The sequence below is a fragment of the Kitasatospora sp. NPDC090091 genome (assembly GCF_044747365.1).
Taxonomy (GTDB): Bacteria; Actinomycetota; Actinomycetes; order Streptomycetales; family Streptomycetaceae; genus Kitasatospora.
Window position 1 is genome coordinate 341,966 of record NZ_JBIVDY010000002.1, and the last position, 54,138, is coordinate 396,103.

General features: G+C 73.8%; 54 protein-coding genes, 1 pseudogene and 1 riboswitch (2 of these 56 only partly in view). Of the genes and pseudogenes, 22 read left to right on the forward strand and 33 right to left on the reverse strand.

What is annotated here, in order from left to right; genetic code table 11:
• The 3 genes in view from ACIPSC_RS04465 to ACIPSC_RS04475 are tightly spaced (at most 55 nt apart) and all read left to right on the forward strand, a layout consistent with a single transcriptional unit that may run on beyond the window.
• A protein-coding gene (locus ACIPSC_RS04465; protein ID WP_400822879.1) for an HTTM domain-containing protein crosses the window boundary here: on the forward strand, positions 1-512 show its final stretch. It extends 847 nt beyond the left edge of the window; only the last 512 of its 1,359 coding nucleotides appear in the window; its start codon lies beyond the left edge, outside the window; it ends in the stop codon at positions 510-512.
• A 5-nt stretch (positions 513-517) separates the two neighbouring features.
• The gene (locus tag ACIPSC_RS04470) at positions 518-2,662 is read left to right on the forward strand and encodes an FUSC family protein (protein ID WP_400822881.1); all 2,145 of its coding nucleotides are present in this window, start codon (positions 518-520) and stop codon (positions 2,660-2,662) included.
• A 55-nt stretch (positions 2,663-2,717) separates the two neighbouring features.
• Positions 2,718-3,494, forward strand: coding sequence for a TrmH family RNA methyltransferase (locus tag ACIPSC_RS04475; RefSeq protein ID WP_400822883.1), 777 nt, complete (start codon positions 2,718-2,720; stop codon positions 3,492-3,494).
• Positions 3,495-3,558: 64 nt separating this feature from the next.
• On the opposite strand, the gene ACIPSC_RS04480 is transcribed toward ACIPSC_RS04475, so the two are convergent.
• The 5 genes from ACIPSC_RS04480 to ACIPSC_RS04500 form a co-directional block, all read right to left on the reverse strand.
• Complete coding sequence (locus ACIPSC_RS04480) at positions 3,559-4,866, reverse strand: peptidoglycan-binding protein (RefSeq protein ID WP_400822886.1); 1,308 nt, start codon at positions 4,864-4,866, stop codon at positions 3,559-3,561.
• Between the two features lie 243 nt (positions 4,867-5,109).
• The gene (locus ACIPSC_RS04485) at positions 5,110-6,027 is read right to left on the reverse strand and encodes a pyridoxamine 5'-phosphate oxidase family protein (RefSeq protein WP_400822888.1); all 918 of its coding nucleotides are present in this window, start codon (positions 6,025-6,027) and stop codon (positions 5,110-5,112) included.
• 87 nt (positions 6,028-6,114) lie between these two features.
• Complete coding sequence (locus ACIPSC_RS04490) at positions 6,115-6,585, reverse strand: VOC family protein (protein ID WP_400822889.1); 471 nt, start codon at positions 6,583-6,585, stop codon at positions 6,115-6,117.
• Between the two features lie 196 nt (positions 6,586-6,781).
• Positions 6,782-7,813: an XRE family transcriptional regulator gene (locus ACIPSC_RS04495; RefSeq protein ID WP_400822890.1), complete on the reverse strand. Its 1,032-nt coding sequence runs from the start codon at positions 7,811-7,813 to the stop codon at positions 6,782-6,784.
• Between the two features lie 281 nt (positions 7,814-8,094).
• Positions 8,095-10,254 carry a protease pro-enzyme activation domain-containing protein gene (locus ACIPSC_RS04500; RefSeq protein ID WP_400822892.1) on the reverse strand — a complete coding sequence of 720 codons (2,160 nt, stop codon included), beginning with the start codon at positions 10,252-10,254 and terminating at the stop codon, positions 8,095-8,097.
• A 379-nt stretch (positions 10,255-10,633) separates the two neighbouring features.
• Here ACIPSC_RS04500 and ACIPSC_RS04505 point away from each other — a divergent pair, with 379 nt between their 5' ends.
• Positions 10,634-11,200, forward strand: a complete 567-nt coding sequence (locus tag ACIPSC_RS04505) for a CGNR zinc finger domain-containing protein (protein WP_400822894.1) — start codon at positions 10,634-10,636, stop codon at positions 11,198-11,200.
• A 73-nt stretch (positions 11,201-11,273) separates the two neighbouring features.
• Here ACIPSC_RS04505 and ACIPSC_RS04510 read toward each other — a convergent pair whose 3' ends face one another.
• The 3 genes from ACIPSC_RS04510 to ACIPSC_RS04520 form a co-directional block, all read right to left on the reverse strand.
• On the reverse strand, positions 11,274-12,776 hold the full coding sequence (locus ACIPSC_RS04510; RefSeq protein WP_400822896.1) for an FAD-dependent monooxygenase: 1,503 nt from the start codon (positions 12,774-12,776) through the stop codon (positions 11,274-11,276).
• A 200-nt stretch (positions 12,777-12,976) separates the two neighbouring features.
• The gene (paaN, locus tag ACIPSC_RS04515) at positions 12,977-14,677 is read right to left on the reverse strand and encodes a phenylacetic acid degradation protein PaaN (RefSeq protein WP_400822897.1); all 1,701 of its coding nucleotides are present in this window, start codon (positions 14,675-14,677) and stop codon (positions 12,977-12,979) included.
• A gap of 198 nt (positions 14,678-14,875) precedes the next feature.
• Positions 14,876-16,144: a hypothetical protein gene (locus ACIPSC_RS04520; protein ID WP_400822899.1), complete on the reverse strand. Its 1,269-nt coding sequence runs from the start codon at positions 16,142-16,144 to the stop codon at positions 14,876-14,878.
• A gap of 125 nt (positions 16,145-16,269) precedes the next feature.
• Between ACIPSC_RS04520 and ACIPSC_RS04525 the strand changes: the two genes are divergently transcribed.
• On the forward strand, positions 16,270-16,854 hold the full coding sequence (locus ACIPSC_RS04525) for a TetR/AcrR family transcriptional regulator (protein WP_400822901.1): 585 nt from the start codon (positions 16,270-16,272) through the stop codon (positions 16,852-16,854).
• 34 nt (positions 16,855-16,888) lie between these two features.
• Here ACIPSC_RS04525 and ACIPSC_RS04530 read toward each other — a convergent pair whose 3' ends face one another.
• Positions 16,889-17,356, reverse strand: coding sequence for an Lrp/AsnC family transcriptional regulator (locus ACIPSC_RS04530; RefSeq protein WP_238860550.1), 468 nt, complete (start codon positions 17,354-17,356; stop codon positions 16,889-16,891).
• 149 nt (positions 17,357-17,505) lie between these two features.
• Between ACIPSC_RS04530 and pdhA the strand changes: the two genes are divergently transcribed.
• From pdhA to ACIPSC_RS04550, 4 genes are all read left to right on the forward strand, one after another.
• Positions 17,506-18,648, forward strand: a complete 1,143-nt coding sequence (gene pdhA / locus ACIPSC_RS04535) for a pyruvate dehydrogenase (acetyl-transferring) E1 component subunit alpha (RefSeq protein WP_395295115.1) — start codon at positions 17,506-17,508, stop codon at positions 18,646-18,648.
• A complete protein-coding gene (locus ACIPSC_RS04540) occupies positions 18,645-19,652 on the forward strand; it encodes an alpha-ketoacid dehydrogenase subunit beta (RefSeq protein WP_400822903.1) in 1,008 nt (335 codons plus the stop codon). Before pdhA ends, ACIPSC_RS04540 begins: the two co-directional genes overlap by 4 nt.
• 5 nt (positions 19,653-19,657) lie before the next feature.
• A complete protein-coding gene (locus tag ACIPSC_RS04545; protein WP_400823344.1) occupies positions 19,658-20,950 on the forward strand; it encodes a dihydrolipoamide acetyltransferase family protein in 1,293 nt (430 codons plus the stop codon).
• Between the two features lie 219 nt (positions 20,951-21,169).
• Entirely contained in the window at positions 21,170-22,903 is a 1,734-nt protein-coding gene (locus ACIPSC_RS04550) for a globin domain-containing protein (RefSeq protein WP_400822904.1), read from the forward strand.
• A gap of 131 nt (positions 22,904-23,034) precedes the next feature.
• Here the strand turns inward: ACIPSC_RS04550 and ACIPSC_RS04555 are convergent, their stop codons facing one another.
• Positions 23,035-23,562: an NUDIX domain-containing protein gene (locus ACIPSC_RS04555; protein ID WP_395295112.1), complete on the reverse strand. Its 528-nt coding sequence runs from the start codon at positions 23,560-23,562 to the stop codon at positions 23,035-23,037.
• Between the two features lie 202 nt (positions 23,563-23,764).
• Entirely contained in the window at positions 23,765-24,142 is a 378-nt protein-coding gene (locus ACIPSC_RS04560; RefSeq protein WP_313764775.1) for a phage holin family protein, read from the reverse strand.
• 169 nt (positions 24,143-24,311) lie between these two features.
• On the opposite strand from ACIPSC_RS04560, the gene ACIPSC_RS04565 reads away from it, so the two are divergent.
• The 3 genes from ACIPSC_RS04565 to ACIPSC_RS04575 all read left to right on the forward strand — a co-directional run bounded on the left by ACIPSC_RS04565 (position 24,312) and on the right by ACIPSC_RS04575 (position 25,800).
• Positions 24,312-24,629, forward strand: a complete 318-nt coding sequence (locus ACIPSC_RS04565; RefSeq protein WP_400822906.1) for a cupin domain-containing protein — start codon at positions 24,312-24,314, stop codon at positions 24,627-24,629.
• Positions 24,630-24,706: 77 nt separating this feature from the next.
• Complete coding sequence (gene tenA / locus ACIPSC_RS04570; RefSeq protein ID WP_400822908.1) at positions 24,707-25,375, forward strand: thiaminase II; 669 nt, start codon at positions 24,707-24,709, stop codon at positions 25,373-25,375.
• Positions 25,376-25,599: 224 nt separating this feature from the next.
• Positions 25,600-25,800, forward strand: a complete 201-nt coding sequence (locus ACIPSC_RS04575; RefSeq protein ID WP_400822909.1) for a DUF5326 family protein — start codon at positions 25,600-25,602, stop codon at positions 25,798-25,800.
• Between the two features lie 66 nt (positions 25,801-25,866).
• Here the strand turns inward: ACIPSC_RS04575 and ACIPSC_RS04580 are convergent, their stop codons facing one another.
• Together ACIPSC_RS04580 and ACIPSC_RS04585 are read right to left on the reverse strand one after the other, a co-directional pair.
• Entirely contained in the window at positions 25,867-27,351 is a 1,485-nt protein-coding gene (locus ACIPSC_RS04580; protein ID WP_400822911.1) for a flotillin family protein, read from the reverse strand.
• A gap of 136 nt (positions 27,352-27,487) precedes the next feature.
• Positions 27,488-27,661 carry a hypothetical protein gene (locus tag ACIPSC_RS04585; protein ID WP_400822912.1) on the reverse strand — a complete coding sequence of 58 codons (174 nt, stop codon included), beginning with the start codon at positions 27,659-27,661 and terminating at the stop codon, positions 27,488-27,490.
• Positions 27,662-27,906: 245 nt separating this feature from the next.
• Positions 27,907-28,041, forward strand: a riboswitch (TPP riboswitch).
• On the opposite strand from ACIPSC_RS04585, the gene thiC reads away from it, so the two are divergent.
• Positions 28,037-29,869, forward strand: a complete 1,833-nt coding sequence (gene thiC, locus ACIPSC_RS04590; RefSeq protein WP_400822913.1) for a phosphomethylpyrimidine synthase ThiC — start codon at positions 28,037-28,039, stop codon at positions 29,867-29,869. (Overlaps the previous riboswitch by 5 nt.)
• Before the next feature lie 68 nt (positions 29,870-29,937).
• Here thiC and ACIPSC_RS04595 read toward each other — a convergent pair whose 3' ends face one another.
• The gene (locus tag ACIPSC_RS04595) at positions 29,938-31,326 is read right to left on the reverse strand and encodes a glutamate decarboxylase (protein ID WP_400822916.1); all 1,389 of its coding nucleotides are present in this window, start codon (positions 31,324-31,326) and stop codon (positions 29,938-29,940) included.
• 98 nt (positions 31,327-31,424) lie between these two features.
• Positions 31,425-31,850, reverse strand: coding sequence for a VOC family protein (locus ACIPSC_RS04600; RefSeq protein ID WP_400822917.1), 426 nt, complete (start codon positions 31,848-31,850; stop codon positions 31,425-31,427).
• A 362-nt stretch (positions 31,851-32,212) separates the two neighbouring features.
• Between ACIPSC_RS04600 and ACIPSC_RS04605 the strand changes: the two genes are divergently transcribed.
• On the forward strand, positions 32,213-33,484 hold the full coding sequence (locus ACIPSC_RS04605; protein WP_400822919.1) for a hypothetical protein: 1,272 nt from the start codon (positions 32,213-32,215) through the stop codon (positions 33,482-33,484).
• A gap of 169 nt (positions 33,485-33,653) precedes the next feature.
• Positions 33,654-33,950 (forward strand): putative quinol monooxygenase, encoded by a 297-nt coding sequence (locus ACIPSC_RS04610; RefSeq protein ID WP_238860588.1) that lies wholly within the window; start codon positions 33,654-33,656, stop codon positions 33,948-33,950.
• Positions 33,951-33,986: 36 nt separating this feature from the next.
• Here the strand turns inward: ACIPSC_RS04610 and ACIPSC_RS04615 are convergent, their stop codons facing one another.
• From ACIPSC_RS04615 to ACIPSC_RS04625, 3 genes are all read right to left on the reverse strand, one after another.
• Positions 33,987-34,985 (reverse strand): hypothetical protein, encoded by a 999-nt coding sequence (locus ACIPSC_RS04615; RefSeq protein WP_400822920.1) that lies wholly within the window; start codon positions 34,983-34,985, stop codon positions 33,987-33,989.
• Positions 34,986-35,198: 213 nt separating this feature from the next.
• Positions 35,199-36,452: a metallophosphoesterase gene (locus tag ACIPSC_RS04620; protein WP_400822921.1), complete on the reverse strand. Its 1,254-nt coding sequence runs from the start codon at positions 36,450-36,452 to the stop codon at positions 35,199-35,201.
• Between the two features lie 203 nt (positions 36,453-36,655).
• Complete coding sequence (locus tag ACIPSC_RS04625; protein WP_400822922.1) at positions 36,656-37,813, reverse strand: LacI family DNA-binding transcriptional regulator; 1,158 nt, start codon at positions 37,811-37,813, stop codon at positions 36,656-36,658.
• 352 nt (positions 37,814-38,165) lie between these two features.
• Between ACIPSC_RS04625 and hisC the strand changes: the two genes are divergently transcribed.
• Positions 38,166-39,269 (forward strand): histidinol-phosphate transaminase, encoded by a 1,104-nt coding sequence (hisC, locus tag ACIPSC_RS04630; protein ID WP_400822923.1) that lies wholly within the window; start codon positions 38,166-38,168, stop codon positions 39,267-39,269.
• 127 nt (positions 39,270-39,396) lie between these two features.
• On the opposite strand, the gene ACIPSC_RS04635 is transcribed toward hisC, so the two are convergent.
• Entirely contained in the window at positions 39,397-40,830 is a 1,434-nt protein-coding gene (locus ACIPSC_RS04635) for an MFS transporter (RefSeq protein ID WP_400822925.1), read from the reverse strand.
• A gap of 181 nt (positions 40,831-41,011) precedes the next feature.
• On the opposite strand from ACIPSC_RS04635, the gene ACIPSC_RS04640 reads away from it, so the two are divergent.
• Positions 41,012-42,016, forward strand: coding sequence for a helix-turn-helix domain-containing protein (locus ACIPSC_RS04640; protein ID WP_400822926.1), 1,005 nt, complete (start codon positions 41,012-41,014; stop codon positions 42,014-42,016).
• Here the strand turns inward: ACIPSC_RS04640 and ACIPSC_RS04645 are convergent.
• The 6 genes from ACIPSC_RS04645 to ACIPSC_RS04670 all read right to left on the reverse strand — a co-directional run bounded on the left by ACIPSC_RS04645 (position 42,006) and on the right by ACIPSC_RS04670 (position 47,747).
• Positions 42,006-43,307, reverse strand: a complete 1,302-nt coding sequence (locus tag ACIPSC_RS04645; protein ID WP_400822927.1) for a sensor histidine kinase — start codon at positions 43,305-43,307, stop codon at positions 42,006-42,008. The two genes, ACIPSC_RS04640 and ACIPSC_RS04645, sit on opposite strands and share 11 nt — an antisense overlap.
• Before the next feature lie 131 nt (positions 43,308-43,438).
• Positions 43,439-44,149, reverse strand: coding sequence for a response regulator (locus ACIPSC_RS04650; RefSeq protein WP_400823346.1), 711 nt, complete (start codon positions 44,147-44,149; stop codon positions 43,439-43,441).
• A gap of 119 nt (positions 44,150-44,268) precedes the next feature.
• Positions 44,269-45,195 (reverse strand): hypothetical protein, encoded by a 927-nt coding sequence (locus ACIPSC_RS04655; protein ID WP_400822928.1) that lies wholly within the window; start codon positions 45,193-45,195, stop codon positions 44,269-44,271.
• 232 nt (positions 45,196-45,427) lie between these two features.
• Positions 45,428-46,363, reverse strand: coding sequence for a class F sortase (locus tag ACIPSC_RS04660; RefSeq protein ID WP_400822929.1), 936 nt, complete (start codon positions 46,361-46,363; stop codon positions 45,428-45,430).
• On the reverse strand, positions 46,350-46,889 hold the full coding sequence (locus tag ACIPSC_RS04665) for a hypothetical protein (protein ID WP_400822932.1): 540 nt from the start codon (positions 46,887-46,889) through the stop codon (positions 46,350-46,352). The genes ACIPSC_RS04660 and ACIPSC_RS04665 overlap by 14 nt, the downstream gene beginning before the upstream one ends.
• Positions 46,890-47,048: 159 nt before the next feature.
• The gene (locus ACIPSC_RS04670; protein ID WP_400822933.1) at positions 47,049-47,747 is read right to left on the reverse strand and encodes a TetR/AcrR family transcriptional regulator; all 699 of its coding nucleotides are present in this window, start codon (positions 47,745-47,747) and stop codon (positions 47,049-47,051) included.
• Positions 47,748-47,903: 156 nt separating this feature from the next.
• Between ACIPSC_RS04670 and ACIPSC_RS04675 the strand changes: the two genes are divergently transcribed.
• Entirely contained in the window at positions 47,904-48,422 is a 519-nt protein-coding gene (locus ACIPSC_RS04675) for a hypothetical protein (RefSeq protein WP_400822934.1), read from the forward strand.
• 77 nt (positions 48,423-48,499) lie between these two features.
• Here ACIPSC_RS04675 and ACIPSC_RS04680 read toward each other — a convergent pair whose 3' ends face one another.
• From ACIPSC_RS04680 to ACIPSC_RS04690, 3 genes are read right to left on the reverse strand one after another with little or no spacing between them, the layout of a single operon-like run.
• The gene (locus ACIPSC_RS04680; protein WP_400822936.1) at positions 48,500-48,769 is read right to left on the reverse strand and encodes a hypothetical protein; all 270 of its coding nucleotides are present in this window, start codon (positions 48,767-48,769) and stop codon (positions 48,500-48,502) included.
• Positions 48,766-49,008 carry a hypothetical protein gene (locus ACIPSC_RS04685; protein WP_400822937.1) on the reverse strand — a complete coding sequence of 81 codons (243 nt, stop codon included), beginning with the start codon at positions 49,006-49,008 and terminating at the stop codon, positions 48,766-48,768. Before ACIPSC_RS04685 ends, ACIPSC_RS04680 begins: the two co-directional genes overlap by 4 nt.
• 28 nt (positions 49,009-49,036) lie before the next feature.
• The gene (locus ACIPSC_RS04690) at positions 49,037-49,408 is read right to left on the reverse strand and encodes an ATP-binding protein (protein WP_400822939.1); all 372 of its coding nucleotides are present in this window, start codon (positions 49,406-49,408) and stop codon (positions 49,037-49,039) included.
• A 316-nt stretch (positions 49,409-49,724) separates the two neighbouring features.
• Here ACIPSC_RS04690 and ACIPSC_RS04695 point away from each other — a divergent pair, with 316 nt between their 5' ends.
• The 4 genes from ACIPSC_RS04695 to ACIPSC_RS04710 all read left to right on the forward strand — a co-directional run bounded on the left by ACIPSC_RS04695 (position 49,725) and on the right by ACIPSC_RS04710 (position 51,602).
• The gene (locus ACIPSC_RS04695) at positions 49,725-50,588 is read left to right on the forward strand and encodes a helix-turn-helix domain-containing protein (protein WP_400822941.1); all 864 of its coding nucleotides are present in this window, start codon (positions 49,725-49,727) and stop codon (positions 50,586-50,588) included.
• Positions 50,581-50,781 carry a DUF397 domain-containing protein gene (locus tag ACIPSC_RS04700; RefSeq protein WP_400822944.1) on the forward strand — a complete coding sequence of 67 codons (201 nt, stop codon included), beginning with the start codon at positions 50,581-50,583 and terminating at the stop codon, positions 50,779-50,781. Before ACIPSC_RS04695 ends, ACIPSC_RS04700 begins: the two co-directional genes overlap by 8 nt.
• A gap of 255 nt (positions 50,782-51,036) precedes the next feature.
• A complete protein-coding gene (locus ACIPSC_RS04705; protein ID WP_400822946.1) occupies positions 51,037-51,324 on the forward strand; it encodes a hypothetical protein in 288 nt (95 codons plus the stop codon).
• Positions 51,321-51,602, forward strand: coding sequence for a hypothetical protein (locus tag ACIPSC_RS04710; RefSeq protein ID WP_400823359.1), 282 nt, complete (start codon positions 51,321-51,323; stop codon positions 51,600-51,602). The genes ACIPSC_RS04705 and ACIPSC_RS04710 overlap by 4 nt, the downstream gene beginning before the upstream one ends.
• A gap of 105 nt (positions 51,603-51,707) precedes the next feature.
• On the opposite strand, the pseudogene ACIPSC_RS04715 reads toward ACIPSC_RS04710, so the two are convergent.
• From ACIPSC_RS04715 to ACIPSC_RS04735, 5 genes and pseudogenes are all read right to left on the reverse strand, one after another.
• Positions 51,708-51,868 (reverse strand): annotated as a pseudogene (locus ACIPSC_RS04715) (NUDIX hydrolase); the annotation flags it as partial.
• 63 nt (positions 51,869-51,931) lie between these two features.
• The gene (locus ACIPSC_RS04720; protein WP_400822947.1) at positions 51,932-52,777 is read right to left on the reverse strand and encodes a hypothetical protein; all 846 of its coding nucleotides are present in this window, start codon (positions 52,775-52,777) and stop codon (positions 51,932-51,934) included.
• Positions 52,774-53,433, reverse strand: coding sequence for a DUF6875 domain-containing protein (locus tag ACIPSC_RS04725; protein WP_400822949.1), 660 nt, complete (start codon positions 53,431-53,433; stop codon positions 52,774-52,776). Before ACIPSC_RS04725 ends, ACIPSC_RS04720 begins: the two co-directional genes overlap by 4 nt.
• Positions 53,430-53,834, reverse strand: a complete 405-nt coding sequence (locus ACIPSC_RS04730; protein WP_400822950.1) for a hypothetical protein — start codon at positions 53,832-53,834, stop codon at positions 53,430-53,432. The genes ACIPSC_RS04725 and ACIPSC_RS04730 overlap by 4 nt, the downstream gene beginning before the upstream one ends.
• Before the next feature lie 207 nt (positions 53,835-54,041).
• On the reverse strand, positions 54,042-54,138 hold the 3' end of the coding sequence (locus tag ACIPSC_RS04735; RefSeq protein ID WP_400822953.1) for a helix-turn-helix domain-containing protein. It continues 752 nt past the right edge of the window; the window shows 97 of its 849 coding nt (coding positions 753-849); its start codon lies beyond the right edge, outside the window; it ends in the stop codon at positions 54,042-54,044.

Consider the following 54,138-nt stretch of genomic DNA (forward strand, 5'->3'; position numbering starts at 1 on the left):
CCGAGGTGGTGCTGATCTACGCCACGGCCGGCTGGTACAAGGTGCAGGGCTCGCGCTGGCAGGACGGCACCGCGCTCTACTACCCGCTGCACCTGGACTACTTCACGCCCTGGCCGGGGCTCTCCGGGCTGGTCGCCTCGGCACTGCTGCCGGTCTTCCTGATCTCCTACGGGACGGTGGTGCTGCAGGTCGCCTTCCCGTTCACCCTGGTCAGCCGGCGGGTCAAGAACGCACTGCTGGTGGTGATGATGGCCGAGCACCTGGGGATCGCGGTGCTGCTCGGGCTGCCGGTGTTCTCGCTGGCGATGGTCGCGGCGGACGCGGTCTTCCTGCCGACCGGGGCGCTGCGCTGGGTCGCCGCCCGGGTGGCCGGCGCCGGGCGGTGGATCGGGCTCCCCCGGCTGCGGCGGCCGGCCGTACCGGCTCCGGCCGGTCCGCCGGCGGCCTCCCCCGCGGCCCCGCTCATGGACTCACCGCCTCCGGCCGCCGGGGGAGCCGCTCCCCTAAGCTGACCGGTATGTCCTGGTTCGCCGCACTCCGAGACACCGCGCGGACCGGACTGACCCTGGATCGGGCGCTCACCGACCCGCAACGCGCGGTCCGCGGCGCCGTCGCCGTCGCGCTGGTGCTCTTCCCCACCCTGGCACTGGGTGGGGCACAGCTCGCCACCTCGGCCGCGATGGGCGCCTTCATCGCCGGGACGGCCACCTTCCAGCGCAGCTTCCGGCCCCGGGCCTCGCTCGCCGTCGCGGCCGGGACGGGCCTCGGCACCAGCACCTTCCTCGGCTACCTGGCCGTCGGCGTGCCCGGTGCGTTCCCGGTGCTGCTCGCGCTCTGGGCCTTCGGCGCCGGGCTGGCCTGGGCGATCGGGCCGACCGCCGGGGTGGTCGCCGCCAACACCGTGGCGGTGATGCTGGTCGTCGTCCAACTCCCGGTCAGCGCGGCCGAGGCGTTCGGCCACGGGCTGCTCTGCGCGGTCGGCGGCCTCGTCCAGGCGGCCGTCATCACGCTCTGGCCGATCGGCAGCTGGACCGCCCAGCGCGCGGCGCTCGCCGACACCTACGCCGAACTCGCCGACTACGCGCGCCGGCTGCGCCAGGACCCGACCGCGCACGTGGACCCGGAGCCGTTCATGACGGCCCGGCACGCCGCCGCGCTGACGCCCTGGCAGGACCGCCACCGGCCGCCCGAGCTGCGCGGACTGCGCGGGATCGCGGAGCGGATCCGGCCCACCCTGGCCGCCGTCGCCGATCCCAAGGTCGGCGCCCCCGCCGAGGGGCCGGAGCGGGACCGGGCCCGGGCCGTGCTGGCGGCCTCGGCCGAGGCGATGGACGCGCTCGCCCGGGCGGTCCGCAGCGGCGACCCGCTGCAACTGCCCCGCTCGGCGCCGGCGCTCACCCTCGCCGTCCCCGCCGACGGGCCCGAGCTGCGGGGCGCCGCCCGGCGGGCCGCCCGCCGGCTGGCCGGGCTGCTGCGCAAGGCCGCCGACACCCTGGAACGCGGCGACGAGGACACCATCAGCACCCCCGTGGTCGAGGCCGGCGGACAGCTGCGCAAGCCGCCGCTCTCCCGGATGCTGCCGGTCGCCGCCCGGGCGGTGCGCCGTCAGCTGCAGCCGCGCTCGGCGGTCTTCCAGCACGCCGTCCGGCTCACCGGGGTGGTCGTCCTCGCCTACCTGCTCGCCCGGGTGGTGGGATTCGAGCACGGCTACTGGGCGCCGATGACCGCCGCCATGGTGATGCGGCCGGACTTCGCCCAGACCTACAGCCGAGGCGTGGCCCGGCTGGCCGGGACGATGGTGGGCGTCGCACTCTCCACCCTGGTGGTGCAGCTGGCCCACCCCGGCGAGTGGGTGCTGGCCGCACTCGCGGTGCTCTGCATCGGCGGCGCCTACCTGACGCTGCGCACGGGCTACGCGCTGATGACGGTCTGCGTCTCCTCGTACGTGGTCTTCCTGCTCGGGCTCCAGGAGGGGAACCCGCTGGTGACCGCCGTCGAACGGGTCGGTCTGACGCTGCTCGGCGGCTCGGTCGCGCTGCTGGCGTACGCGCTCTTCCCGACCTGGCAGACCGCCCGGCTCGGAGAACGGCTGGCCGAGTGGCTGGCCGCCGTCGGGCAGTACGCGGCGGCCGTGCTCGCAGTCTACGAGCATCCGGCGGCGCCGCGCGGGCGGGAGGTCCGCTCGGCGCTGCTGGACTCCCGGGAGGCCCGCTCGGAACTGCTCCAGGCGATCCAGCGGGCCGACGCCGAGCCAGGCCGGCACGCCTCCGGGCTGCCCGGGGTGAGCCGCCGCCAGCTCGACCGGGCCCGGGCGGCGGTCGGCCACCTCGGGCGGGTGGTCGTCCTGCTGGAGGCCCACCTGCCCCTGCCGGACGCCGAACCGGTGCCGGGGACGGCCGAGTTCGCCGAGGAGCTGAGGCTGTCCACCGCGCTGGGGGCGGGCGCGCTGCTCACCGGGCAGCCGGTGGAGTTCGACGCGGCGCGGGAGGCGCACGAGCTGCTGGAGGAACGGCTGGCCGCGGCGCCGGCCAGTGTGCAGCGGGACGTCGTCCGGGCCAGCGGCCGGCTGCTGCTGCAGGCCCTGCGGGACCTCGAACGGGCGCTGCGCGGAGGCGGTACCGCCACCCCGGCCCAGCTCGCGGCGGAGCCGACCGCCCGCTGACGGTGACGGGCGCCCGCCGACGGGGACGGGCGTCCGGGGTGGCAGAGTGGGCGGCATGAACGACGACCAGTGGGTGCGGACCTGGCGGGTGGGGGCGCAGGAGCCCGGGACGGTGCTGCTGGACGGCTTCCACGCACTGAAGCACGCGCTGCGCTTCGGCGGGGACGTCCGCCAGGTGCTGACCGCCGACCGGGCGGCGCTGCTGGCGCTCGCCGCCGAGCTGGCCGAGGACGTGGGGCCGGCGCTGGACCGCCTGGCGGTGGAGCTGCCGGAGGCGCAGCTGCGGGAGCTGGTGCCGCGGCTGCACCCGACCGGTGTGATCGCGCTGGCCGCCCGGCCGACCGCGGCGGCCAACCTGGCCGCCCTCGCCCACCGGCCCCGGACGGCACCGGTCGTCCTGCTGGAGAACCCGCGCAACCTCGGCAACGTCGGCGCGGTGATCCGGCTGGCCGCCGGCTTCGGCGCCACCGGCGTGGTGACCACAGGTGTCCTGGACCCGTGGCACCCCACCGTGGTCCGGGGCAGCGCGGGCCTGCACTTCGCCACCGCCGTGGAGCGGCTGGAGCTGCCGGAGCTGCCCGCCGGCCCGCTCTACGTGCTCGACCCGGAGGGCGCGGACATCCGGACGACGGCCTTCCCGGACGACGCCCTGCTCGCCTTCGGCACCGAGCGGCACGGCGTCTCGGACGAGCTCAAGGCGCGGGCGGACCACCTTGTCGCGGTGCCGATGCAGCCGGGGGTCTCCAGCTTCAACCTGGCGACCAGTGTGGCGATGGGCCTCTTCCACTGGATGTCGGGGCGCCCGCCCGGCCGGCCCGGCCCGCCGCGGTAGCCGCGGCGGGCCGGGCCTTCCAGGAGGCGCGGTGCCGGGGCGACCACCGTCGGGGCGGACACCGTCAGGAGAACAGCTGTGCCCAGGTGTCCGGCCCGGGCAGGCCGTCCGCCTCGTCGCCGCGCCAGCCCTGCGCCTCCTGGAAGGCCTGGACGCACCGGCGGTCGCTCTCGCTCCAGCGCGGGCCGGGCCCCTCGGTGTAGAACCCGCCGAAGCCCCTGCGGACCAGCTGCTCGCCGAGCCGCCGGACGTCGTCGTTGTCCGCCCCGGGCCCGAACCGGTCCCGGCCGGGGAAGGCGGGCACCCCGGGGCCGGCCGGCGGGGGCGGGAGCGGGGTGGCGGGGGCGATGTCGCGGCCCTTGTGGTTGACCAGGTAGTCCCAGGTGTCCTTGCCGGGCAGGCCGTCGGCCTCGCTGCCGCGCCAGCCCTGGGCGAGCTGGAACGCCTCGGTGGCCAGGCGGTCGCTCTCGCCCCAGCGCGGGCCCGGGCCGTCGGGGTAGAACCGGCCGCCGCCGCGCTGGACCAGCAGCCGGCCGAGCGTGGTGACGTCGGCGTTGTCGGCGCCGGGGCCGAACCTGCCGGCCCCGGGGAAGGCGGTCGAGGACGCGCCGTCGCTGCTGCTCCCGGGGGAGAGCGCCGCGAGGCGGTACGGGACGTAGGAGGCGGAGTTGCTCCAGTACGCGTACGGGGTGTCCCGCCTGGTGGCGCCGGGGGCGGTCTGCTCGTAGGCCAGGTAGCGGGTGCGGGCGGTGTTCGTCCAGCCGCCGAAGACGGTCACGTGCGAGCCGGCCTGCGGGCTGGCCGGGTTGTTGTGGACGAGGATGTCGCCGGGCTGGAGGTCGTCCTTGGTGATCCGCTCGGCGAAGTCGACCAGCGTCCAGGTGGTCTGACTGCTGCCCAGGCCCCAGGCCATCGAGACGAAGCCGGAGCAGTCCTGGCGGTAGCCGTCCGACCAGTAGCGGCTCATGCTGTACGGGACCTTCTGGTTCACCCAGCTCTGCGCCCGCTCGATGATCTGCGCCCGGGTGACCGGCCCGGCGGCGTCGGACGGGGCGGCGGAGGCCCGGGCCTCGTCGCCGTAGAGGCCGCTGACCCAGCCCTGCGGGTTGGTCGGCGCCGGGGTGCTGCTGTCCCCGGGGGCCGGTGCGGCGGCGGCTCCGGCCGCGCCGCCGGCGAAGGCGGTGCTCACCGCGGCCACCAGGACGGCGGCCCGCCGCCGGACGCTCCGGGCCGCGGCGTGCCCGCCCTCGTGGACCGGTGCGGCGTGCAGCCGGGCCCGGCGGCGGGCGCTGCAGCCCGGGCATATGCAGTCCTCGTCCGGTTCGACCTCGGCGAACTCCGGCAGCGGGGTCGGTCGGTCGGTTCGGGTCATGCTCCGCCTCTCTCCCGGTCGGCCCTGACAGCTCGCCAGGGCCGACCTTCCAGGCCGGTGGCCGCGTGGTGTCGGCCTCCAAGGTCCCGCAGCGGACGGGTGTCCGGCGCGGCGGATTGAGCCGGGAGGGTGACGACCGTTCGGCGGCCGGGCGTGGTGCGCGAGGCGTTGCGCCGGTGCGTACCTGGCGGCAGGTCAGCCGGCGGGGCGAGGCGCCCTGGCCGGCGCAGGTGAGACGCCGGGTCAGGCGGCGGCCGGCGGATTGGCCGGGGAGTACTCGGGCTCGGTCCAGGTCAGCGGGGTGGCGTCGGCGAGCTCCAGGACGGCGGTGACGGTGAGGTCGACCACTCGCTCGGCGCCCGGCAGGCCGTCCCGCGCGGGCCCGGACCAGTCGGTCCGGGCCTCGCCGGTGACCAGCAGCGCCCCGCCGGTCTCCCAGTCGGGCAGCAGCAGCCCGGCGCGCGGATCGAGCTCCAGGTTTCCCAGGGTCATGAACATGCTGTTGCCGGCGTACTCCGGCCAGCGCAGCCGGTCCGGCCCGAGGACCTGGAGGAAGCCGGGGTTGCCACCGCGGTGCGAGGCGTCCACCCGGCCGTCCGGACCGGCGGTGGCGACGAAGAAGGTGTCGGCGGTCGCCACCGCCAGCTGCTGGGCGGTGGAGAGCGCCGGACCGGCAGCGACGGCGCGCGGGGTGCCGGCGGCCGGTCGGCCCGCCGGGCTGCGGCGCTGGATGTACTTGGGGCAGTTGGCGTAGACCTGGTCGGCGGCGATCACCAGGCCGCCCCGGCCGTCCGGTGCGGAGCGGCCGTTGAGCCGCATCCGGCGCCGGCTGGCCGGATCCAGCGCGATCGTCCCGACCTCGGCCGGTCCGGCCAGGACGGCGGCCAGCGGGTCGTCGGCGGCGGGCCCGGCCGCCACCGTGAGGGTCCGCTCGTCCGGCGCCCGGAGGAAGCCGGGCTCGCCGGTGAGCTGGGTGGCCCAGAGCCGGCCGTCGGCGTCGGCGGCGCCGACCACCAGCACCTGCCGCTCGGTGAGGAAGCGGGCGGCCACGGCCGGGATGGTCGAGCCGATGGCGCGGCCGGAGTGGTCGGCCCGGTCGGTGCGGCCGGCCCGGGCCTGTACCGCCCGCTCGCCCGGGTGGTAGGGCGTGCTGCCGGTCATGGCGGTGCCTCCTGGGTCTGCGAGGGGGTGTGGGGTACGGGCCCGGCCCGATGGCCGGAAGGGGCCGGTGGCCGGGCCCTGTCCGGCCTAGAAGAATCCGCAGGTCGGGGCGGACTTGGTGGGCGCCTCGGCCCCGGTCTCGTCCACGCCCTTCGGGGTGTAGATCTCCAGCCGGATGCCGTCCGGGTCGGTGAAGAAGATCCCGCCGGAGGCCGTGCCCTCGCCGTGCGGGACGACGCCGTCGTGGGCGAACTCGGCGCCCAGCTCGCGCAGCACCTGCTCGGCGGCGCGGACCTCCTCCAGCGAGTCGACCTGGAAGGAGAGGTGGTGCAGGCCGGGCGCGCCGGTGGCGAAGGTGCCCTCGCTCTGCTGCCAGAGGGTGATCACCAGCCGGCCTTCGCGGCCGAGGAAGGCGAAGCGGCGGTCGGGCTCGGTGCCCTCGCGCATCGGCTCCAGGCCGAGGGCGCGCCGGTAGAACGCGACCGAGCGGTCCAGGTCGGTGACGTTCAGGCCGATGTGGCCGGTCTGCAGGGTGCTGCTGAGGGTGGTGCTGGACATGCCTGATCACTCCCGTGGCCGGGGCATCCCGGGGACGCCGATACCTAACCGTTGCCAATGACGGTACGGGTTAGATGATGAGGCGTCAACCACTACTCATCGGTATAGGGGTTAGATTGCCGAGGTGGATGTCCGTAGCATGACAAGAATGGGGCGGGTGCAGCCCCGGAGGGCACGCCCGGGGCGGGCGGTGGGACTACTCCCACTCCCAGCGGATGCCGATGTGGCCCGGCTGCTGGTCCGGAGCGAGCACGTGGGCGCTGGCGGAGGCGCCGATCCAGAGCTGCTCGCGGCGGCGGTCGACGTCCTCGCCGGGGTCGCGGTCGTAGCGCTCGCAGTGGACCGGGACGGCCGCCGGGTCGAAGTGCACCTGGAGCACGTACTCGCGCACCGGGATGGCGAACCGGCGGCTGTACTCCATGGTCTCGGCGCCGCCGGACGGGATCTCCACCTCGTACTCGAAGACCGTGCTGTCACCGAGGCCCAGCGGGCGGTCCAGCATCAGCTCGCCGACGATCAGGCCGGCCTCCGGGCGCCGGCGGACCCGGCCGAGCCGGCCGTGCCGGACCCCGGTGATCTCCGGGCAGCCGGTGGCCTCCTCGTCGGCCTTGTGCACGACCAGGCAGCGGGTGACCCCGCTGACGGTGGCCCGGACCACCTGGCGCATCCGCAGGAGATTGCCGCGCCGGTCGGCGCCGACGTAGTACGAGTCGTGGATGGAGAGCCGCTCCAGCTCGCCGGCCGGCGGTGCGTCCAGCTCGGCGAAGACGTCCGCGATCTCCTGCTCGCCCGGCCAGACGTCCTCCAGCCGCAGGGTGCAGGTGTTGGCGGCGGCGGCCCAGCGGCCGCGCGGGCGGGGCGGGCCGAGCAGCGCGGAGAGCGTGGAGTGCGGCAGCCCGAGCAGCTCCTCCAGCAGGTGGACGGCGCGCAGCGAGCTGGCCCGCTCGGGCTGGCTGCGCCCGCGGCGCCAGTAACTGAGCGTCGTGACGCTGACCCTGACCCCGCGTTGCGCCAGGGCGGCGCGGATCCGGTCCAGGCTGAGGCCGCTGGCCTCGATCGCCAGGTGCAGCGTCTCGGCGAAGCCCCCGTTGGGGGCGGGGCGGCCGGCGGCGGCGGCGGGTGTGGCCGGCGCGGCCGGCGCGGGTGCGGGCGCCGGGGCGGGCGCGGGCGTGACGGGGTGCGGGCCGACCAGCCGCAGCCGAGCGTCCTGGGGGTGCTGTGAGCCCATGCGGTTACCTTCCCCACCATGCGGGTTCGGCGTGGCCGGGCCGCCGGCGCCGGGGGGCGCCGTCAGCGGCTTCACCGAGCTGTGGGGAACCCTATGCACGGTCGAGAGGCTACGTCATCAGTCGTGCGTATGACAGTGGTCACGAGTGTTGAACCTCAAGGTTATCGATCTTGAAACAGAGCGGAAACACACCACCGGGGCGGTCCTGGTGCGGACCGCCCCGGTGACGGGGGCCGGTCGTCGGACCGGCGGGGTGATCACGCGGGCGTGATCGGGAGGGGTCAGGAGACGTCGACCGCGGCGTCGTCGATCACGAAGCTGGTCTTGAGCGAGGAGTCCTCGGTGCCGGTGAACTTGATCGTCACGGTCTGGCCGGCGAAGGCCGAGAGGTCGAAGGACTTCTGGACGAAGCCGGTCGCCGCGTTGGCGTTGGACAGGGTGGCCAGCGTGGTCGACCCGGCCTGGACGGTCAGCTTGTCGTAGGCGGTGCTGCCCGACTCGGCGGTGTCGATGTGCACCCAGAACGAGAGCGTGGCCTTGCAGCCGGCCGGGACGGTGACGGTCTGCGCCAGGGTGTCGGTGTGGGCGCTGCCGTAGCCGTCCAGCCAGGCCTTCCAGGAGCCGGAGCGGGCCGCCTCGCCGGTGCTGTTGTCGACCACGCCGCTGCTGGCCGTCCACGGCGCCGCGGTGCCGGTCTCGAAGCCACCGTTGCCGACCAGCTGGGCCGCGGTGCAGCCGCCGGAGGGCGGCGGGGTGGTGCCGCCGAGCAGCGCGGTGGTCAGGGCGTCGGCGATCGGGCTGCCCCAGCCGGTGACCTGGTCGTAGCCGGCCTTGGTGGTGAAGTCCTGGTTCTTGCCGGTGGTCACGTCGTGGAACGCGGAGCCGTAGGCGGTGCTGTTGGCCACCGCGTACAGCTTCGGGCTCGCCTCGCCGAGCACCGGCTTCGACGCGGCCTTGGCCTTCTGGTTGAACTGGGCCGCGTAGCCGGACCAGAGCGGCGCGGCGGCGCTGGTGCCGCCGTACACCTGCCAGCCGCCGACCGTGTAGATGGCGAAGCCGCTGGCCGGGTCGGCGTTGGAGGAGACGTCGGGCACGGTGCGCATGGTGCCGGAGATGCCGGTGCCGGTCTGCCAACCGGGCTTGCCGAAGACGGTCGAGACGCCGCCGCCGGCCGTGCTCCAGGCGCTCTCCGAGGAGTATGCGGTGCCGGAGACCTTGAGGTTGGTGCCGCCGACACCGGTCTGGTGCGGGCTGGACGCCGGGAAGTCGACCGCCTTGACGGTGGAGCCGCTGGTGGAGCGGGTGCAGTCGCGCGAGCCGTCGTCGCCGGAGGCGGAGAAGATCGAGATGCCCTGGGCGGCGGCCTGCTTGAAGGAGTTGTCGACCGCGGTCATCGAGGAGGCGGTGGTGTCCGGCTCGCAGGAGCCCCAGGAGATCGAGATGACCGAGGCGCGGTTGTCGGCGACGATCTTGGCGGCCATGTCGATCTCGCCCTGGTCGCTGTTGGGCGCCTCGTAGACCAGCTGGGTCGCCTTGGGGGCGACGCCGCGCACGATCTCGCTGTCCAGCTCGACCTCGCCCTGGCCCTCGCCGGGCGCCGAGTCGTAGTTCGCGCCGTCCACCGAAACCGTGGTGACGGCCGGGCCGGTCAGGCCGTACTGGCTGTCGTAGGTCTTCAGGTTGTTCGCGCTGTAGCCGTCGAACTCCCAGAGGGCGACGGTGACGCCGGTGCCGTCGGCACCGTTCTTGTCCAGGTTGTAGGCGCCGTCGTACTGCGTCGGGCCGAAGCCGCTCGGGGCGGCGGCCGCCGCGTTGGGCGCGGCGGGGGCCGAGGGCTTGACGTTCCGGGTGGTCCGGACGGTGTGGTTGTTGAGGCCGGATATGCCCTGCACCACGGCGGCCAGGTCGGCCGGCACCGAGGCGGCGGCGTCGTTGGCGAAGAAGGTGCGCTGCTGCTGCGGGTCCAGGTAGGCGCTCTCGTGGGTGCCGAAGGCCTTGGCGATCTGCTCGGCGGTGCCGCGGGCGTCGACCACCTGGCGGTTGTCGCTGACGCCCGAGACGGTCAGGCCCTGGGCGGCGAGGTACGCCTTGACCTGGTCGACGGCGGCCCGGGTCGGGCCGAACCGCTCGGTGAACTGCTGCGGCGTCAGGTAGTGGCCGTACTCCGGGGTGCCCGGGGTGGCGACGGCGGCCAGGAAGCGGTCCAGCCCGGCGGTGTCACGGAGCTTCAGGCTGACCGCGACCGAGAGCTGCTGGTCGGCCGGGACGTCGCCCTTCTTCTCGGAGCGGGCCACGGCGGGGGTCACCGTCTCGGGCAGCGAGACGCGGGGCGCGGCGGCGTTGGGGGTGGGGGCGGCCTGCGCGGTGGTCACGCCGAGCGAGACGGCGGACAGCGGCAGCACGGCGAAGGCCGCGGCGAGGGCGAGGGAGCGGGGGCGCACGGAATCCTCCTCTGGCCGGCATGTGGGGGCCGGCAGGGGCCAGGGCGCCTCTGGGGCGAGGCGCTGGCTAGAACATGTCAGAGGCGGTGCGGGAATTGGCTCATGGTCAAGCAATTCGTTGCTAAAGAACAGTCAACTGTGGAGAACGGAATGGAGGGTGCTCCATACAGTGAAAGCCGGAATTCGCGGCGGCGGGCCCGGTCGATCGGCTGCGGCGGCCGGTCCGAATCGCTGCGGCCGGTTGTGCCGATTCGTCCCGGCCATTCGTCCGGGCCATTCGTCCCGGGGAATTCAGGGGCATTCAGGGACGTTCGGGGGCGTTCGGGGGCGGGAAGGGCGGACGTAGAATCGGGTGACGGGCGAGCGCGAGGGAGGACCGATGACGGACCGGACGGCGGACCCGCAGGACCCGCGCCCGCTGATCGGCGAGCCGCTCTCCCTGGACCTGCTGAACACCCGCTGGTCGGGGACCCCGGTGAACGACCTGCTGGCGCAGCCGGACGGGCACGCGGTCTGGCTCTCCTCCGCCGGGCTGGCCGGGCGCTGCCGCGCCGACGAGGCCGGGCTGGCCGCCCTGCACGAGGCGCGCGAGGCGCTGGCGGCGGCGGTCGGGGACCTGGACCGGGACGGCACGATCGGGGCGGCGGCGCTGGCCGGGCTCAACGGGGTGCTGGCGCACGGGCGGCTGCGGCGGGAGCTCGGGCCGGTGGGGCCGGTGTCGCACGTCGAGGTGGACGGGCCGCCGTGGCTGGCGGCCTGGCTGGCGGTGGAGGACTTTCTCGGCCTGCTGGAGCAGGGGCCGCACCGGATCAGGAGGTGCGCGCACGAGGCGTGCATTCTGCACTTCTTCGACACGTCGCAGAACGGCCGGCGGAGATGGTGCTCGATGGCGGTGTGCGGAAATCGGGCGAAGGCCGCACGGCACTACGAGAAGGTGCGGGGCTGACGGCAGGCGATTCCGCGGGCGGGGCCGGCGCGGGCCGGCCCCGCGCCGGCCCCGCCCGCGGGAGCCGGTCCGGTCAGTCCTCGGCGGGGGCGCCGAGCCACTGCCCGAGGGCGGCCCGGAGTTCGCCGCGGCCCGGGTCGACGGCGGCCCAGGCGGTGTAGCCGTCCGGGCGGACCAGCAGGACGGTGTCGCGCAGTTTGCCGTGCGGGTCGGCCGGGGCGGTGGTGACCACGCGGTCCGCCCACGGCTCGGCGGCGGTCAGCTCGTCATTGCTGACCAGCACGAACTTGCCGGCGCGCAGCGCCTCGTGGAGCCGCTCGGGCCCGGCGGCCGCGTCCTCGCCGGGCTGCTCCAGGCTGGTCAGCCGAAGGTCCGGGACGCGCCGGCCGACCAGCGGGTGGGCGTCCTTGGGGGCGGCGTAGCGGATGCCGATGCCGGAGACGATCCGGGCGCCGCGCGCGGGCACGGCGCCGACGTGGTCGGCCAGCGTGGTGAGCGCGCCGCGCAGCGCCCGGGTGGGGGCCGAGTGGGCGAGGGCGAGCCGGATCAGCGCGCCGGAGCTGCGCAGCACCGCCCTGCCGACCGGGTGCCGCTCGGTCTGGTAGGTGTCGAGCAGGGCGTCGGTGGCGTGGCCCCGGACGGCGGCGACGAGCTTCCAGGAGAGGTTCGCGGCGTCCTGGAGGCCGGTGTTCATGCCCTGGCCGCCGGCCGGGGAGTGGCAGTGGGCGGCGTCGCCGGCCAGGAAGACCCGGCCGGAGCGGTAGTTGGGCACCTGGCGCTCGTCGCTGTGGAAGGTGGAGGTCCAGCGGGCGTCGTGCAGGCCGTAGTCCTCGCCGATGGTGGTGCGGACGAGCTCGGCGATCCGCTCGACCGTGGGCGGCTCGCCGTCCGCGTAGTGCTCGGTCCGGTCCCAGGCGATCACCCGGTACCAGCCGTCGCCGAAGGGGGCGATGAAGGCGAAGCCGTCCTCGGTGGCTCCGACGGTGATCACCTCGCTGGGCGTCCGCTCCAGCCGGACGTCGGCCAGCACCACCGAGTTGACCACGGACTCGCCGGGGAACGGGATGCCGAGCAGGTCCCGGACGGTGGAGCGGACGCCGTCGGTGCCCACCGCGTAGCGGGCCCGGTGGACGGCGGTGGTGCCGTCCTCGACGGTCTCCAGCGTGACGCCCTCGGCGTCCTGGCGAAGCCCGGTCACCTCGGCGCCGCGCAGGATCGTCGCGCCGGCCTTCAGCGCGCGCTCCTGGAGCAGCCGCTCGGTGTTCGACTGCGGGGTGATCAGGACGAACGGGAAGCGGGTCGGCAGGGTGGAGAGGTCGATGTGCAGCCGGTCGAAGAGCCGCAGCGAGGAGAGCGGGCGGCCGGTGGCGATCAGGTCGTCGGCGAGGCCGCGGGCGTCCAGCAGCTCCAGGGTGCGGGCGTGCACGGCGAAGGCCCGGGTGAGGTTGGACTCGGCGCCGCGCTTCTCCAGGACGGTGACCCGGACCCCGGCGGCGGCCAGGTCGCCGGCCAGCAGCAGTCCGGTCGGTCCGGCGCCGACGATCAGGACGTCGGTGACGGTCTGCTTCGCGGTCATGTGTCAGCTCCCGGTGCTCGGACGGAGGTTGGACGCCCTGCTCGGCGCCCTTCCGCTCTCCATCATCGCTGCCCCGGGCGGGGCTGTGAATCTCCGGGCCCCCGGCGGCGTGCTCCGGCTCTCCGGCGGCGCGCCCCGGGCCCTCCCCGCGGCATGCACCGGGCCCCGGCGCAGGTGCGCCGGGGCCCGGGTGCGGCGGCTCAGCTGTGGCGGCGGATCTCCACCGTGCGGAACCGGTTGGCGACGAACGCGCCGTCGCAGTAGGCGGAGTTGGCGGCCGGGTTGGCGCCGGTGCCGTGCAGGTCGGAGAAGGCGGCGGTCTGGTTGGCGTAGACCGCGCCGGTGAGGTTGAGCGACAGCGAGACGCCGGCGTCCAGCGCGGCCCCGACCAGGTCGGCCTCGACCTCGGTCGACGTGGTGTAGCCGGAGGCGGTCATCGCGCCCTGGGTGCGGACCGTGTCGCGCATCAACTCGACGGCGGCGGCGGTGGACTCGACCGCGACGGCGAAGGAGACCGGGCCGAAGCACTCGCTGCGGAACACCGCCCGGTCGTCCGGCTTGTCGGCGTCCAGCTTGACCAGCGCGGGGGTGCGGACGGTCGCGGCCGGGAACTCCGGCGACTGCACCACCCGCGGGGCGAGCGCGAGTTCGCCGTACTCGCCGTCGGCCGCGGCGACCGAGCGCTGCAGCACGCCGGGGTTGACCACGGCGCCCAGGATGGCGGCGGCGCGGGCGTCGTCGGAGAGCAGGCCCTCGACGGCGGCGGCGAGGTCGGTCACCACGTCGTCGTAGGACTTCTCGCCCTGGTCGGTGGCGATGCCGGTGCGCGGGATCAGCAGGTTCTGCGGGGTGGTGCACATCTGGCCGCTGTAGAGCGAGACCGAGAAGGCCAGGTTGTTCAGCATGCCCCGGTAGTCGTCGGTGGAGTCGACGACCACGGTGTTGACGCCGGCCTTCTCGGTGTAGACCTCGGCCTGCCGGGCGTTCTCCTCCAGCCAGTCGCCGAAGGCGGTCGAGCCGGTGTAGTCGATCAGCTTGATCTCGGGGCGGACGGCCAGCGTCTTGGCGGCGGTGCCGCCCTCGTGCTCGGCGGCCAGGCAGACCAGGTTGGGGTCGAAGCCGGCCTCGGCGAGCACCTCGCGGGCGATCCGGACGGTGAGCGCCAGCGGCAGCACGGCCCGCGGGTGCGGCTTGACCAGCACGGGGTTGCCGGTGGCCAGCGAGGCGAACAGGCCGGGGTAGCCGTTCCAGGTCGGGAAGGTGTTGCAGCCGACCAGCAGCGCGAGGCCGCGCGGGACGACGGTGAACTCCTTGGTCATCACCAGCGGGTCGCGCTTGCCCTGGGGCTTGGTCCAGCCGGCCTGCCGGGGCAGCCGGACCTGCTCGGCGTACGCGTAGGCGACGGCCTCCAGACCGCGGTCCTGGGCGTGCGGGCCGCCGGCCTGGAAGGCCATGCCGTAGGCCTGGCCGGTGGTGTGCATCACCGCGTGCGCGAACTCGTGCGAGCGGGCGTTGATCCGGGCCAGGATCTCCAGGCAGACCGCGGCGCGGTCGAGCGGGGTGGCCGCGGCCCAGCCGGGCTGGGCGGCGCGCAGCGCGGCGATCAGCGCGTCCGGCCCGGCGTGCGGGTAGCCGATGCCGAGCTCGATGCCGTACGGGGAGGCCTCGCCGCCGACCAGGTCGCCGTCGGCGGGGTGGCCGTCGAGGGCGAAGGGGTTGTTCAGCAGGGCGTCGAAGGCGGCCTTGCCGTCCGCGGCGCCGGTCTCGCCGTAGGCCTTCGGGAACTCGGGGTACGGCGACCAGTAGTCGCGCGAGGAAGCGGCGGCGAGCGCGGCGTCCAGGGTGGCCTGGTGGCGCTCGACCAGCTCGGTGACGAGGGGGTGGGTGACCGCTGCGGACATAGCGTGCGCTCCTCAGAGGGGAGGACGGGACACGTCACAGAGTAACCGAACGATCGGTCGGCTCAAGAGGGTGTGCGGAAGCGGTGTCGGGGAGCGGCCGGAAATGCCGGAGGGGGCGCGTCCGTGGTGGACGCGCCCCCTGGAGGCATCAGGGCCTGGCCTGCCGCCGCTGCCCGCTGCCCGGCAGGGCCGGGCCGTTTACGGGATGCCGAGCTCGAAGATCACGTACCCGCCGTACCAGCCGGAGGCGATCGCACCGGTGCCGAGCACCGCGGCCAGCACCGGCCAGCTGAGCTTGCGCATGGCCACCGCCAGCGCGATCAGCAGCGGGAACGCCGGGAGCAGGTAGCGCGAGGTGTTGCCGAAGATGCCCAGGCTGCCGAGCACCGAGACGATGGTGGCCAGGGTGTAGGCGGTCAGCACCAGCGGCGGGCGCAGCCGGATCAGCAGCACGATCAGCGCCGGCAGCGTGAAGACGATCAGGGTGGCCAGCAGGTCCGCGACCGGGTAGGCGAAGGGGTAGTCGCTGCGGCCGAGCAGCACGCCGCGGACGGCGTAGAAGGTGCCCTGGCCGTAGTCGAAGTAGTGCAGCCAGGCGTCGCGCTGGAGGGTGAAGTAGGCGCCCCACTCGCCGGCCCGCCAGCCGACCCAGCCGACGTAGCCGAGCAGGCCGACCGGGGCCAGCAGCATCGCGGTCAGCGGGCGGACGACGCCGCTCTCGCGCCGGTACAGCTCGACCAGCGCGGCCAGGCCGACCGCGCCGATCAGCGCCGCCGAGGTGGGCCGGTTGAGCCCGGCGACCAGGGTGATCACGCCGGCGGCGACCCACTGCTTGGTCATCACGCAGTAGCAGGCCCAGGAGGCCAGCGCGACGAACAGCGAGTCGGAGTAGAGCGCCCACTCGGCGCCGGAACCCGGGGCGATCGCCCAGAGACCGGCCGCGATCACGCCCGCCCGGGGGCCGGCCAGCCGGTCCACCACGGCGTAGATCCCGGCGGCGGCGAACAGCGAGGCCACCACCGAGACCAGCATCCCGGCCCCGTACAGGCCGAGCCCGGTGGTGTCCGAGACCAGCCGCATCAGGCCCGGGAAGAGCGGGAAGAACGCGGCCGAGTTCTGCTCGACGGTGAAACCGGGCACGCCGTTGGCGACGGGCACCAGCGCCGGGTGGTAGCCGAACTCGGCGACCTGCTGGTACCACCAGCCGTCCCAGCTGGCGAGCACGTCCCAGGGGTTGGCGCCGCCGCCGAAGCGGGGGTGCTTCTTCAGGTAGTCGCCGGAGAAGGAGAGCAGCTTCATGAAGACGGTGAAGCCGATCAGCTTGAGCACGGCGTAGCACCAGACGGCCGGCCCGAACCGCAGTACCAGCGCGCGGGCACGGCCTCGCCAGCCGGCCCCGGGTGCGGTGCCCGGCTCTTCGCTGCGCCGCTCGGGCGCGTCGGAGGCGACTGCCGGTATTGCGCTCATGCTCTGGACCCCACCCTGCTGGCCGTGGACGATCGTCCGGAGAGTCTAGGCGGTCGCTGGTGGTGCTGGTGCGGACCAATGGACCCGATCGCATCGCGTCGAGCGGCGCCGGGGATACTCGGAGGATGGCCGATCACACCACGCGCACCGCCTACACCGTGGAGTCGCTGCTCGCGGTGACCGTCGACGTCTTCAACGAGCGCGGCTACGACGGCACCTCGATGGAGGACCTGTCCCGGGCCGCCGGCATCTCGAAGTCGTCGATCTACCACCACGTGCGTGGCAAGGAGGAGCTGCTCCGGCTCGCCGTCGGGCGGGCGCTGGACGGGCTCTTCGCGATCCTCGCCGAGCCGGACGCGGTCGAGGGCGCGGCGGTGGACCGGCTGGAGCACGTCGTCCGGCGGACCGCAGAGGTGCTGCTGGCGGAGCTGCCGTACGTCACGCTGCTGCTGCGGGTGCGCGGGAACACGGCCACCGAGCTGTGGGCGCTGGAGCGGCGGCGGGACTTCGACCACCAGGTCGCCGAGCTGCTGCGGGCGGCCGTCGCGGACGGCGCGCTGCGGGCGGACGTCGAGCCGCGACTGGCCACCCGGCTGCTCTTCGGCATGATCAACTCGATCGTGGAGTGGTACCGGCCGGGCCTCAAGGCCGCGGACGGCGTCGCGGACGCGGTCGTCCACCTGGCCTTCGACGGCCTCCGGGCGCGGTAGACGCGCTCCCGCAGCTCCCGCAGCCCCGGCGCCTTCAGAACGTGTCCGGCGGGACCTGGTCGGTCTCCTCGAAGACCAGCATGGTCCGGGTACCGAGGACCTGCGGGATGGACTGGATGCGGTTGAGCACCAGCTCCCGCAGGGCGTGGTTGTCGGCGGTGTGCACCAGCAGCAGGACGTCGAAGTCACCGCCGACCAGGGCGATGTGCGCGACCCCGGGGAGCTCCAGGAGCTGCTCGCGCACCGAGCGCCAGGAGTTCTGCACGATCTTCAGGGTGACGTACGCGGATGCGCCCTGACCTGCCTTTTCGTGGTCGACGCGGGCCGTGAAGCCGCGGATGACGCCGTCCTCGACCATCCTGGAGATCCGGGCGTACGCATTCGCCCGGGACACGTGCACCCGCTCGGCCACCGAGCGGATCGAGGCGCGACCGTCCTGCTGCAGCAGCCGCAGGATCGCCCGGTCGACCCGGTCGAGTCTGGACGTCTGTTCAGCCGACATGACCCCCCACCCCCACTGATTGGACGCACTGACACCAGTCGACCGCCGTGCGGGCCGATTGTCCAGCACCTTGTCACGCTTCTGGTCAAGATGAACAGACGACCGAACAATCGGTAGGGAGCCCCCGCCACCCCAGGAGGTGCCCCGAGATGACCGTTCTCGACCACAGACACCACACCGCGGTGCCCGGATGGCTGCCCGGGGCCACCGCCCCGCGCACCGACCCGGCGCCGCTGCTCCCGGACGCCTCGCCGGTCCGACTGCTCGGCACCCCCGCACTGGAGAAGTGCGACCCCGTGCTGCTGCGCGAGCTGTACCGCCGCCTGGTGGTCGGCCGCCGCTACAACCAGCAGGCCACCACCCTCACCAAGCAGGGCCGCCTGGCCGTCTACCCGGCCTCCACCGGCCAGGAGGCCTGCCAGGTCGCCGCCGCGCTGGCGATCGGCGAGCGCGACTGGCTCTTCCCCAGCTACCGCGACACCCTCGCGGTGGTCTCCCGCGGGGTCGACCCGCTGGAGGCGCTGACCCTGCTGCGCGGCAACGCCCACACCGGCTACGACCCGCGCGCCACCCGCACCGCCCCGCTCTGCACCCCGCTGGCCACCCAGGCCCCGCACGCCGTCGGGCTGGCGCACGCCGCGCGGCTGAGCGGTGAGCCGGTGGTCGCGCTGGCGCTGCTCGGCGACGGCGGCACCAGCGAGGGCGACTTCCACGAGGCGCTGAACTTCGCCGCGGTGCTCAACGCCCCGGTGGTCTTCCTGGTCCAGAACAACGGGTACGCGATCTCCGTCCCGCTCACCGCGCAGTCGGCCGCGCCCAGCCTGGCGCACAAGGCCGTGGGCTACGGCATCCAGGGCCGGCTGGTGGACGGCAACGACGCGCCCGCCGTGCACAGCGTGCTCGCCGAGGCGGTCGAGCGGGCCCGTACCGGCGGCGGCCCGACCCTGGTCGAGGCCCTCACCTACCGGATCGAGGCGCACACCAACGCCGACGACGCCACCCGCTACCGGGACGAGGCCGAGGTGGCCGCCTGGCGGGAGCACGACCCGATCCTGCTGATGGAGCGCCACCTGCGCGAACTCGGCGTGCTGGACGACACCCTGGTGCAGGAGGCGGCCGACGAGGCCGAGGCGCTGGCGGCCCGGATGCGGGCCGAGTTCCACGCCGACGCCGAGCTGGACCCGATGGCGCTCTTCGCCCATGTCTACGCCGAACCAACCCCCCAACTGCGCGAGCAGGCCGCCCAGTTGTCCGCCGAGCTGGCCGCCGAGGCCGAGGTGCAGGACCGATGAGCAACACCGCTGTCTCCGCCGCCCCCGCGCGCACCGCCACCATGGCCCAGGCGCTCAACTCCGCCCTGCGGGACGCCATGCGCGAGGACCCGGCCGTGCACGTGCTCGGCGAGGACGTCGGCGCGCTCGGCGGCGTCTTCCGGATCACCGACGGGCTGACCGCCGAGTTCGGCGCGGACCGCTGCCTGGACACCCCGCTGGCCGAGGCGGGCATCCTCGGCACCGCGATCGGCATGGCGATGTACGGGCTGCGCCCGGTCGTGGAGATGCAGTTCGACGCCTTCGCCTACCCGGCGCTGGAGCAGCTCTTCTCGCACGTCGCCAAGATGCGCAACCGGACCGCCGGCCGCCTCCCGCTGCCGATCACCGTCCGGATCCCGTACGGCGGCGGCATCGGCGGCGTCGAGCACCACAGCGACGCCTCCGAGGCGTACTACACCTCGACCCCCGGCCTGCACGTGGTCACCCCGGCCACGGTGGCCGACGCCTACGGGCTGCTGCGCGCCTCGATCGCCTCGGACGACCCGGTGGTCTTCCTGGAGCCGAAGCGGCTCTACTGGGGCAAGTCGGACTTCGACCCGGCCGCGCCGGTCGAGCCGATCGGGCGGGCGGCGCTGCGCCGCACCGGCACGTCGGCGGTCCTGATCACCTACGGGCCCTCGCTGCCGGTCTGCCTGGAGGCGGCCGAGGCGGCGAAGGCCGAGGGCTGGGACCTCGCGGTGCTGGACCTGCGCACGCTGGTGCCGTTCGACGACGAGACGGTCGCCCGGGTGGTGCGCTCGGTCGGCCGGGCCGTGGTGGTGCACGAGGCGAGCGGCTTCGGCGGCACCGGCGCGGAGATCGCGGCCCGGGTCACCGAGCGCTGCTTCCACCACCTGGCCGCCCCGGTGCTGCGGGTCACCGGCTTCGACATCCCGTACCCGCCGCCGATGCTTGAACACCACCACCTGCCCGGGGTGGACCGGATCCTGGACGCGGTCGCCCGGCTGCAGTGGGAGGACTGAGGATGATGCCCGTCGTGCGCGAGTTCACCCTGCCCGACCTCGGTGAGGGTCTCACCGGGGCGGAGGTGGTGCGCTGGATGGTCGAGGTCGGCGAGGTGATCGCGGTCGACCAGCCGGTGGTCGAGGTGGAGACCGCCAAGGCCGTGGTCGAGGTGCCCTGCCCGTACGGCGGGGTGGTCACCGCGCTGTTCGGCGAGCCGGGCGAGGAGGTGGCGGTCGGCGCTCCGCTGGTGACGGTCGCGGTGGCGCCCGGCGAGGGCGAGCGGCCGGTCGTCGCCGAGGTGGAGCGGCCGCTGGTCGGCTACGGGGTGGCCGAGCCGTCCCGCGGCGGGCGCCGCCGGCGGGTCGGCGGGCCGGCCGCTCCGGTTCCGGCTCCGGCGCCGGAGCCCGTGGTCGCCGCGCCGGCCGTGGTGGTGTCGGCGGTGGCGGTGGCGGCGCCTGCGGTGGTGCCGGTGATCTCGCCGCTGGTCCGCCGGTCCGCCCGCGAGCACGGGATCGACCTGGCGGCGCTGGCCGGGAGCGGCCCCGACGGCCTGATCATGCGGTCGGACGTCGAACGGGCGATCGCGGCGAAGGCCGCCCCGCCGGCACCGGCGGCGGCCGTCGCGGACGGCGAGGTCGTGCCGCTGCGCGGGCTGCGCCGGGCGGTGGCCGAGAAGCTGTCCCGCAGCCACCACGAGATCCCCGCGGCGACCTGCTGGGTGGACGTGGACGCTACCGAACTGATGGCGCTGCGGCGGCAGTTGAACGCCACCCCGGGGCCGAAGGTGAGCGTGCTGGCGCTGCTGGCGCGGATCTGCACGGTCGCGCTGGCGCGCTTCCCCGAACTCAACTCCAGTGTCACGGAGGACGGTTCCGGCATCCGGCGGCACGGCGCGGTGCACCTCGGGTTCGCCGCGCAGGGCGAGCGCGGCCTGGTGGTGCCGGTGGTGCGGGACGCACAGGCGCTCTCCACCGAGCAACTCGGCGCCGAGCTGGGCAGGTTGACCGAAGGGGCCCGGACCGGAGCGCTGACGCCGGCCGAACTCACCGGCGGGACATTCACGTTGAACAACTACGGAGTGTTCGGCGTGGACGGCTCGACGCCGATCCTCAACCACCCCGAGGCGGCGATGCTCGGTGTCGGCCGGATCGTCGCCAAGCCCTGGGTGCACCAGGGCGAGTTGGCGGTCCGCGAGGTGACCCAGCTGTCGTTCACCTTCGACCACCGGGTCTGCGACGGCGGCACGGCGGGCGGCTTCCTGCGGTTCGTGGCCGACTGTGTCGAGCAGCCCGGGATGCTGCTGCGGCAGCTGTGACCTGCGGATGATCGCCCTGCGTGGCTGCCCGGCCACACAGGGCGACCGCAGATCGAGTGAGAGTAGCGCGTCCCGGGGGCGGGTGTCCGGGCTTCGCGCGATTTGTCGGATGAGTACTTCGGGCGTGCCACGCTGCCTAGGCGTCAACAGAGACAAGCCAGGTGGTGGCGCAGGCCGGCCGGAGGCGAAACGATTCTCTTGGGTACTCGAAACGTTGCGGTGAAGTCCCGCAGAACAGTTCTGGTCCGCACGGGGCACGGTTCGGCGGGCGTCTCGGCCGTGCCGGGGATGCCGCCCGCCGGCGTCGCCGCCCCGACGGCCGGTGCCCCGGACGGGGCGGTGGTCCTCCCGCCGATGCCGCTGGACCCGCCGGACCTTCCGCCGGTGTCCGCGCCCGAGCTGCCCGTTCCGGCGACCCTGGCGGTCCTGGCCGCCGGGGCGCAGGTGCGGCCGGCCGTCCCGGCCCCGCCGAGCGAACCCCCGGCCGTCCCCGCGCCCCCGGCTCCGCCGGCTCCGCCGGCCGTCCCCGCGGTGATGCACGCTCCGCCGGCCGCGCCCCCGGTGCCCGTCGCGCCGGCGCCGAGCCGGCCGGAGGGCGCGCGGCCGACCACCGGCCCCGCGACCGGACCGCTCTTCCCCGATGCCCCCGGCCTCAACTGGGCCGGTCCGGGGGACAGCTGGAGCCGCGCCTGGGCCCTGCAGACGGTCGGCGACTCCCGCCCGGCCCCGGTCCCGACCCCGGCCCCGGTCGTCGCGCCCGCCGCCATGCTCGCCGCCGCGCACGCCGCCGACCTGCGCGCCGCCGCCGGACAGCCGCCCACCGCGCGCGACGTCGAGCTGATCCGGGCCAGCCTGGCCGTGGTCGAGCCGGTCGCCGACCGGGCCACCGCGCACTTCTACGCGCTGATCTTCCTGCACCACCCCGAGGTCCGGGCGCTCTTCCCGGCCGCCATGGACGTCCAGCGGGACCGGCTGTTCCGCGCCCTGCTGATGGCCGCCCGCAGCGCCGGCGACCCGGACGGCCTGCGCGCGTACCTGGGCGCACTCGGCCGCGGCCACCGCCGGTACGGCACGCTGACCGGCCACTACGGCCCGGTGGGGGAGTGCCTGGTGGCGGCGCTCGCCCGGTACTCGGGCAGCCGCTGGGACGGCGAGACCGAGCTGGCCTGGCGGCGGGTGTACGGCCTGGTCTCCTCGATCATGATCGAGGCGGCCGAGGAGGCCGCCCGCACCTCGCCGCCCTGGTGGCAGGGCGAGGTGGTCGCGCACGAGCGCCGCACCCCGGACGTCGCGGTGCTCACCGTCCGCCCGGACCAGGCCTACCCGTACCGGGCGGGGCAGTACACCAGCCTGGAGACGCCCTGGTGGCCGCGGGTCTGGCGGCACTTCTCGTTCGCCACCGCGCCCCGGCCGGACGGTCTGCTCACCTTCCACGTCAAGGCCGTCCAGGCCGGCTGGGTGAGCAACGCCCTGGTGCACCGGGCCGCACCCGGCGACGTGCTGCGGCTGGGCCCGCCGACCGGCGGGATGACCCTCGATCACACCTCCGGCGCCGACCTGCTCTGCCTGGGCGGCGGCACCGGCATCGCCCCGATCCGGGCGCTGGTCGAGGAGGTGGCCGAGCGCGGTGCGGGCGGCCGCTCGGTGGAGGTGTTCTACGGCGCCCGGCAGGCCGCCGAGCTGTACGAACTGGAGGCGCTGGCCGCGCTCGCCGCACGTCACGGCTGGCTGACCGTCCGGCCGGTGCTGTGCGGCCCGGGGGCCTCCGGCACCGGCGCGCTCGCGGGCGAACTCCCCGAGGTGGTCGGCCGGTTCGGGCCGTGGGCGGGGCGGGACGCGTACCTCAGCGGGCCGCCCGCGATGGTCCGGCGCGGGGTCGGCGTGCTGCTGCGGGCCGGGGTGGAGCCGGAGCGGATCCGGCACGACCTGGTCGGCGACCTCGCGGCGGGGTGAGCGCACCGGCCCGCGGCCGGACCGGCGTGGGCCGGTCGAGCGGGGCCGGTCGAGCGGGGCCCGGTCAAGGCCGGGTCGGGCGGGACCGGGTCGGGCGGGACCGGCGTAGGGCCGGCCCGCCGCGTGCCGCCTCAGCCCAGGTCGGGTGCGAGCAGGGCGCGGACGCCCTCGATGTTGGCCGCCAGGTACGCCCGCAGGCGGGGCGGGACGACGTTGACCGAAGTGACGCCCTCGCGGGTGAAGGGCAGCCGGACCACCTCGTACTCGCCGTTGGGCTCCTCCACCTCGGGCCCGTGCCGGCGGGCGAGGTCCATCGAGGTCAGCCGGCAGACGAAGAAGTGCTGCACCTTGATCCCGTGCGGGTGGAGCAGCGTGCCGTCGTGGTGGTGGGTGTGGCTGACGGTGTCGACGAAGGCGGGGACGACGTCCACCACCTTGCCGCCGAGCTCCTCGTCGACCTCGCGGTGCAGGGCCTCGACCACGGTGCGGTCACCGCGCTCGACCCCGCCGCCCGGCGTGATCCAGTACGGGTGCGGCGAGCCGGGCCGGGTCCGCTTGATCAGCACGATCGAGGCCGGGCCCTGAGGGTCCTCCGGGTCCAGTTCCAGCAGGATCGCCCGCGCGGTGCGTTTGACGACGGGGCGGGGCGGGGTGCGCATGGCCACCTCCGGGGCTGGAGCGTTGTGCGGGAGTCTCCCGCAGCGTGCCGCGCCCGAAACGCGCGGTTCGGGGGAATTAGGTCTCCGGTCGCGCGGCCGGCCGACGACAGGGGCCCGCACCCGGTGACGAGACCGGGCGCGGGCCCCTTTCCCACGGTGTCCTCGGTGGCCGCCGCGCCGCGGGCGGACGCGCGGTGGGTGCTCAGTCCTCGTCGCCCAGAGCGAGGTTGAGGCCCCAGGACACCAGGCTGATGATCAGCGCGCCGAACAGCGCGGCCCAGAAGCCGTCGACGTGGAAGTCCAGGTTCAGCTTCTCCGACGCCCAGGAGGTCAGCCAGAGCATCAGGGCGTTGATCACGAAGGTGATCAGGCCCAGGGTGAGGATGAACAGTGGGATCGAGAACAGCTTCACCACCGGCTTGATCAGCCAGTTCACCACCCCGAAGAGCAGCGCCACGGCGATCACCGTCAGGCTCTTGTGCTGCCAGTCGTCGCCGGTCAGCGTGATGCCGGCGACGATCCAGGCGGCCACCCAGATGGCCGCCGCGTTGATAAGTGTCTTGATGACGAAACCCTTCATGGAGCCAGCGTGGCAGGGTTGACCGGGGCGGGGAAGCTCTTGTTCCGCATGTTGTTCGGTGGACCGGCGGGGGCCGCGGTGCCGGTGGGGCCGTCGGTGCAGGCGGTGGTGTTGAATGCCCGGGACCGGGGAGTCGGGACGAGGGCCCCGGACGAGGAGGAGGCCCCCGATGAAGCTGTTCCGGCTGGACGAACTCGACGCCGAGCGCGCCGCCAACGACGGTGCCTATCTGCGCTTCCTGCGCGAGCCGCGGATGTCCGCCGGCCTCTACGCGCTCTCCCCCGGCGACACCGACCCGCAGACCGCGCACGCCCAGGACGAGATCTACCAGGTGGTCAGCGGCCGCGCCGAGCTGACCGTCGGCGACGAGACCACGACGGTGGCCCGCGGCACCGTGGTCTACGTCCCGGCCGGGGTGCCGCACCGGTTCCACCACATCACCGAGGAGCTGCGGGTGCTGGTGGTGTTCTCCCCGCCGGAGGACTGACGGGCCCGTGGGCCCGGCGGACGGCCCGGCCCGTGGACGGGTCCGTGGCGTGCGGGCGGGTTGGCTAGGGTCGGGGTATGAGCCTGAGCCTGACGGAAGAACTCTGGGCGGCGATCGAGCCGATCTACGCCGAGATCCTCGACCACCCCTTCATCGGCGGCCTCACCGACGGCACCCTGCCGCGCGAGGCCTTCCGCCACTTCGTCGTCCAGGACTCGCACTACCTGCGCGACTACGCCCGCGCGCTCGCCGTGTGCGCCGCCAAGGCGCCCGGCGAGGAGGACGTGCGGGCCTTCGCCGACGACGCGGTCGGCGCGCTGGCGGCCGAGCAGGGCATGCACGCCGAGTTCATGACGGCCTTCGGCGGCAGTGCCGAGGAGGCCGCGGCCGAGCCGGTGCTGCCCACCACCCGCGCGTACACCAGCTACCTGCTGGCCACGGTCTACGGCGGCTCCTTCGCGGAGGCGGTCGGCGCGGTGCTGCCCTGCTACTGGATCTACGCCCGGGTCGGGGACGAACTGCTCGCCAAGGGCTCCCCCGACCCGCTGTACGCCAAGTGGATCGCCACCTACGGCGACGAGGCCTTCCAGTCCGTGGTGCGCCGCGTCCTGGCGCTCGCCGACCGGATCGGCGAGGAGATCTCCCCGGCCGAACGCCGCCGCGTGGTGGAGCACTTCACCACCACCTCGCGGTACGAGTGGATGTTCTGGGACGCCGCCTGGCGCGGGGAGACCTGGCCGGTCTGAGCCGTCCGCCCGGGCCGGGGCCGCGCTGCCGGGCCCCCGGGTCCGGGCCGTCGCCCGCCCTCCGGGCCAGGGTTTCCCCGGTGCCGGGGTAGGGGTGATCTCCGGGTTCTCTCCGGGCCGTTGGCCCTCGTTCCGCCCCGTGCGTCACCGTACGATCGAAGTACGAAAGCAAGCGGGATGCGGCACCGGACGGCAGCCGGCCCGAGGGGAGAGAAGGAACGGACATGGCTGAGTTCTGGAAGTCGCTGCCCTCCTGGGTGCGCAACATCGTTGTCCCGGTGATCGTGCTGATCCTGGCCTGGAACATCGTCGGCTTCGTGTTCGGCGTGGTCGGCGCCCTGCTGAGCCTGGCCTTCAAGCTGCTGGTCGTGGTCGGCATCGCCGCCGCCGTGGTGATCCTGGTGAAGAAGGCCGCCAAGAGCTAGCGACCGCCCGTCGACCGACGCCCGTACCCCGCCGGGGGTGCGGGCGTCAGCCGTCCCCGGACGCCGTCACTCCTCGATCGGCACCTGCTGGACCGGCACCTGTCCGGCCGGCCGCCCGCCGGCTGCGGGCACGGCCGGGGCGGTCCCGGCGGGCTGCGCCGGCCCCTGCAGCGTGGTGAGCAGCTGCCGGGCGAGCCCGAGGCCCGTCCCGCCCATGGTGAGCGCCTTGGTGAAGAGGTCCCCCACGCCCTCGGCGCCGTTGAGCAGCACCATGTGCTCGACGTTGGCGAAGGACTCCGACGCGGCCAGCACGACGTCCGGCCACTTCTCGGCCAGCTCCTGGGCCACCACGGCGTCCGGGTTGGTCGTCAGGGCCGCCGCCCGGGCCTTGATCCCCTCCGCCTTGGCGAGCCCGATCGCCCGGGCCGCCGACGCGTCCGCCAGACCGCGGGCCTCGGTGGCCGAGGCCTCCGCCTGACCGGTGGCCCTGGTCGCCTCGGCGGCCGCCAGCCCGCGCACCTTGGTGGCCTCGGCCTCGGCCTCCGCCGCGATCTTGACTTGGCTGGCCTCGGCGGCCGCCTTCAGCTCGGTCTCCCGGGCCTGCGCCTGCGCGGCGGAGATCCGGGCGTCGCGGTCGGCCTCGGCCCGGGTGCGGGTCTCGTACGCCTTGGCGTCGGCCGGCTTGCGGACGTCGATCTGCAGCTGTTGTTCCTTCCGCTGGGCCTCCAGCTGGGCGACCTTGGTCTCCTGGACCACGACCTCCTGCCGGGCGGCGGCCTCGGCGAGCGGCCCGGCCTGCTGGGCCCGGGCGCTGGCGGTGTCCCGTTCGGCCTGGTAGGCGGCCTGCTGGATCTCGCTGTTGCGGGTCGCCTCGGCCTTGCGGGCGGCCGCCTCCTGCTCGGCCTCGGTGGCCATCCGGTCGGCCTCGGCCTGGGCGATCCGGGCGTCCCGCTGGACGGCGGCCGCGTGCGGGATGGCGAGGTTCTTGATGTAGCCGGTCGGGTCGATGATCTCCTGGATCTGCAGGGTGTCGATGATCAGCCCGAGCTTCTCCATCTCCAGCCCGGAGGCGGCCCGGGTCTCCCCGGTGAGCCGTTCCCGGTCGCGGATCATGTCCTCGACGGTGAGCCCGCCGACGATCGAGCGCAGGTGGCCGGCGAAGACGTTGTGCACCCGCTGGCTGATCAGCTTCTGCTGGTCGAGGAAGCGCCGGGCGGCGTTGGCGATCGAGACGTCGTCGTCCCCGACCTTGAAGATCACCACGCCCTTGACCCGGACCGGGATGCCCTGGGTGGTGACGCACTCGACGTTCAGCTCGGCCTCGTTGAGGTCCAGCGAGAGCCGTCGGACGCCCTGCAGACCCGGGGTGACGAAGGTCCCGCGGCCGGTGACGATCCGGAACCCGAGCCCGTCGCCGACCCCCTCGGTCCGGTGCTTGGAGCCGGAGATGATCAGCGCCTCGTTCGGCTCCGCCACCCGCCACATGAGTTTGAAGAGCGTGATCCCCACGAGCAGCACCGCGACGACCGCCCCGATGATGACGTACAGCATGGTTCAACTCCCCCTTTCGGCACATGAGATGCGCCGATTGGGATTCTCCGCCCGGGTCAACCGCAGTGGAAGGGAGTGGACATGACGCGCCGTCACAACCTTGTCACGCTGTCACGGCTCTGTCATGGCGGCCCCGTCACGGCAGCACCGGGGCCACGTAGACGGTCCGCGGCGGGTGGTACTCGACGACCACCACCGGCGTCCCCACCGGCAGCCGCTCGCCCGGCACGGCGAGGTAGGCGAGGAAGGCCTCCGTCCCCTGGCGCTCCGGGACGTGCACCATCACCTCGCCGACCAGTCCCGCCCCCACCGCTCCGCTGACCCGACCCGCGCTCCCGACCACTCGGCCCTCCCGTCCCGCACCCCCGCGGGGTGCCCGACCGCCTGTGACTGTCCCGCCCTGTGACTGCCAGTCTGCCCGCCACCGCCGGAAGCAGGCGGCCCGCCGCGGAATCCCACCGGGGCCGGGGCCCCGGCGTCTCTCTCCTCGGACCCCCCTCTGGACCAGCGGCGATCGGCTCGCTACGGTGTTGGACGTCATGCGCAGGCAACACCGCCTGTGGACACGGGAGCTCGGAGCACCGGGCTGAGAGGACGCTGACCGGTACGTCGACGGACGTGCCGACCGCTGCGTCGACCGCAGGAACCTGACCGGGTAATGCCGGCGTAGGGAGTAGAGGGTCTGATGACCACCTTTGATGCACAGCCGAACTCTGCCCGCAGCACCGGGACGAGCGGCGCCGCGGTCGCCAGCGCGAACACCGGCTACCCGACCCCGGCCTGGCGCAAGGCCTACCGCGAGGGGTCCCGCCCCGACCTGCGCGTCCCGTACCGCGAGGTCCTGCTCACCAACGACCGGACCGTCCCGCTGTACGACACCTCCGGCCCGTACACCGACCCCGCGTACGAGCCCGACGTGCGGCGCGGCCTGCCGCCGCTGCGCGACGCCTGGATCCGCCAGCGCGGCGACGTCGAGGAGTACGACGGCCGCGAGGCCCGCCCCGAGGACGACGGGATCAAGCACACCTCGCCGCGCGGCGGGAACCTGCGCAACCTCGACGCCGTCTTCCCCGGCCGCCCGCGCCGCCCGCTGCGGGGCCGGGCCGGTGCCGCCGTCACCCAGCTGGCCTACGCGAAGCGGGGGATCGTCACCCCCGAGATGGAGTTCGTGGCCCTGCGCGAAGGACTCGCACCCGAGTTCGTGCGGGACGAGGTGGCCCGCGGCCGCGCCGTCATCCCGGTCAACGTGAACCACCCCGAGGTGGAGCCGGCCGTCATCGGCACCAACTTCCTGGTGAAGATCAACGCCAACATCGGCAACTCGGCCGTCACCTCCTCGATCGAGGAGGAGGTGGAGAAGATGACCTGGGCCACCCGCTGGGGCGCCGACACCGTCATGGACCTCTCCACCGGCCGCAACATCCACACCACCCGCGAGTGGATCCTGCGCAACTCCCCCGTGCCGATCGGCACCGTGCCGCTCTACCAGGCGCTGGAGAAGGTCGACGGCAGGGCCGAGGAGCTGAGCTGGGAGGTCTACCGCGACACGATCATCGAGCAGTGCGAGCAGGGCGTCGACTACATGACCGTGCACGCCGGCGTGCTGCTGCGCTACGTGCCGCTGACCGCCCGCCGCAAGACCGGCATCGTCTCGCGCGGCGGCTCGATCATGGCCGCCTGGTGCCTGGCGCACCACCGGGAGAACTTCCTCTACACCAACTTCGAGGAGCTCTGCGACATCCTCGCGAGCTACGACGTCACCTTCTCGCTGGGTGACGGCCTGCGCCCGGGGTCGATCGCCGACGCCAACGACGAGGCGCAGTTCGCCGAGCTGCAGACGCTGGGCGAGCTGGGCCGGATCGCCCGTGCCAAGGACGTCCAGGTGATGATCGAGGGCCCGGGCCACGTCCCGATGCACAAGATCAAGGAGAACATGGATCTCCAGAAGGAGATCTGCGACGAGGCGCCGTTCTACACCCTCGGCCCGCTCACCACGGACGTCGCCCCCGGCTACGACCACATCACCTCGGGCATCGGCGCCGCGATGATCGCCTGGTGGGGCACCGCGATGCTCTGCTACGTCACGCCCAAGGAGCACCTGGGCCTGCCCAACCGGGACGACGTGAAGACCGGCGTCATCACCTACAAGATCGCCGCGCACGCCGCCGACCTGGCCAAGGGCCACCCCGGGGCCCAGGAGTGGGACGACGCGCTCTCCGACGCCCGCTTCGAGTTCCGCTGGGAGGACCAGTTCAACCTGGCCCTCGACCCGGAGACGGCCCGCGAGTTCCACGACGAGACGCTGCCCGCCGAGCCGGCGAAGACGGCCCACTTCTGCTCGATGTGCGGCCCGAAGTTCTGCTCGATGAAGATCTCCCAGAAGATCCGCGACGAGCACGGCGACGGTTCCACGGCCGTGCAGTCGGGCTACGACGCCGAGGCACTGGCCGGCATGCAGGCCAAGTCCGAGGAGTTCGCCGCCCAGGGCAACCGGGTCTACCTGCCCATGGCCGACTGACGTCGACCTGTTGACCGCGCTGCTCTGGGAGGAGGAGGGGGCTTCCCAGAGCAGCGCTCCGGCACGTCTCAGTGGTGGAAGCCGACGCGGTCCGCGTCGTGCGGGCGGCCCTCGTCGAGGTGCTTGATCGCCCGGCGCATGTCGTCGGCGAGGAGTTCGATCTCGTCGCGGTCGACGCCGTGGCGGACCAGGACGCGCTGGATGACCGTCTCCTGGCGGTCCGGCGGGAGCGGGTAGGAGGGGACCTGCCAGCCGCGCATGCGGAGCTGGTCGGAGAGGTCGTACAGGCTCCACCGGACCGAGTCGGGGTCGGTGAGGGTGTACGAGACGGCGGGCAGCGCGCCGACGCCGTCGTAGAGCAGGGTGAAGGGGCCCATCTCGGCGATCTGCCGGCCGAGGTGCTGCGCGGTGTCGGCGCACGCCTGGTAGACCCGGCGGTACCCCTCGCGGCCGAGCCGCAGGAACATGAAGTACTGGGCGACCACCTGGCCGCCGGGGCGGGAGAAGTTCAGGGCGAGGGTCGGCATGTCGCCGCCGAGGTAGTCGACGTGGAAGACCAGCCCGTCCGGCAGGGCGTCCTGGTCGCGCCAGAGGGCCCAGCCGACGCCGAGCGGCGCCATCCCGTACTTGTGGCCCGAGGCGTTGATCGAGGCGACCCGCGGCAGCCGGAAGTCCCAGACCAGGTCGCGGTGGAGGAACGGCGCGATGAAGCCGCCCGAGGCCGCGTCGACGTGCAGCGGGACGTCGAGGCCGGTCTCCACCTGGAGGCGGTCCAGCTCGGCCGCGATCTCCGCCACCGGCTCGTACGTGCAGGTGTAGGTCACCCCGAGGATCGTGACCACGCCGATGGTGTTCTCGTCGACGTACTCGCGCAGCTGGTGCGGCTGCAGGCCGGTGGCTCCGGGCTCCACCGGCACCTGCCGCAGCTCCACGTCGAAGTACCGGGCGAACTTCTCCCAGCACACCTGGACCGGCCCGCAGACCAGGTTCGGCCGCTCGGTCGACTGCCCCGCGGTCTGCCGGCGGTTGCGCCACCGCCACTTCAGGGCGAGACCGCAGAGCATCGCGGCCTCGCTGGAGCCGGTGGTGGAGCAGCCGACCGCGTTGGTGCCGCCGGCGCCGGCCGGGGCGTGCCAGAGATCGGCGAGGATGTTCACGCAGCGTGACTCGATCTCCGCGGTCTGCGGGTACTCGTCCTTGTCGACGATGTTCTTGTCGAGGCACAGGTCCATCAGGCGGCGGACCTCGTCGTCCGTCCAGGTGGTGCAGAAGGTGGCGAGGTTCTGCGCGGCGTTGCCGTCCAGCAGCAACTCGTTGCGCAGCAGTTGGAAGACCACGGAGGGAGGCGCCGGGAAGTCCGGCATGGCCCGCTTGGGCAGCGGGTGCTCGCTCAGCGGCGAGGCGAAGATGTCGACGGCCGCGTCGGCCGCCGGTTCCTGTGCGTTGTGGAGGGCCACCGGTCACCTCTCGAATCGGTCCACTGGTCCGAGTCGGACATTACGGACACGGTCGAGAGGTCGGCATGCGGGCGTACGCCATCCGGCACCGGCGGGGCCTACGCGGCCGCGGCGCCCTCCGCGTCCTCGGCGGCCTCCACGTCCTCGGCGTACCAGCGGAGCTCGACGGTGTTGCCGTCCGGGTCCGCGACGTAGAGCGAGGTGCCGGTGCCGCGGGCGCCGTAGCGCGGGCCGGGGCCGTCGAGGACGGTGAAGACGCCGGAGTCGACGACCTCCTGCCAGTCCAGCGGCTCGACGGTGAGGCAGAGGTGGTCGACGTTGGACTCGCCGCGCGGGCGGGCGAACAGGTCGATGATGGTCTGCTCGTCGATGCGGACGGAGGGGAACGAGACCTTGCCCGCGCGCCACTCCTCGACCCGGACCGGCTCCAGGCCGAGCAGGCCGAGGTAGAACTCCAGCGAGCGCTCGACGTCCCGGACGTTGAGGACGAGGTGGTCGAAGGCCTTGACGCGGACGGCGGCCATGGTGGCTCCCGGGGTGGTGGTGTGTGCGGTGACGCCCTCTACGATCCGCCGTCCGGCCCGGATGATCAATGCCGAACTGCGCGACGATCGTTGAGTCAGGCTCAACGATTCTCCGCCTCCCGGTCGGGCCCGGAGGGTGGCCCGGCGGGCATTCCCGGCGGTGCTGTTCGCACCCGGTCGCCCTCCGAATTCTCCCTTTGTCGATTTCCGATGCCTTCTCCCGTTGTGAGGCGGTCCAGCCCTCGGAATTAGTTGGTTGACAATCCGAGATGAAGATCGGATAGTCTGCGCCGCGCGCGGTGGGGGGAATCCACGTGCTGCCGCCCGGAGATTCGCGGCAATTCATCACTTTTGGGGTTGACTTGAGACTTCGTCACGCACTGCTGGCCGCGACGCTGGTGGCGTCCCCGCTGGTGCTCGCGCTGCCCGCCCAGGCTGCCGGGAGTGACACCAAGCCCGGGATCCGGTTCGACGGCTTCGCCTCCGTCGAGGCCGGCGGCGGCTGGTCCGAGGGCACGGTGACGGTCAAGAACGACGCGGACGCGGCCGTCACCGGCCAGCACGTCGTGCTCTACTTCGGCAGCGAGATGCTCGGACTCGACCAGGTCGCCGCGGAGTACGCGGACGGTGCAGCCGGCACCTGGCAGCCCGTGAAGCTCGTCGACCAGGACCTCGGGGCCAGGCCCAGCGGGTACCAGGGCGTGGCCGCCGACCTGACCGGCGCCCCGGTGGAGCTGCAGCCGCACTCGGCGCACACCTTCAAGCTCCGGTTCAAGCTGCTGCAGTCCGCGCACATGGGCCCGTTCAACGACGTCAACCTGCAGGCCTACCTGGCCCCGACGTTCGGCCAGGACGGCCAGGCCAAGGACTGGACGGCGCAGACGGGCACGTCGGTCAGGACCACCGGCCTCACCACGGCGCTCAACGGCCTGCCCGGCTCGATCCCGGCCGACGGCAAGGCGCACCCGTTCACCGCCACCGTCAAGACCGCCAACAAGTTCGACTGGCACCTCGACCGGGCCGTCTTCTTCCTCTGGGCGGGTCAGGGCTTCGGTTCGATGGACGGCCCGGCCGCCTGCGACGCCCAGCTGGAGCTCCAGGACCCGAAGGACGGCAGCTGGCACCGGGTGGGCATGGCCGCCAGGGGCCTGGACGGGAGTGACGTCGACCTGGTCAGGTACGGCACCGGACCGGTGGACAACCGGGTGATCAACGCGCGGATCACGCTGGGCGCCAACTTCAAGACGTCGGCCGACGCCAGGCTCGGCTTCGGCCACGTTCCCGGTGCCGGGTCGACGCTCTTCTGGGCCGAGCAGAAGGTCGCCGCCACGCCGGTCGCGGGCGCCCCCGCCTGCGTGGACCCGAACGCGCCCGCGCCGAAGCCGACCGCGACGACCCCGGCCCCGACCACCCCGGCGCCGTCGGTGGCCCCGGTCGCGGCCGTCACCGCCTCGCCCACCGCGACCGCCTCCGCGTCGCCGCGCGCCGCCACCGGGAACGCCGGGACCACCGGCCGCACCGAGCTCGCCGACACCGGTGCGCCGGACGTCACCGTGCCGACCGCCCTGGGCGCCGGCCTGCTGGCCGTCGGCGCGGCCGCGATCACCGTGGCGAGGCGCGCCCGGCGCAGCTGAGCCGGCCGGCGGCCCCGGACCTCCGGTTCCTTGCCCGCCGTTCGATTCCCCGCCGTTCCCTTCCCTGCCGTTCCCTTTCCGACCACCGGCCGGGAAGGGGCGGTGCGGGAAGATCTTGGGACGACCGGTCGGTTCGGACCGGAGACGACTCAGACCGAGGGGGACGACGATGTCGCGGCGGATCACGGCGGTCGCGGTGCTGCGCGCCAAGGCCGGACGGGAGGCGGACGTGCGGGCGCAGGCCGCCGTGATGGCCGCGGCGAGCCTGGCGGAGCCGGGCTGCATTTCCTACCGCAACTACGTGGACCCGGACGACCCGCGGTCCTGGGTGGTGGTGGAGGAGTGGGCGTCGCGGGAGGCGTTCGAGAAGCACCTGACCAGCCCGCACCTGGCCCGCTCGGTCGAGCTCACCTCGGAACTGCTGGACGGACCGCCGGAGTTGCGGGTGCTCAAGGCCGCGGTGTGAGCCCGGCGACGGGCCGGGCGGCCCGCTTCCGCGGGCTCAGACGTCGTCGGGGCCGGTGAAGCCCGGGGGCGTGTAGCCGGGGCCGGTGAAGTCCGGCGGGGTGAAGGCCGCCGTGCGCGGCTCCCGGCCCTGCGGGTCGGTGAGTCCCTCCACACCGGGGCTGCTGAAGCCCGGACCGGTGTAGCCGGGGCTGCTGAAGTCCGGGCCGCCGGTGTCGGGCCGGTCGGTGTCGGGGCCGGCGGAGTCGCCGCCGCGGGCGCCGGGCCGGTCCCGCTTCGGGCGGCCGCCCTGCCCGGGTATGGAGGCGGACGACGCCCTTCCCGGGCCCGCCGAGGCGGACGCCGCCCCCGGGGCCGCCGCCGTCGACATCGCCGCCGCGGGCCCGGGGTCACTGCCCAGGGCGGCGTGCAGGTAGGGCAGCAGCGCCCGGTCTCGCAGTGCCCGCTGCCACTCCCGGTGGGCCTCGCCGAGTTCGGCGGCGAGCTCCGGGTCGGTGCCGGCCGGGACGGACGGTGTGGAGCCGTCGCGGACCGCGGTGAGGATCAGCCCGACGATGCCGACCGCCATCGCGGCCACGCCCGCCGCCAGGGCCACCCAGCCGGCCGTGAGGATCGACCGGCTCAGGGCCGCCTCGGGATCGGCGGCGCGCAGCGTGTACCCGAGCAGCAGCAGCACGAGGGCGGCGGCCCAGGCCAGGATCGGTGTGAGCACGGTGAGGACGGGGAACAGCCCGGCGCCGCCGTTCGCCGAGCCCAGCTGGGCGAGGAGGCCCGGTGCGGCGGGCCCGCCGTCCGGGCCGGGTGGTGCGGGCATGCTGCGCAGGTTCGCGCGCAGCCGGGTGTAGTGCTCGTACTCGGTGCCGGCCGCGGCCGCGAGGCCGTCGGCGTCGAGCAGGGCCTGGGCACGCAGCTCCGCGGTGGTGAGGGCGCCGGGTGCGCGCAGTGCGGTGAGGACGGTGCCGTCGCGCAGTGCGTCGTCGAGGAGGCGCTCGAAGTCCGGGCGGTCCTCGGCGAGCAGATGCGGGGCGTTGTTCATGGGGACCCCGTTCAGCAGGTCCCGGTCGCTCCGCGGTGCCGTGCGCACGGAGAGGGGCGCCACACGGGCGGCCGGGTGTGGTGTGCCTCGATGGTAGGGGCGGGTGCGGCCGCGCTGACAGTAGGTTTCCGGAATTTCGCGCCCCGGGCCGCGCGTGCGGTCCGGGGCGGGCGCCGGGAACTACCGTTCGAGTGAACGCCTGGAGACGGTCCGTCAGATCGGCAGCCGGGCGATCAGCAGCCGGCCTTCCATCGTGACGCCGCCGTCCATGGCCACCGCGAGGTCGTCCGCGTAGACGTACGGGCCGGGGATGTGCGGCGGCTGGCCGTCGTCGGCGTGCACCGCACCGGTGAGGTACGGGATCGGGCTGTGCCCGTGCACGATGCGCGTGCCGCCGTAGGTGTCGAGCAGCTCGTGCACGGCCATCGGCCCGGCGTCGCCGCGGAAGGCGAAGCGCTTGGTGAAGCGGCGGAAGCAGTCCCACCACTCGTCCACGCCCTCGTCCGCGAGCAGGTCGTGGACGGCGTCGTTGACCGCGGCGATCGAGTCGCCGTACTCCAGGTACGCGGTGGTGTCCGAGTGCAGCAGCAGGTGGCCGTCCTCCAGCCCGATGGCGGGCAGGCGGGAGAGCCAGCTGATGTGGTGCGCCTCCAGCCGGTCCAGGTCGTGCTGCTGGCCGCCGTTGAGCCGCCAGGCGGCGAGGAAGGAGGCGGTGCCGGCGGTGGACTGGACGGGCTCGTCGCCGTACTTGGCGGCGCCGAGGAAGAGCAGCTCGTGATTGCCCATCAGGGCCCGGCAGTAGCCGCCGGCGGCGGCCGCCTCGGCGGCGAGCTGCATGACCAGGTCGATCACGCCGATGCCGTCGGGGCCGCGGTCGGTGAAGTCGCCGAGGAACCAGATCCGGGACCGGCCGGCCGCCCAGTGGCCGTCGGCGTCGATCAGGCCCTGGTGGCGCAGCTCGGCGAGCAGCTCGTCGAGGTAGCCGTGCACGTCGCCGACGACGTAGAGCGGGCCGGGCGGCTCGTTGGGGGCCGGCGCGGGGTACGGGTGGTAGGGCACGCCGGGCTCGGGCAGCGGCGGGCCGAGCTCGATGGTCGGCGGGTCCTCGACGCCGTGGGCCGGCGAGGGCATGTCGGGCAGGGTCGGCTCGTACCCGGGGTGTGCGGCCTGCGGGGCGTGCCCGCCGTGCTGGACCGCCTGGGCCTGGGCCTGCGCCTGGTGGTCTTGCTGACCGTGCTGGCCGTGCTGTGCCTGGGCCTGCGGGTCGTGGCCGCCGGCCGGCCAGTGCTGTTCGAGCCAGCGGGCGCCGCCGTAGCCGCTGTACGTCTCCGACTCGTACGCCGCCTCGGCGTACCCGGTGGGCTCGGGTTCGTAGTAGGTGCCGTAGGGCAGCACGTCGAGGTCCGGCTGGTGGCGGGGGCCTGAGTCCGGGTGTTCAGGCCCGGGGAAGCGGTCCTCGGGTGTCATTCGCCCATCATAGGAAGACCACTCTCCCGGCGTCGTCACCTGGTGGGTATCCAATCCTCCGGAGCGTCAGCCGGGCGGCCCGTCAGGTCCGATTTGTCCCGGCTGGGCATGGTCCAGACCGCCCCCGGCGGGGGCCGGGGTCCGTCGCCGGCCCCGCCCGTGCTCGGGCGGGGCGTGAGGCCCGCGGGCCCCGCGTCCCGCCGCTACATCTCGCCCGGCAGGCGTGGCGGGCTGACCGTGGTGCGCGGGCTCCGGCGCTGGGAGGACGCGCGGACGATCAGCTCGGTGGGCATCAGGGTGCCGGGCGGCGGGCCGGTGCCGGCGGTGCGGAAGCGCGGCGGGAAGAGCCGGGCGATGTCGACGCCCGTCCCGGAGTCCACACCTTCGATGGCGTCGATCAGCAGGTTGACCACGGTGGTGCCGATCCGCCGCGGCTTGAGCGAGAGCGTGGTGATCGGCGGCTCGGTGGCCGCGTAGACGTCGCTCTCGCTGCAGCAGACCAGCAGCAGGTCGTCCGGCACCCGCAGGCCGTACCGGCGGGCGGCGGCGAGCAGGTCGGTGCCGTTCGGGTCGAACAGGCCGTAGACGGCGTCCGGCCGGTCCGGGCGGGCGAGCAGCCGGTCGGCGGCGACGGCCCCGGCGGCCGGGTCGTGCGCGGGGTAGGCCTCGTAGACCGGCTCCTGGCCGACCTTGGCGCACCAGCCGAGGTAGGCCTCGGTGGAGAGCCGGGTGTAGGTGTCGGTGCTGGTGCCGGTGAGCAGGCCGATCCGGCGGGCGCCGGCCTCGGAGAGGTGGTCGAGGATGCCGAGCACGGCGGCCTCGTGGTCGTTGTCGACCCATGCGGTGACCGGGCAGTTCCCCGGCTTGCCGTCGCTGACCACCGGGACGCCGGACCGGTACAGCTCGCTGACCAGCGGGTCCTGGTCCGGCGGGTCGATCACCACGGTGCCGTCGAGGGCGATGTTGCCCCAGACGTCGTGCCGGGAGGAGGCGGGCAGCACCACCAGCGCGTAGCCGCGGCCGAGGGCGGCGCTGGTGGCGGCGCGGGCCATCTCGGCGAAGTAGGCGAACTCGGTGAAGGTGAACGGCTCTTCGCCGTAGGTCGTGACGGTCAGCCCGATCAGGCCGGACCGGCCGGTCCGCAGGGTGCGGGCGGCGGCGGAGGGGCGGTAGCCGAGGCGCTCGGCGACCTCGCGCACCCGGCTTCTGGTCTCGTCGGGCAGGCGGCCCTTACCGTTCAGCGCGTCGGAGACGGTGGTGATCGACACTCCGGCGGCTGCTGCCACATCCCGGATGCCGGCCCGCTCCAGACGCCGTGAGGTGGTGGGTCGCCGACCGCTCTGGTTGGCTGCTGCTGTCATGGCGGACCGATCGTATGGCTCCTGACAAGGGTCTGTGACCGGCGCATCGGGAGCCCTTGGAGATACGTTTCTCCAAGAGTGAGCCCGTGCGCGCCCCTTCGATACCCGCACGAAACCAGCCGTCTTACCTCTGACATGTGCCATAGGAACCCTGCAGAATGGCTGATCTGCGCCTGTAACCCGACCGGGCATCTCACTCCTACGGGTGAGCGCGGGTCGGTATCGTTCAGGGCACCCGACCGGGGTGGTCCGGACGCGTCGCGGGTTCCCGGGACCGGCGGTGATCCCGCCCGGACGGGCGCGAACGCATCGGAGGCGGCTGGACGCGGCGAGGGCCGCGCGGCCCGACGGAATGAAGAGAAGGAGCAGGACCGTGAGTGGAACGGCACCGCAGGGGCCCCGGCTGAGGCCGACCCTGGACGGCATCCCCACCTACAAGCCCGGCAAGCCGGCCGGCGCCGACGCCTACAAGCTGTCCTCCAACGAGAACCCGTACGACCCGCTGCCCGGCGTGCTGGAGGCGGCGGTCAAGGCGGCCGGCTCGTTCAACCGCTACCCGGACATGGGCGTCAGCGAGCTGACCGCCGAGCTCGCCCGGCGCTTCGACGTCCCGGTCGAGCACATCGCCACCGGCACCGGCTCGGTCGGCGTGGCCCAGTCGCTCATCCTCTCCACCGCCGGCCCGGGCGACGAGGTGATCTTCGCCTGGCGCTCGTTCGAGGCGTACCCGATCATCACCCAGGTCGCCGGCGCGACCCCGGTCCCGGTCCCGCTCACCGCGGGCGGCGACCACGACCTGGACGCGATGCTGGCCGCGGTCACCGAGCGGACCCGGCTGATCTTCGTCTGCAACCCCAACAACCCCACCGGCAACGTGATCCACCGCGCCGAGCTGGAGCGCTTCCTGGACGCGGTCCCCGCCGAGGTCCTGGTCGTCGTCGACGAGGCCTACATCGAGTTCATCCGCGACCCCGAGGTCCCCAACGGCATCGACCTCTACCGCGACCGCCCGAACGTCTGCGTGCTGCGGACCTTCTCCAAGGCCTACGGCCTGGCCGGCCTGCGGGTCGGCTTCGCGGTCGCGCACGAGCCGGTGGCCAACGCGCTGCGCAAGACCGCGGTGCCGTTCGGCGTCACCCAGATCGCCCAGGACGCCGCCGTCGCCTCGCTGCGGGCCGAGGAGGCGCTGATGGTCCGGGTGGAGGCGCTGGTCGAGGAGCGCGCCCGGGTGGTCGCCGGGCTGCGCGCCCAGGGCTGGGAGATCCCGGACTCGCAGGCGAACTTCGTCTGGCTCGGGCTGGGCGAGCGCTCCCAGGAGTTCGCGGCCGCCTGCGCCGCGGCCGGCGTGATCGTCCGCCCGTTCCCGGAGGGCGTCCGGATCTCGATCGGCGAGGCCGAGGGCAACACGATCTTCCTCTCGGTGGCCGAGGCGTTCCGCAAGACGATCGACGGCTGATCCGGCCGGAAGGCAGGGCAGGGCAGGACACGGCAGGACACAGGGGCGCACCGCTCGGCGGTGCGCCCCTGTGCCGTTCTCGCCGGTGCCTGTGGCTCCCCGGGTGTCCGCCCGTGGCGAGAGCCGCTCACCCGCGCCGGAGAAAGAGTGCCGTGGCCGCCCCGGCGAGCAGCACCAGGGCGGTGTTGGCGCCGATCGCCCAGGTGACGCCGGTGAGCACGGTGCCGCCGGCCGCCGTCGCGGTGGTGACCGCGCTCATCACCGGAGTGCCCAGGGTGATGCCGACCTGCTGGGTCATCGTCGCGACGCCGGTGGCCAGGCCCTGCTCCTCGTCCGGCAGGCCCGAGGTGGCCGTCACCATGAAGCCGACGATCGCCACCATGTTGCCCACGCCGCCGACGAAGGTGGCCGTCAGCAGCAGAGCGAGCCAGGCCCGGTCCGCGCCGAGCAGGAGCAGCGCGGCGGTGGCCGCCGCCTGGACGAGGAAGCCGGCGAGCAGCGCGCCCCGGCTGCCGATCCGGCCCAGCACCCGGGGGGCCAGCAGGCCGCCCAGCACGGTGCCCGCACCCAGCACGCCGAAGGCGAGGCCGGTGGCCAGGGCGGAGAAGCCGAGCACCCGCTGGAGGTAGAGGGTCAGCAGGAAGACCAGCGAGGTCTCGGTGGCGAAGGCCAGCAGCCCGGCCGCGTTCCCCCAGACCACCGTGCGCCGGCGCATCACCCGGACCGGCACCAGCGGGGCGGCGGCGCGCCGCTCCACCAGCCAGAAGGCGACCAGCAGCAGCGCGGCCAGGGCCAGCGCCGACAGCGCCAGCGGGTCGCCCCAGCCGTGCTCGCCGGCCGCCGTCAGGCCGTAGACCAGGGCGAGCAGGCCGCCGGTGACGGTGACCGCGCCCGGCAGGTCCATCCGCGGCCGGCCCGCGGTGGCCGTCTCCCCGGCCGACGGGCCGGGGCGGCTCTCGGCGATCAGCCGGGGCGCGGTGAGCAGCACGGCCAGCGCCACCGGCACGTTGACGAAGAACGCCCAGCGCCAGCTCAGCAGGTCGGTGAGCAGGCCGCCGAGCACCGCCCCGGAGGTGAACCCGGCCGACATCAGCGCGCCGTTCAGACCGAGCGCCCGCTCGCGCAGCGGCCCCTCCGGGAACGCCGTGGTGAGCAGCGCCAGCCCCGCCGGGGTGACGGCGGCGGTGGCCAGGCCCTGCGCGACCCGGGCCGCCAGCAGGACGCCGGGCGTGGTGGCCAGGCCGCCGGCCAGCGAGGCGACGGCGAGCACGGCCAGCCCGGCCAGGAAGACCCGGCGCCGCCCGACCAGGTCGGCCACCCGGCCGAACAGCAGGGTGAAGCCGGCCGCGCAGAGCGCGAACGCGGTGGCGATCCACTGCAGGCCGCCGAGCGGGAAGCCGAGCCCCTGGCCGATCACCGGCAGGGCGACGTTCAGGATCGAGAAGTCCACGGCCAGCATGAACTGGGCGGCCAGCAGGACGACCAGGACGAGCCGCTGCCGGCCGGTCGTCCTGGTGGCGGCCGGGCGGGCGGGTGGTGCCTCGGACAGGGTGGCGGTCATCGGTCCGCTGCCTTTCGACGGGGGAGTCCGGGTGGTCCGGGTCTCCGGGAGGTTCGGGTCTCCGGATGCATCCGGGTACGGCAGCAGCCTGTGCGGCGACGGAGCGTCCACCCAGCCCCCCGCGGAGGGTGGCACTGGCAGGGGCAGGCTGGGCGCCGCCCGCCGGTGTTGACTGGGGGTCATGAACGCACCCGAGACAGCGAGCGGAGTGGGCGGAGCGATCGGCGTGACCGGCGCGACCGGCCGGGGCGGCCCGACCGGAGCGGGCGGCGCGGGCGACCTGGGCGACCTGGGCGCGTTCCTGCGCACCCGCCGGGCCCGGCTGCAGCCCGAGGACGTCGGGCTGGTCGCGTACGGCACCCGTCGCCGCGTGCCCGGGCTGCGGCGCGAGGAGCTGGCGCAGCTGGCGGGCGTCAGCATCACCTACTACACCCGGCTGGAGCAGGGGCAGAGCCGGAACGTCTCCGACGAGGTGCTGGACGCCGTCGCCCGGGCGCTGCGGCTGGACGCCGACGAGCACGCCCACCTGCGCAACCTGGCCCGCCCGGCCCGCGCCGCGAAGGGGCGGGCGGCCGCCGAGCGGCCGGAGCGCGTGCGGCCGGCGGTGCGGCAGCTCATCGGTGCCATGGCGGACGTCCCGGCGGTGGTGGTCGGGCGGCGCAACGAGGTGCTGGCCTGGAACCCGCTCGGCCACGCCCTGCTGGCCGGACACCTCGACCCGGCCGCGCCGGACCGCCCGGCCGACCGCCCCAACCTCTCCCGGCTGCTCTTCCTCGACCCGCGGACCCGGGCGCTGTACCCGCGGTGGGAGACCGAGGCCCGGGCCCAGGTGGCGTTCCTCCGCCTGGCCGCCGGGCGGCACCCGAACGACCGGCAACTGGCGGAACTGATCGGTGAGTTGTCGATGAAGAGCGCGGAGTTCGCGGCGCTCTGGTCGGGCCACCCGGTGCACGACTGCCTGTTCGGCACCAAGGAGCTCCGGCACCCGGTGGTGGGCGGGCTGGTGCTGTCGTTCGAGGCGCTGCCGCTGCCGGAGGCGGCCGGCCACCGGATGCTGCTCTTCAGCGCGGAGCCGGGCTCGTCCGCGGAGGCCGGGCTGCGGCTGCTGGCCGCCAGTGCGGCCGGGGCTGCCGACCGGAGGGCGGTGGACGGCTGGGCGCCGGTCGGGGGTGCGGTCAGCGAGTGACCGTGCAGGCGGGCGGCCCGGCGGAGCCGGCGTCGTCTGCGTGATGGTCGTCCGGGCCGTCGTCAGGGCCGGGGACCGCGGTGGTCGGCAGCTCCAGGGTCGCCACCGCGCCGCCGTCCGGATGGTTGGCGAAGGTCAGGACCGCGCCGATCACCCGCGCGTGGCCCTGGGCGATCGTCAGGCCGAGCCCGTGGCCGCGCCCGCGCTCGCGCACGCTCGTCCGGAACCGCTGCGGCCCGTGCCGCAGCAGGTCGTCCGGGAATCCGGGCCCGTGGTCGCGGACGGTGATCCGCAGGCCGTCCACCTCCAGCCGGACCGGGCCGCCGCCGTGCCGGTCGGCGTTGACCAGCAGGTTCCCCAGGATGCGGTCCAGCCGGCGCAGGTCGGTGCGCACCGAGGCGTCGGCCGCGGACGGCCGGACGTCGACCTCCACCGCCAGCCCGGTCAGCCCGACGGTGCGGCGCACCGCGCGCTCCAGCGGCACGGCGGACAGGTACGGCGTCTCCGCGTCGGCGTCGAGCCGGGACACCTCCAGCAGGTCCTCGACCAGCGAGCGCAGCGCCTGCACCCGGTTCTGCACGAGCTGGGTGGGCCGGCCCGGCGGCAGCAGCTCGGCCGCGGTGACCAGCCCGGTCAGCGGTGTGCGCAGCTCGTGGGCGACGTCGGCGGTGAACTGCTGCTCGTCCGCCAGCCGGCGGTGCAGCGCCCGGGACATCTGGTCGACGGCCGCCGCGAGGTCGGCGACCTCGTCCCGTCCGTCGACCAGCTCGCCGATCCGGGCGTCCGTCCGCCCGGCGGCGATCCCCCGGGCGGCGGTCGCCGCCGTCCGCAGCCGCCGGCTGATCCGGTCCGCGACCAGCACGCCGACCAGCACCGTCGTGAAGACGGAGGCGACGACGGTGATCAGGATGATCCGGTCCAGGTCGGCGATGGCCGTCCGGTCCTGCGTGAAGTCGACCCGGACGGAGAGCACCCGGCCCTGGACGGCGCCGGCCGCCCACATCGCCTCGCCCTCGGGCCCGCCCGCCAGCAGCGACCCCTGCCGGCCGCCCGCCGCGAGCGCGCGCAGCCGCGGCGGCAGCGCCGGGTCGTCCAGGGCGGCGGTTCGGCCGGTGACCTCCTCGCCGCGCCCGTAGGCGGCCACCGCGGAGTCGAGTGCGGTGAGCGCCGACTCGCGGGCCTGGTCGACGTGCTGGCGGATCATCGCCTGGTGGACGAGCAGGCCGACCGCCACCGCGACCAGGACGGAGATGGCGGCGACGGCGGTGGCGATCTGGCGGCGCAGGGTCATCCGGCGCAGCGTGAGACGGCGCAGCGGTGCGCTCCGCGGCTCCGTGCCGCCGGGCGTCCCCGAGGTCCCCGAGGTCCCCGAGGCCCCCGAGGCCCCCGGCGCGGTGGTCTCCGGTGTCGTGGTCCCCGGTGTCATGCCGGGCGCCGCAGCTTGTAGCCGAAGCCGCGGACGGTTTCGATCCGGCCGCTGCCGATCTTGGCGCGCAGCCGCTGCACGTGGACGTCGACCACCCGGGTGTCGGCGCCCCAGTCGTAGTCCCAGACCCGCTCCAGCAGGGCGGAGCGCTCCAGCACGATGCCGGGCGCGGCGGTGAACTCCAGCAGGAGCCGCAGCTCGGTCGGGGTCAGCGGGACGAGCCGGCCGTGCACCCGGACCTCCATGCTCTCGGTGTCCACCTCCATGCCGTCGAAGCTGCGGAGGCTGCGCGGGGCCGGTTCGGCGGGGGCCGGCCCGGCCTGCTCGGCGGGTGCGGGTGCGGGTGCGGGTGCGGGGGCGGAGGTGGGTACGGGTGCCGGGGCCTCGGCGGCCGGGACCACGCGGACCCGGCGCAGCACCGTCCGGATCCGGGCCACCAGCACCGCACTCTCGAAGGGCTTCACCACGTAGTCGTCCGCCCCCGCCTCCAGGCCGGAGACCACGTCGATCGGATCGGTGCGCGCCGACATCATCAGGATCGGCAGCTGGCTCTCCTCGCGGATCCGCCGGCAGAGGCCGACCCCGTCGAGGAGCGGCAGCATCACGTCCAGCAGTATCAGGTCGGGGCGGACGGCGTGGAAGGCCTCCAGCCCCTCCAGGCCGTCGGCGGCGGTGGAGACCGGGAACCCGTAGCGCTCCAGGGCCATCCGGGTCGCCTCCCGGATCACCTCGTCGTCCTCCACGATCAGGATGTGCGGGTGCGCGGACGCAGCGGCCGGCACGGGCGCAGACGCAGTCGCGGACTCGGGGACGGGCGCTGCGGGGTTCATGGCTTGGCCTCCGGGGGAGCCGCGGTCGGGCGGGCGGGCTGGGAAGCGGCGGGGCGCGGGGCGACCAGCCCCGCACCGCTCCCCGGCTGGGGGGTCGCGGCCCAGCCGGGGACCGGGCTGGGCTGGGGCCGGCCCGTGGTGGGCGGCTCCGACGGCCGGCTGACCTTCGGCCCGGGCGTGGTGGCGGGCGTGGCCTCCGGGTCCGCGGTGTTCCCCTGCCCCGGGCCGGTGATCGGGCCGATGCCCTCGACCCGCTGCTCCAGCAGGCTCAGCCGAGTGCCGTCCCAGTGGTAGTGGCTGCTGGTCCGGGTGGTCACGGTGGTCGGCTCGTGCAGCCAGAGGTCCGCCCCGACGGTCTCCGCGCCGAACCCCTTCAGCACCTGCACCCGCAGGACGGGCAGCAGGCGGTCGCCGGAAGCGGTGTAGACGTGCAGGACGACTGGTCCGACGGTGCCGACGGCGGCGATCAGTTCGGGCCGGCCGTCGCCGGTGAGGTCGCGGAACTCCGGGGCGCGGACCTCGCAGCCGGGGCACCCGTCGAGCGCGCGGCGTTCGTCCTGGCTCACCGCGGGGTCCTTCGCCAGGACGGCGCGGACGTCCACGGCGGTGAGGTCCGGCCCCGGGGCGGTCACGTCCGGGACGGGCTGCGGAGGGGGCTCGGAGGAGCGGCCGGGCGCGGGCGAGGTCGGCGGCGGTGCGACGGCGAGGCCGGACCAGAGCGGCTGGGGCACCGGCGGGGGTGTCACCCGCTGGGCCGGGCCGTGGTCGCGCAGCTCGCCGGGCGCGCCGCAGGCGGTGAGCAGGACGGCGGCCAGCGCGGCGAGAAGGGTGGCGAGGGCGGCGACGGCGGGCGCGGTGGCCGGCCGGACCGCCCGGGGCGGCGCGGCGCCGGCCCGGCGGCGGGGCGGGGGTGATGCTGCCACGGCTGGTGCTCGTCCTCCCGGTCTGCGGCGTCTGCGGCGGCGTGTCCGCCCTGCGTGCGTCCAGTCTCTGTGCTGCCGGCGTGCGGCGGTGCACCGGTTCCTCCCCGGTGGACAGGTCGCCCGGGCGGTGGCCGGCGGTTCCGTCGGTCGGGCCGTCGGGCCGCCCGCGGTCGGGCCGCCCACCCGCCCGGCGGACCGCGTGGGTGGGTGGCCCGGCCGCGCCGACCGGTCCTCAGCCCGTCGGGGCGGCCAGGTCCGCCTGGACGATGATGTTGTCCGTCCAGTGGCCGTCCGCGCCGATCCGGCCCCCGCAGGTGATCAGCCGCAGTTCGGGCGCGGCCGTGTCGCCGTACACCGCCTCGGTCGGGAACCGGTCCTTGGCGGCCTGGAGCAGCGCGCGGACCCGGAAGTCCACCGTGCTGCCGTCCGCCCGCCGGACCTGGATCCGGTCGCCCGGCCGGAGCTTCGGCAGGCCGCGGAAGACCGCCGGGCCGTTCGCGGTGTCGTAGTGCCCGATCAGCACGGCCGGCCCGGTCTCCCCCGGCGTCGGGCCCTTGCGGTACCAGCCGACCTCCTGGGCCCGGTCGGCCGCCGGAACCTCGACCGTGCCGTCGGCGTTCAGGCCGAGGCCGGTGACCGGCGCGTCCACCCCGGCGGCGGGGATGAGCAGGCGGGTCGGTGGCGAGGCCGCGAGCGGTCGCGGCGCGCCGGCCGGGGCCGTGCTGCCCCCGGTCACGGCTTTCGTCGACGGGGCGGAAGCCGTGGGCGTGGTGCTGCCGGGCCGGTGCGCGGAGGTCTCGATGCGGACCACCGGGGTCTGCCGGCCGGACAGCGCCACGGAGGCGCCGAGCACCAGGCAGAGCAGGCCGGCCGCGCCGAAGGCGGTCCGGCGCAGCGCGGTCCGGTGCAGGCCGGTCGGTCCGGTGCGGTCGGTCCGGGCCCGGCGGTGGCTCCGGCCGCGCGTGCCGCGGCGCTCGGCGGTCGGGTCGGCCTGGTGCCGGGCGGGGGCCGCCTCGGCGGGGTGGTGGGTGGTGGCGTCCCCGGTCCCCGGGTGCCCGAGCGGGGCCGGGGCCCCGCCGCCCCGGCCGCCCCCGCTGCGTACGGGCCCGTACGCAGCAGGGGCGACGGGGTTACGCGAGGGGCCGGGGCCGGTGTCAGCCGCGCGCACCGGAGCGGCGGCGCAGGAGGGCGAAGCCCAGGACGCCGGCGCCGACGGCCGCGACGGCGCCGCCGCCGGCCAGCTTGAGGCCGGAGGAGTCGGTCGAGCCGGAGCCGTCGCCGGCCTGGGCGGCGCCCTTGGGCACCTCCCGGACCTGCGGGGCAGCGCCGGAGCCGGAGCCGGCCGCCGGGGCGGGGGACGGGGTGGCCTCGGCGGCCCACGCGGTGGGGGCGGAGGCCGGGCGGGAGACCTTCGGCTGGGGGACGGCGCTCGCAGCCGCGCCCGAGCCGGCCTCGGCGGCCCACGCGGTGGGGGCGGCGGTCGCCGGGCGGGAGACCTTCGGCTGCGGGACGGCGCCCGGAGCAGCGCCCGAGCCGGCTCCCGAGCCGGCGTCGGGGGCGGCCGGTGCGGGCTTCGGGGCGCCGTCGGCCCAGGCCTGCCCACCGGAGAGGGAGGTCAGCAGTGCGGCCCCGGTCAGGGCGCAGACGGCCAGCACACGGCGGGCGGGCGAGCTGTGGGTACGGCTCCTGGTCATGCGGTGTCACTCCTTCGTCGGGACGCGGGCCCCGGCCGGGTCGGCCGGTGCGTCGTCAGCGACGGTAGGAGTGCCGTGTCGCGGTCCCCGGCCGGTCGTGTCACGGCCACCCATCGGCTGCGTAACGACCGCCGGGGGCCGGTCCGTCGTCCCCTCGCGTCAGGCCGTGCCGGGGCGGCCGGAGGCGGCTGCCAGTTCGGTCTCCAGCCCGGTGAGCAGGGCGCGGAGGCCGAGTTCGAGGGTCTGGTGGGGCGCCGCGGCGTAGTCGGTGGCGGCGGGCTCCTCCAGCCGGGCACGGAGGCGGGGGAACGCGACGGCGACCTCGGAGGCCTTGGCCATCGTGTCCCGGAACGCCTCGTCCGGGTCCTTGCCCTCGCGGTCGAGCCGGCGGTTCAGCGAGACCATCGCCGCGTCGCCGAGCGCGTTGCCGAGCACGTAGGTGAAGACGGCGGCCGCGACGGCGTCCGCGGCGGCGGGTGCAAAGCCGGCCCGCTCGTAGAGGGCGAGGGTGTGGTCGTCGAAGCGGGCCTTGCCGGGGCCGTAGAAGAGGTGGGAGCCGAAGGCCTGCACCAGCCAGGGGTGCCGCCCGAACATGGCGTGCAGCTCGACGGCGAGCGCGACGGCCGCGCTGCGCCAGTCGGCCGGCTCCCCGTTCGGCAGCTCGATCTCGTGCCAGACGTGGTCCCCGGCGAGGACGACGAGGTCGTCCTTGTTCTTGACGTGCCAGTACACCGCGGTGGCGGCGCTGCCCAGGCGCTTGCCGAGGCTGCGCATGTTGAGCCCTTCCAGGCCTTCCTCGTCGAGGAGTTCGACGGCGGTCCGGACGATCTGTTCGCGGGTGAGGGTGTCGCGTGCCATGGCGCTCACGATAGGGCGGCGGGCTCGACTTGCACAAAGTTCAGGAACCTACTTGCACAGTGTTCAAGTCCGGGGCTAACTTGTACTTGCACTTAGTTCAAGAAACCGAGCCGGGGCGCCGGGACACTGGCGCACACGTCCTAGGGGGAACCAACCGTGAACGCTTTCGTCGCCGCCCTGCAGCTGTCCGTCGCCGCCGCCTTCGTCAGCATCCCGCTCGTCCGGGCCCGCTTCGGCGCCGTCGCCACCGAGGCCGCGCACAGCGAGCTGCGCCGGCAGCAGGTGCGGACCACCGTCCTGGAGGAGAACGGGATGCGCTTCGACGCGGGCGGCCACGAGACCTGGGCCCCGGTGTCGATCGCGGCGGTGCTGGCCGCCACCGCCGGGCTCAACCTGGGCGGCGTCTCCTGGGCGGGCGTGGTCAACTGGGTCGTCCTCGGCCTCGTCCTGGCCATCAACATCGTGATCCTCTACAGCAACCTGACCGCCACCAGTTCGGTGCAGGCCGCGTTTGCCCGCAAGGGCGACCCGGAGCTGGCCCGGATCGACGTCGCCGCGCTGCTCAAGGCCGCCGAGGGTGGCTTCCCCCGCTGGGTGTGGATCCTCCAGAACGCCCGCCACGTGATCGTCTTCGGCGCTGCGGGTCTGGCCCTGGCGGCGACCGCCCTGGTCTGACGCCGGCCGGCTGCCTACTGCCTGACGCACAGCGAGGCCCTCGCCCCGGACGGGCGAGGGCCTCCGCGTGCTGCTGCTCAGGCGGATATGCCGTGGCGGTGCCGCGTCGGGTGAGGCCTGATCTCGGGGCCGTAGCGGCCGGCCTGGCGGGCGATCCAGGCGTACTCGCGGGTGCCGTCGGGGAGTCGGCGCAGTTCCCAGCGGCCGTGCGCGGTGATCGGGGGCGGGGGCCGGTCGTCGTTGACCCTGAGGGCGGTGACGACGCCGAGGGCGACGGTGGCGATCGCGAGGGCGAGGAGGGCCGCGAAGGCGGCGCCGACGAGGAAGGCGGCGGTCCCGGGTCTCATCGGCGAATCCCCAGGACGCGGTGGCCGAGGTGGGCGGCGAGGGTGTGGAGGAGGTCGTGGGCCTGCTCGTTGGTGAGGGGGAAGGCGAGGTGTTCGCCGGGGCCCGCGTGGACGTCGAGGTCGACGGCGACGCGGAGTTCGACGGCGGCGTCGGGGACGTGCTCGACGGCGAGGTAGTGGGCGGTGGTCCGCTCGGTGTGGACGGCGGTCTGGGTGACGAAGGGGATCAGCGCTCCCACAGCAGCGACTCCCTTCCGGTGTCGCGGTTCACGCGGCGGCCTGCAGCTCGAACCAGACGCACTTGCCGCCGCGCTTGCGGGTGTTGGCGCCGAACCGGTGGGTGAGCGAGCGGACGAGGTGCAGGCCCCGGCCGGAGAGCTCGTAGGGGTCGGCGGAGGTTCTGGGCTCGGGGAGGGAGGGGCTGTCGTCGGCGACGGAGACCCGGAGGGTGTGGTCGGGGAGGAGGACGAGGACGACGGTCGGCGCGGGGCTGCCGCCGTGCTTCCAGGCGTTGACGAAGAGTTCGTGCAGGGCGAGCTCGGCGTCGGCGATGAGGTCGTCCGGCCAGCGGGCGGCGGTGAGGATGTCACGCAGCTCGTCGCGGGCGGCGGACCAGTCGGGCGGGTTGAGGGCACACATGGGGAACCTCCGGAGCGAGGCGGTGTGGTGGATTCGGGTTCGACCGGCGGAATCGTCGCCGTGAGCCAGGCCAGGGCGCGGCTGGCTGATGCCACGCGTGGCTGCTCTGCGGTGCGGGGGCAGCAGGCGCCTACTGCCCGGGAATCAGGCATTACTGACGATCCGTCGGATCGTTGTGATGACGACCATAGCGCACAGTGATGGTAAATTTCCCATGGAATCGAGATGTTCCCTCTTCCGTGGAAGCCCCGCCCGGGATGGACCGACCTTCAGCTGGCGCGGCAGACTGGAGCAACCCAGGTCTCGGAAGGAACCCATGGCGCGCACGAACCCAACAATCCGTCAGCGCAGGCTGGGCGCCGAGCTGCGAAGGATGCGTGAGCAGGCCGGTTTCGGTGGAAGTCAGCTTGGCCGCGCCGTCGGGATGAACCCAGCCCAGGTGACACAGATGGAGTCGGGGAAGATCGGCATCAGCGTCGAGCGCCTTCGCGCGATCGCAACCACATGCATGTGCGTCAATGAGCCGCTGATCAGTGCCCTCGCCGACATCATCACCGAACGGGGAAAGCCCGGGTGGTGGGAGGAGTACCGCGAAGCCCTTGCAACGGACTTCCTCGATGTAGCCGAGCTGGAGGGCCATGCGAGGCGGCTCGCCACCTACACGACGACCTTCATCCCAGGGCTGCTGCAGACTGGAGCGTACGCCTCGTCGTTGTTCGCTCAGGCATATCCGCCACTGCTCCGTCATGAGGTCGATCTCAGAACTGCCTTTCGAATGCAGCGGCAGCGAGTGGTTCGATCGGGAGTGACGCCATACTCTGCCTTCATCCACGAAGCGGCGTTGCGCATGCAGTTCAGCGGGCCGAAGATCCACGCAGAGCAACTCGATGCACTGGTCCTGGACTCGACGCAGCCGACCATTTCAGTTCGAGTGGTCCCCTTCGGCGCCGAGTCCGTGCCAAGCCCCAGTGAGAACTTCACCTATGCGCAAGGACCCATCACCGAGCTGGATGCAGCTCAGATGGACACTGGCCATGGGGGTCAGCTCTTCGATACTCCGGCGCATCTCGCGCGGTTCCGAGCCCTTCTCGCCCAGATGGATGCCACGGCGCTCTCCGAAGAGAAGTCGCGAGACCTCATCCAGTCGATCAAGGAAGAAACGGAAACAAACCATGGCTAGGTCCGTATGGCAGAAATCCAGCTACTCTGCCGCAAGCGACAATTGTGTCGAGGTGCGTGACGCCGACGGGCTGATCGAACTCCGTGAGTCCGATGACGGCGACGTCATCGTCCGCACCACCGCGCTCACGTTCTCCAAGTTCGTCCAGGACGTCAAGGCCGGCGACTTCGACCACTTCATCGCCGACGCATAGCCACTCGCACCGGCGGCCCCTTGCGTCTCGCAAGGGGCCGCCGGTCGTAGCTCCACCGTTGTCTCACATCCGTGTCGAAGTGCCTTTACATTACTGAGCGTTCACCGCTCCGGCTACGCTTCGGAATCGTCTTGGGGGGCTTGCTTCCCCAGTCCCCGGGCGGTTGACTGGAAGTGGACGAACCATCCACTGTCGGCCCGATGCCTTTCGACGACCCCTTCCCGCAGGCCGACGGTTGATGCTGGAGGTCATGTCATGGCTTGGCAATTCCCGCCGCCCGGCGCCGCCCGGTGGTTCATCGCGCAGGGGCAGGCCGCAGAGTTCTGGTACACCTTCGGCGGCACGTACCAAGGGCCCCAGTACGTCGAGGCGAAGCTCGACAGCAGCAGCGGCGCTGCGGATCCGCGCGATCTCATCGTCCAGTGGCACGGAATCCAGAACCGCGCCGTGTTCGGTGGTGCGACGGACGACTACATCGTGGGGATCTCGAACCCTTCGACCACCGACATCTGGTTCCACCTGGACGGAGGTGGCGTGACATGACGCGCGAGAGCGGTGGACCGGCCAGACTGCTCGTTCTCGCGGACGAGCAGGGGAACATCATCGCGGCAGCCGCCGTGCCCGAGCCCGGGGCGGCGAGTCCGGACGCCCCTTCCAGCGGCGGCATCCGCGTGTCGGAGGGCAGGGTGGTGCACGAGGTCGCGCTGCCGGAGGGGCCATTGCAGGACGAGGCCGTCGAATCCCTCGGACGCTTCTACGTGTCCCTCGACGACGGCCGGCCGCAGCTGGTCCGGCGGTCCCCGGGTAATGCGCGGGCCTGACCCCGTGCCCGTGAGTCGCCGCGCATTCCCCCAACGGTGATCGCCAATCCGGAGTGGGAAGTCGGCCCGTCCGACTTCCCACTCCGAGGCACAGGCCGATGGATCAGCCGCGGACGCGGGTGCCTCGCAGGCCTCGATCTCACCGGCCGGGAACTGCCACGAGAGCCGTCCTTCGCCGTCCGGCGCCGAACCATCAACACGCGCCCCTCATGCACCACGATCGCGGCGGCAATTCCCGGGTGATCCTCGGAAGTCTGCTGCATCACGTCTGCTCCTTCACACAGCTCCGCGTGTGGGTAGCTGCTGTGTCTAGCGGTTGCCTTCGGATCTCAGGTTGTCCCGCGCGGAGGGGTGATGGACTCCAATCGGAGGGCGAGGTCTGTGGCGGTCGGGCGCATCTCGGGTGGCGAGAGCAGTACCGAGCGGAGCACATGCTGGACTGCCGGCCAGACTTCGTGCGGATCCAACGGAATCCTGCCGGTCCCGACAGCCGTGCGTAGGACGCCCGGAGCGGACTCTTGCGGGTCGAGTCCGGCCTTGGCGTAGTCGAGCGGCCACCGACCCGTAATGCAGGTCCACAGTGTCCCGGCGAGGGCATAGACGTCGGTAGCCTCGGTCGGCCTCACCGGTCGCACACCAGCCTCGATCGAGGCTGCCAGCTCAGGGGCGACCAGATGCGTGATCCCGCCCATGAATGCCGAGTGCTGGTCGAAGCCGGGATGCCAGGCCCACGACAGATCGATCAGTTTGACGCCGTGATCGGTATGTACTGCGTGGGAGGGCTGGAGGTCCCCGTGGACCCATCCGGCAGCGTGGAGTTCGGCAACCGCGTGGCAGAGTTCGACGGCTCCGGCGAGGACCTGCTCGTTGCAGATGGAGCCGTTCCTCGTGGGAGCGAACAGCTCCCACGTGGAAGGCCCCTGGAGCCAAGGCGTGATGTACCAGACGCCTTCAGCGAATCGGCCGGAGGCGACCGTATAGCCGGGAAGCTGGTCGAGCACGGCTGCCTCACGGGCGGTGATCTCCTCGCCCACGCCGTACCCGGCCTTGATGGCATATACGCCGTGTCTGGCGACGGCCTTCCACACGGCAGACCCCCGTCGGTCGGTGACAGGGATGATGTCGCTGAAGGGTCCGGTGATCCTCTCCGCCTGGACCCGGAAGCTGTCGATCAACGGTTCTCCTGGAGGGAAGCGGCCCATGTCTTGATGGTGGCCCAGTGTGTGGCTGCTGCGGTGGCGCTGGTTTGCTCACCGATGAGGGGGAGCAGAACGTCACGGCCGTCGTCGCGACTGGTAGCGATGGTGTCGGCCAGAACAGGCGTGCTGTCGAGGAACCGGGGATCCCGAGGACGCACGGCCGGTCGTAGCGAAAGGAAGGTGACGGGCGGGACGGGGAGTGGATCGCCCTTCCAGCTGGTGTCTTCTTCCCCTTTCCAGAACTTGCCGACCATCAGTCCCGCTGGGGCATAGAGGTGCTTCAGCACCCAATGGGGCCAGTCGATCTCTTGACGACCGGCACCGAGGAAGACGGCGTTCTCACATGCAAGGTGTCCCCGAGAGCGAGGTGCCAAGACTCGGACGAACTCGGCGGCGTGAACGGCGGCGGCGAAGACGGCTCCCTCGACATCCACCGGATCGGCGTCGGGGTCCACGCCGTAGACGGTCCAGCCGGTGAGCCCGCTTCGCAGGGACGGACCCAGGTAGGGGCAGAAGGACGTCGTCACGTCCACATAGACGGCGCAGCCCTCAGGGGGCTCGGTGCTGCGAGGCCTGGTGATGCGCAGAGCCCCGGCCGTCGGCCGGGGCTCCATCCGCGCGTCGGAGGTCACCGGGTGGTGGACGTAGTCTTCACCGGAGCGGGGACCGCCTCGGGGCTGCACTTCCACGACGCCCAGACCTCACCCGATTCGCGATAGCGGGCCAGAGCCTCCGTGTTCACCATGCCCTCGGCGTCAGTGAACCAGATCTCCGGCAGTTGCCCGTACACCTCCTGGTAGGCGGCGACCCACGAGACGAATCCCTCGCCGCTTCCCTCGACATGGAGGAGCCCGCGGCCGGCGTGCGTCGCAGTGAACTCCGCATGGGCCTCAGCGTCGGCGGCGAGGAGGTGCCACGCTGCGTCGATGGCTCCGGAGAACATCTCGGGGGCAGTGTTCCCGGCGGCCAAGCGGCGGCCGGTGATGGTGAAGAACTTACCCAGCTCGACCAACTCGTTCGTGATGGTGCTCACGACGGGTCTCCTTCCGGTTGTGGCGGGTGGTGTGGCACAGCTCCCGGGGGGTTGAGGACCTTGCGGGCTGGCCGCTGAGGCCATGGGAAGCGGCATCCGCCCGGGCCCCGACCCGGGAACGCCTGACGCATCGCTACGGAGCAGGCATTACGAAGCTACGGAGCAACACTCGACGCTTTCAACGAAGTTGCGGAAAGTTGCGGGGGTTCACCCCAACGCGTCGATCGCCGCCCCAAGGACAGCGCGAGCTTCCTGGCCGTACACGGCGAAGCCCTTCAGCTCGGCGAAGGTCTGGAGATACTCA

Excerpts from the sequence above, each read along its gene's own strand:
- ACIPSC_RS04470 (WP_400822881.1), top strand. The coding sequence starts at position 518 with ATGTCCTGGTTCGCCGCACTCCGAGACACCGCGCGGACCGGACTGACC.
- ACIPSC_RS04475 (WP_400822883.1), top strand. The coding sequence starts at position 2,718 with ATGAACGACGACCAGTGGGTGCGGACCTGGCGGGTGGGGGCGCAGGAG.
- ACIPSC_RS04480 (WP_400822886.1), bottom strand. The coding sequence starts at position 4,866 with ATGACCCGAACCGACCGACCGACCCCGCTGCCGGAGTTCGCCGAGGTC.
- ACIPSC_RS04485 (WP_400822888.1), bottom strand. The coding sequence starts at position 6,027 with ATGACCGGCAGCACGCCCTACCACCCGGGCGAGCGGGCGGTACAGGCC.
- ACIPSC_RS04490 (WP_400822889.1), bottom strand. The coding sequence starts at position 6,585 with ATGTCCAGCACCACCCTCAGCAGCACCCTGCAGACCGGCCACATCGGC.
- ACIPSC_RS04495 (WP_400822890.1), bottom strand. The coding sequence starts at position 7,813 with ATGGGCTCACAGCACCCCCAGGACGCTCGGCTGCGGCTGGTCGGCCCG.
- ACIPSC_RS04505 (WP_400822894.1), top strand. The coding sequence starts at position 10,634 with ATGACGGACCGGACGGCGGACCCGCAGGACCCGCGCCCGCTGATCGGC.
- ACIPSC_RS04510 (WP_400822896.1), bottom strand. The coding sequence starts at position 12,776 with ATGACCGCGAAGCAGACCGTCACCGACGTCCTGATCGTCGGCGCCGGA.
- paaN (WP_400822897.1), bottom strand. The coding sequence starts at position 14,677 with ATGTCCGCAGCGGTCACCCACCCCCTCGTCACCGAGCTGGTCGAGCGC.
- ACIPSC_RS04520 (WP_400822899.1), bottom strand. The coding sequence starts at position 16,144 with ATGAGCGCAATACCGGCAGTCGCCTCCGACGCGCCCGAGCGGCGCAGC.
- ACIPSC_RS04525 (WP_400822901.1), top strand. The coding sequence starts at position 16,270 with ATGGCCGATCACACCACGCGCACCGCCTACACCGTGGAGTCGCTGCTC.
- ACIPSC_RS04530 (WP_238860550.1), bottom strand. The coding sequence starts at position 17,356 with ATGTCGGCTGAACAGACGTCCAGACTCGACCGGGTCGACCGGGCGATC.
- pdhA (WP_395295115.1), top strand. The coding sequence starts at position 17,506 with ATGACCGTTCTCGACCACAGACACCACACCGCGGTGCCCGGATGGCTG.
- ACIPSC_RS04540 (WP_400822903.1), top strand. The coding sequence starts at position 18,645 with ATGAGCAACACCGCTGTCTCCGCCGCCCCCGCGCGCACCGCCACCATG.
- ACIPSC_RS04545 (WP_400823344.1), top strand. The coding sequence starts at position 19,658 with ATGCCCGTCGTGCGCGAGTTCACCCTGCCCGACCTCGGTGAGGGTCTC.
- ACIPSC_RS04555 (WP_395295112.1), bottom strand. The coding sequence starts at position 23,562 with ATGCGCACCCCGCCCCGCCCCGTCGTCAAACGCACCGCGCGGGCGATC.
- ACIPSC_RS04560 (WP_313764775.1), bottom strand. The coding sequence starts at position 24,142 with ATGAAGGGTTTCGTCATCAAGACACTTATCAACGCGGCGGCCATCTGG.
- ACIPSC_RS04565 (WP_400822906.1), top strand. The coding sequence starts at position 24,312 with ATGAAGCTGTTCCGGCTGGACGAACTCGACGCCGAGCGCGCCGCCAAC.
- tenA (WP_400822908.1), top strand. The coding sequence starts at position 24,707 with ATGAGCCTGAGCCTGACGGAAGAACTCTGGGCGGCGATCGAGCCGATC.
- ACIPSC_RS04575 (WP_400822909.1), top strand. The coding sequence starts at position 25,600 with ATGGCTGAGTTCTGGAAGTCGCTGCCCTCCTGGGTGCGCAACATCGTT.
- ACIPSC_RS04580 (WP_400822911.1), bottom strand. The coding sequence starts at position 27,351 with ATGCTGTACGTCATCATCGGGGCGGTCGTCGCGGTGCTGCTCGTGGGG.
- thiC (WP_400822913.1), top strand. The coding sequence starts at position 28,037 with ATGACCACCTTTGATGCACAGCCGAACTCTGCCCGCAGCACCGGGACG.
- ACIPSC_RS04600 (WP_400822917.1), bottom strand. The coding sequence starts at position 31,850 with ATGGCCGCCGTCCGCGTCAAGGCCTTCGACCACCTCGTCCTCAACGTC.
- ACIPSC_RS04610 (WP_238860588.1), top strand. The coding sequence starts at position 33,654 with ATGTCGCGGCGGATCACGGCGGTCGCGGTGCTGCGCGCCAAGGCCGGA.
- ACIPSC_RS04615 (WP_400822920.1), bottom strand. The coding sequence starts at position 34,985 with ATGAACAACGCCCCGCATCTGCTCGCCGAGGACCGCCCGGACTTCGAG.
- ACIPSC_RS04620 (WP_400822921.1), bottom strand. The coding sequence starts at position 36,452 with ATGACACCCGAGGACCGCTTCCCCGGGCCTGAACACCCGGACTCAGGC.
- ACIPSC_RS04625 (WP_400822922.1), bottom strand. The coding sequence starts at position 37,813 with ATGACAGCAGCAGCCAACCAGAGCGGTCGGCGACCCACCACCTCACGG.
- hisC (WP_400822923.1), top strand. The coding sequence starts at position 38,166 with ATGAAGAGAAGGAGCAGGACCGTGAGTGGAACGGCACCGCAGGGGCCC.
- ACIPSC_RS04635 (WP_400822925.1), bottom strand. The coding sequence starts at position 40,830 with ATGACCGCCACCCTGTCCGAGGCACCACCCGCCCGCCCGGCCGCCACC.
- ACIPSC_RS04640 (WP_400822926.1), top strand. The coding sequence starts at position 41,012 with ATGAACGCACCCGAGACAGCGAGCGGAGTGGGCGGAGCGATCGGCGTG.
- ACIPSC_RS04645 (WP_400822927.1), bottom strand. The coding sequence starts at position 43,307 with ATGACCCTGCGCCGCCAGATCGCCACCGCCGTCGCCGCCATCTCCGTC.
- ACIPSC_RS04650 (WP_400823346.1), bottom strand. The coding sequence starts at position 44,149 with ATGGCCCTGGAGCGCTACGGGTTCCCGGTCTCCACCGCCGCCGACGGC.
- ACIPSC_RS04665 (WP_400822932.1), bottom strand. The coding sequence starts at position 46,889 with ATGACCAGGAGCCGTACCCACAGCTCGCCCGCCCGCCGTGTGCTGGCC.
- ACIPSC_RS04670 (WP_400822933.1), bottom strand. The coding sequence starts at position 47,747 with ATGGCACGCGACACCCTCACCCGCGAACAGATCGTCCGGACCGCCGTC.
- ACIPSC_RS04680 (WP_400822936.1), bottom strand. The coding sequence starts at position 48,769 with ATGAGACCCGGGACCGCCGCCTTCCTCGTCGGCGCCGCCTTCGCGGCC.
- ACIPSC_RS04690 (WP_400822939.1), bottom strand. The coding sequence starts at position 49,408 with ATGTGTGCCCTCAACCCGCCCGACTGGTCCGCCGCCCGCGACGAGCTG.
- ACIPSC_RS04695 (WP_400822941.1), top strand. The coding sequence starts at position 49,725 with ATGGCGCGCACGAACCCAACAATCCGTCAGCGCAGGCTGGGCGCCGAG.
- ACIPSC_RS04700 (WP_400822944.1), top strand. The coding sequence starts at position 50,581 with ATGGCTAGGTCCGTATGGCAGAAATCCAGCTACTCTGCCGCAAGCGAC.
- ACIPSC_RS04705 (WP_400822946.1), top strand. The coding sequence starts at position 51,037 with ATGGCTTGGCAATTCCCGCCGCCCGGCGCCGCCCGGTGGTTCATCGCG.
- ACIPSC_RS04710 (WP_400823359.1), top strand. The coding sequence starts at position 51,321 with ATGACGCGCGAGAGCGGTGGACCGGCCAGACTGCTCGTTCTCGCGGAC.